Annotated in this window: 47 protein-coding genes and 2 tRNA genes (1 of these 49 cut by a window edge); 14 read left to right on the top strand and 35 right to left on the bottom strand. The window is 73.0% G+C overall.

All coding sequences use genetic code 11. From position 1 onward, the window contains the following. The 3 genes from aroA to ACZ3HQ_RS02055 all read left to right on the top strand — a co-directional run. Nucleotides 1-14, top strand: the 3' portion of a protein-coding gene (gene aroA, locus ACZ3HQ_RS02045) for a 3-phosphoshikimate 1-carboxyvinyltransferase (protein ID WP_467507174.1). Its footprint begins 1303 nt before the window's first position; 14 of the gene's 1317 nt are visible here — the last part of the coding sequence; its start codon lies off the left edge, out of view; its stop codon occupies nucleotides 12-14. 17 nt (nucleotides 15-31) lie between these two features. Further along, nucleotides 32-1042, top strand: coding sequence for a ribosome small subunit-dependent GTPase A (rsgA, locus tag ACZ3HQ_RS02050; RefSeq protein WP_467507175.1), 1011 nt, complete (start codon nucleotides 32-34; stop codon nucleotides 1040-1042). Nucleotides 1043-1127: 85 nt separating this feature from the next. Further along, nucleotides 1128-1451, top strand: coding sequence for a DMT family transporter (locus ACZ3HQ_RS02055; RefSeq protein WP_086693118.1), 324 nt, complete (start codon nucleotides 1128-1130; stop codon nucleotides 1449-1451). Here ACZ3HQ_RS02055 and ACZ3HQ_RS02060 read toward each other — a convergent pair. Next, nucleotides 1448-2056, bottom strand: coding sequence for a TetR/AcrR family transcriptional regulator (locus tag ACZ3HQ_RS02060; protein WP_467507176.1), 609 nt, complete (start codon nucleotides 2054-2056; stop codon nucleotides 1448-1450). The genes ACZ3HQ_RS02055 and ACZ3HQ_RS02060 overlap by 4 nt on opposite strands. 164 nt (nucleotides 2057-2220) lie before the next feature. On the opposite strand from ACZ3HQ_RS02060, the gene hisN reads away from it, so the two are divergent. From hisN to ACZ3HQ_RS02075, 3 genes are all read left to right on the top strand, one after another. After that, nucleotides 2221-3015 (top strand): histidinol-phosphatase, encoded by a 795-nt coding sequence (gene hisN / locus ACZ3HQ_RS02065; RefSeq protein ID WP_467507178.1) that lies wholly within the window; start codon nucleotides 2221-2223, stop codon nucleotides 3013-3015. Between the two features lie 197 nt (nucleotides 3016-3212). After that, nucleotides 3213-3590 (top strand): CBS domain-containing protein, encoded by a 378-nt coding sequence (locus ACZ3HQ_RS02070; protein WP_467507179.1) that lies wholly within the window; start codon nucleotides 3213-3215, stop codon nucleotides 3588-3590. Between the two features lie 107 nt (nucleotides 3591-3697). Continuing rightward, nucleotides 3698-4114, top strand: a complete 417-nt coding sequence (locus ACZ3HQ_RS02075; protein ID WP_467507180.1) for a Fur family transcriptional regulator — start codon at nucleotides 3698-3700, stop codon at nucleotides 4112-4114. A gap of 75 nt (nucleotides 4115-4189) precedes the next feature. Here ACZ3HQ_RS02075 and ACZ3HQ_RS02080 read toward each other — a convergent pair. The 4 genes from ACZ3HQ_RS02080 to ACZ3HQ_RS02095 all read right to left on the bottom strand — a co-directional run bounded on the left by ACZ3HQ_RS02080 (nucleotide 4190) and on the right by ACZ3HQ_RS02095 (nucleotide 9367). After that, nucleotides 4190-4263: transfer RNA gene (locus tag ACZ3HQ_RS02080), tRNA-Met, on the bottom strand. 72 nt (nucleotides 4264-4335) lie between these two features. Further along, entirely contained in the window at nucleotides 4336-6168 is a 1833-nt protein-coding gene (locus tag ACZ3HQ_RS02085; protein ID WP_467507181.1) for a tetratricopeptide repeat protein, read from the bottom strand. A 205-nt stretch (nucleotides 6169-6373) separates the two neighbouring features. Beyond that, nucleotides 6374-6447, bottom strand: a tRNA-Met gene (locus ACZ3HQ_RS02090). A gap of 43 nt (nucleotides 6448-6490) precedes the next feature. After that, on the bottom strand, nucleotides 6491-9367 hold the full coding sequence (locus ACZ3HQ_RS02095; protein WP_467507964.1) for a UPF0182 family membrane protein: 2877 nt from the start codon (nucleotides 9365-9367) through the stop codon (nucleotides 6491-6493). A 157-nt stretch (nucleotides 9368-9524) separates the two neighbouring features. On the opposite strand from ACZ3HQ_RS02095, the gene ACZ3HQ_RS02100 reads away from it, so the two are divergent. Beyond that, on the top strand, nucleotides 9525-10073 hold the full coding sequence (locus tag ACZ3HQ_RS02100) for a PPA1309 family protein (RefSeq protein ID WP_467507183.1): 549 nt from the start codon (nucleotides 9525-9527) through the stop codon (nucleotides 10071-10073). Nucleotides 10074-10139: 66 nt separating this feature from the next. On the opposite strand, the gene ACZ3HQ_RS02105 is transcribed toward ACZ3HQ_RS02100, so the two are convergent. From ACZ3HQ_RS02105 to ACZ3HQ_RS02120, 4 genes are all read right to left on the bottom strand, one after another. Further along, nucleotides 10140-11237: a YlbL family protein gene (locus tag ACZ3HQ_RS02105; protein ID WP_467507184.1), complete on the bottom strand. Its 1098-nt coding sequence runs from the start codon at nucleotides 11235-11237 to the stop codon at nucleotides 10140-10142. A 50-nt stretch (nucleotides 11238-11287) separates the two neighbouring features. Next, nucleotides 11288-11461 (bottom strand): hypothetical protein, encoded by a 174-nt coding sequence (locus ACZ3HQ_RS02110; protein ID WP_165425490.1) that lies wholly within the window; start codon nucleotides 11459-11461, stop codon nucleotides 11288-11290. A 132-nt stretch (nucleotides 11462-11593) separates the two neighbouring features. Further along, the gene (locus tag ACZ3HQ_RS02115) at nucleotides 11594-12055 is read right to left on the bottom strand and encodes a molybdenum cofactor biosynthesis protein MoaE (RefSeq protein WP_467507186.1); all 462 of its coding nucleotides are present in this window, start codon (nucleotides 12053-12055) and stop codon (nucleotides 11594-11596) included. A gap of 79 nt (nucleotides 12056-12134) precedes the next feature. Then, the gene (locus tag ACZ3HQ_RS02120) at nucleotides 12135-13262 is read right to left on the bottom strand and encodes an SDR family oxidoreductase (RefSeq protein WP_467507187.1); all 1128 of its coding nucleotides are present in this window, start codon (nucleotides 13260-13262) and stop codon (nucleotides 12135-12137) included. A gap of 190 nt (nucleotides 13263-13452) precedes the next feature. Here ACZ3HQ_RS02120 and ACZ3HQ_RS02125 point away from each other — a divergent pair, with 190 nt between their 5' ends. Both ACZ3HQ_RS02125 and ACZ3HQ_RS02130 read left to right on the top strand, forming a co-directional pair. Continuing rightward, nucleotides 13453-14925 carry a zinc-dependent metalloprotease gene (locus ACZ3HQ_RS02125; protein WP_467507189.1) on the top strand — a complete coding sequence of 491 codons (1473 nt, stop codon included), beginning with the start codon at nucleotides 13453-13455 and terminating at the stop codon, nucleotides 14923-14925. Next, the gene (locus ACZ3HQ_RS02130; RefSeq protein ID WP_467507190.1) at nucleotides 14922-15443 is read left to right on the top strand and encodes an NUDIX hydrolase; all 522 of its coding nucleotides are present in this window, start codon (nucleotides 14922-14924) and stop codon (nucleotides 15441-15443) included. The genes ACZ3HQ_RS02125 and ACZ3HQ_RS02130 overlap by 4 nt, the downstream gene beginning before the upstream one ends. A 132-nt stretch (nucleotides 15444-15575) precedes the next feature. On the opposite strand, the gene ACZ3HQ_RS02135 is transcribed toward ACZ3HQ_RS02130, so the two are convergent. The 4 genes from ACZ3HQ_RS02135 to ACZ3HQ_RS02150 all read right to left on the bottom strand — a co-directional run bounded on the left by ACZ3HQ_RS02135 (nucleotide 15576) and on the right by ACZ3HQ_RS02150 (nucleotide 19482). After that, complete coding sequence (locus ACZ3HQ_RS02135) at nucleotides 15576-16331, bottom strand: AIM24 family protein (RefSeq protein WP_467507191.1); 756 nt, start codon at nucleotides 16329-16331, stop codon at nucleotides 15576-15578. 17 nt (nucleotides 16332-16348) lie between these two features. Continuing rightward, complete coding sequence (locus tag ACZ3HQ_RS02140) at nucleotides 16349-17029, bottom strand: AIM24 family protein (protein ID WP_467507193.1); 681 nt, start codon at nucleotides 17027-17029, stop codon at nucleotides 16349-16351. A gap of 11 nt (nucleotides 17030-17040) precedes the next feature. After that, a complete protein-coding gene (locus ACZ3HQ_RS02145) occupies nucleotides 17041-18696 on the bottom strand; it encodes a TerD family protein (RefSeq protein WP_467507194.1) in 1656 nt (551 codons plus the stop codon). 111 nt (nucleotides 18697-18807) lie between these two features. Next, on the bottom strand, nucleotides 18808-19482 hold the full coding sequence (locus ACZ3HQ_RS02150) for a M48 metallopeptidase family protein (protein WP_467507196.1): 675 nt from the start codon (nucleotides 19480-19482) through the stop codon (nucleotides 18808-18810). Between the two features lie 173 nt (nucleotides 19483-19655). Here ACZ3HQ_RS02150 and ACZ3HQ_RS02155 point away from each other — a divergent pair, with 173 nt between their 5' ends. Both ACZ3HQ_RS02155 and ACZ3HQ_RS02160 read left to right on the top strand, forming a co-directional pair. After that, complete coding sequence (locus ACZ3HQ_RS02155; RefSeq protein ID WP_467507198.1) at nucleotides 19656-20918, top strand: TOMM precursor leader peptide-binding protein; 1263 nt, start codon at nucleotides 19656-19658, stop codon at nucleotides 20916-20918. Then, nucleotides 20911-22317 carry an ABC1 kinase family protein gene (locus ACZ3HQ_RS02160; RefSeq protein WP_467507200.1) on the top strand — a complete coding sequence of 469 codons (1407 nt, stop codon included), beginning with the start codon at nucleotides 20911-20913 and terminating at the stop codon, nucleotides 22315-22317. The genes ACZ3HQ_RS02155 and ACZ3HQ_RS02160 overlap by 8 nt, the downstream gene beginning before the upstream one ends. A gap of 140 nt (nucleotides 22318-22457) precedes the next feature. Here ACZ3HQ_RS02160 and ACZ3HQ_RS02165 read toward each other — a convergent pair whose 3' ends face one another. From ACZ3HQ_RS02165 to ACZ3HQ_RS02180, 4 genes are all read right to left on the bottom strand, one after another. Next, a complete protein-coding gene (locus ACZ3HQ_RS02165; RefSeq protein ID WP_467507201.1) occupies nucleotides 22458-22784 on the bottom strand; it encodes a hypothetical protein in 327 nt (108 codons plus the stop codon). Nucleotides 22785-22795: 11 nt separating this feature from the next. After that, complete coding sequence (locus tag ACZ3HQ_RS02170) at nucleotides 22796-23164, bottom strand: WhiB family transcriptional regulator (protein ID WP_030807350.1); 369 nt, start codon at nucleotides 23162-23164, stop codon at nucleotides 22796-22798. 176 nt (nucleotides 23165-23340) lie between these two features. After that, nucleotides 23341-23661 (bottom strand): hypothetical protein, encoded by a 321-nt coding sequence (locus tag ACZ3HQ_RS02175; protein ID WP_467507202.1) that lies wholly within the window; start codon nucleotides 23659-23661, stop codon nucleotides 23341-23343. Between the two features lie 140 nt (nucleotides 23662-23801). Beyond that, nucleotides 23802-26135: an ATP-dependent DNA helicase UvrD2 gene (locus ACZ3HQ_RS02180; RefSeq protein WP_467507203.1), complete on the bottom strand. Its 2334-nt coding sequence runs from the start codon at nucleotides 26133-26135 to the stop codon at nucleotides 23802-23804. Nucleotides 26136-26223: 88 nt separating this feature from the next. Here ACZ3HQ_RS02180 and ACZ3HQ_RS02185 point away from each other — a divergent pair, with 88 nt between their 5' ends. Next, nucleotides 26224-26481: a mycoredoxin gene (locus ACZ3HQ_RS02185; RefSeq protein WP_161147073.1), complete on the top strand. Its 258-nt coding sequence runs from the start codon at nucleotides 26224-26226 to the stop codon at nucleotides 26479-26481. A 74-nt stretch (nucleotides 26482-26555) separates the two neighbouring features. Here the strand turns inward: ACZ3HQ_RS02185 and nudC are convergent, their stop codons facing one another. From nudC to ACZ3HQ_RS02210, 5 genes are all read right to left on the bottom strand, one after another. Beyond that, entirely contained in the window at nucleotides 26556-27500 is a 945-nt protein-coding gene (gene nudC, locus ACZ3HQ_RS02190) for an NAD(+) diphosphatase (RefSeq protein WP_350744656.1), read from the bottom strand. A gap of 151 nt (nucleotides 27501-27651) precedes the next feature. Beyond that, entirely contained in the window at nucleotides 27652-29058 is a 1407-nt protein-coding gene (locus ACZ3HQ_RS02195; RefSeq protein WP_467507205.1) for a dipeptidase, read from the bottom strand. Between the two features lie 10 nt (nucleotides 29059-29068). After that, nucleotides 29069-32476, bottom strand: coding sequence for a UvrD-helicase domain-containing protein (locus ACZ3HQ_RS02200; protein WP_467507206.1), 3408 nt, complete (start codon nucleotides 32474-32476; stop codon nucleotides 29069-29071). A 119-nt stretch (nucleotides 32477-32595) separates the two neighbouring features. Continuing rightward, the gene (locus ACZ3HQ_RS02205) at nucleotides 32596-36090 is read right to left on the bottom strand and encodes an ATP-dependent helicase (RefSeq protein ID WP_467507207.1); all 3495 of its coding nucleotides are present in this window, start codon (nucleotides 36088-36090) and stop codon (nucleotides 32596-32598) included. A gap of 171 nt (nucleotides 36091-36261) precedes the next feature. After that, nucleotides 36262-36633 (bottom strand): MGMT family protein, encoded by a 372-nt coding sequence (locus ACZ3HQ_RS02210; RefSeq protein WP_450246823.1) that lies wholly within the window; start codon nucleotides 36631-36633, stop codon nucleotides 36262-36264. Between the two features lie 184 nt (nucleotides 36634-36817). On the opposite strand from ACZ3HQ_RS02210, the gene ACZ3HQ_RS02215 reads away from it, so the two are divergent. Together ACZ3HQ_RS02215 and ACZ3HQ_RS02220 are read left to right on the top strand one after the other, a co-directional pair. Then, on the top strand, nucleotides 36818-39589 hold the full coding sequence (locus ACZ3HQ_RS02215; RefSeq protein ID WP_467507208.1) for a lysylphosphatidylglycerol synthase transmembrane domain-containing protein: 2772 nt from the start codon (nucleotides 36818-36820) through the stop codon (nucleotides 39587-39589). Nucleotides 39590-39711: 122 nt separating this feature from the next. Further along, a complete protein-coding gene (locus tag ACZ3HQ_RS02220; RefSeq protein ID WP_467507209.1) occupies nucleotides 39712-41253 on the top strand; it encodes an alpha/beta hydrolase in 1542 nt (513 codons plus the stop codon). 9 nt (nucleotides 41254-41262) lie between these two features. Here ACZ3HQ_RS02220 and ACZ3HQ_RS02225 read toward each other — a convergent pair whose 3' ends face one another. The 13 genes from ACZ3HQ_RS02225 to ACZ3HQ_RS02285 form a co-directional block, all read right to left on the bottom strand. Next, nucleotides 41263-41394 carry a hypothetical protein gene (locus ACZ3HQ_RS02225; RefSeq protein ID WP_467507210.1) on the bottom strand — a complete coding sequence of 44 codons (132 nt, stop codon included), beginning with the start codon at nucleotides 41392-41394 and terminating at the stop codon, nucleotides 41263-41265. A 101-nt stretch (nucleotides 41395-41495) separates the two neighbouring features. Continuing rightward, a complete protein-coding gene (gene moeZ / locus ACZ3HQ_RS02230; protein ID WP_467507211.1) occupies nucleotides 41496-42674 on the bottom strand; it encodes an adenylyltransferase/sulfurtransferase MoeZ in 1179 nt (392 codons plus the stop codon). Between the two features lie 64 nt (nucleotides 42675-42738). Further along, entirely contained in the window at nucleotides 42739-43479 is a 741-nt protein-coding gene (locus tag ACZ3HQ_RS02235; protein WP_467507212.1) for a spherulation-specific family 4 protein, read from the bottom strand. Next, on the bottom strand, nucleotides 43467-44426 hold the full coding sequence (locus tag ACZ3HQ_RS02240) for an NAD-dependent epimerase/dehydratase family protein (RefSeq protein WP_030807303.1): 960 nt from the start codon (nucleotides 44424-44426) through the stop codon (nucleotides 43467-43469). The genes ACZ3HQ_RS02235 and ACZ3HQ_RS02240 overlap by 13 nt, the downstream gene beginning before the upstream one ends. 438 nt (nucleotides 44427-44864) lie before the next feature. Then, on the bottom strand, nucleotides 44865-45935 hold the full coding sequence (locus ACZ3HQ_RS02245; RefSeq protein ID WP_467507214.1) for a hypothetical protein: 1071 nt from the start codon (nucleotides 45933-45935) through the stop codon (nucleotides 44865-44867). Nucleotides 45936-46021: 86 nt separating this feature from the next. Beyond that, complete coding sequence (gene pelF, locus ACZ3HQ_RS02250; protein ID WP_467507216.1) at nucleotides 46022-47677, bottom strand: GT4 family glycosyltransferase PelF; 1656 nt, start codon at nucleotides 47675-47677, stop codon at nucleotides 46022-46024. 202 nt (nucleotides 47678-47879) lie between these two features. Continuing rightward, the gene (locus tag ACZ3HQ_RS02255; protein WP_467507217.1) at nucleotides 47880-49475 is read right to left on the bottom strand and encodes a dipeptide ABC transporter ATP-binding protein; all 1596 of its coding nucleotides are present in this window, start codon (nucleotides 49473-49475) and stop codon (nucleotides 47880-47882) included. Continuing rightward, nucleotides 49472-50470 carry an ABC transporter permease gene (locus ACZ3HQ_RS02260; protein ID WP_467507219.1) on the bottom strand — a complete coding sequence of 333 codons (999 nt, stop codon included), beginning with the start codon at nucleotides 50468-50470 and terminating at the stop codon, nucleotides 49472-49474. The genes ACZ3HQ_RS02255 and ACZ3HQ_RS02260 overlap by 4 nt, the downstream gene beginning before the upstream one ends. After that, the gene (locus tag ACZ3HQ_RS02265; protein ID WP_467507220.1) at nucleotides 50467-51462 is read right to left on the bottom strand and encodes an ABC transporter permease; all 996 of its coding nucleotides are present in this window, start codon (nucleotides 51460-51462) and stop codon (nucleotides 50467-50469) included. The genes ACZ3HQ_RS02260 and ACZ3HQ_RS02265 overlap by 4 nt, the downstream gene beginning before the upstream one ends. 4 nt (nucleotides 51463-51466) lie before the next feature. Then, complete coding sequence (locus ACZ3HQ_RS02270; protein WP_467507222.1) at nucleotides 51467-53179, bottom strand: ABC transporter substrate-binding protein; 1713 nt, start codon at nucleotides 53177-53179, stop codon at nucleotides 51467-51469. 184 nt (nucleotides 53180-53363) lie between these two features. Beyond that, nucleotides 53364-53459, bottom strand: coding sequence for an Ms4533A family Cys-rich leader peptide (locus tag ACZ3HQ_RS02275; RefSeq protein WP_324608470.1), 96 nt, complete (start codon nucleotides 53457-53459; stop codon nucleotides 53364-53366). Nucleotides 53460-53528: 69 nt separating this feature from the next. Continuing rightward, nucleotides 53529-54779: a DUF3152 domain-containing protein gene (locus ACZ3HQ_RS02280; RefSeq protein WP_467507223.1), complete on the bottom strand. Its 1251-nt coding sequence runs from the start codon at nucleotides 54777-54779 to the stop codon at nucleotides 53529-53531. A gap of 65 nt (nucleotides 54780-54844) precedes the next feature. After that, nucleotides 54845-55825, bottom strand: coding sequence for an alpha/beta fold hydrolase (locus tag ACZ3HQ_RS02285; RefSeq protein WP_467507225.1), 981 nt, complete (start codon nucleotides 55823-55825; stop codon nucleotides 54845-54847). Nucleotides 55826-55939: the final 114 nt, after the last annotated feature.

A 55939-nucleotide genomic window follows, 5' to 3' on the forward strand; every position in this document is an offset into this window, starting at 1 on the left:
TGCTCGGTAACTGAACGGGCGGGACGAGATCATGCGCCGCTACGGCAAGCACACCGACGAGGACGACATCCGCACGCGTCCCAACCGCAAGGGCAACCGCCCGCGGACCAACATCCGGCCCAAGCACGAGGACGCGGCGGAGGGCATGGTCCTCACCGTCGACCGGGGCCGGCTGACCTGTCTGGTCGACGGGCGGACGATCACCGCGATGAAGGCCCGCGAGCTGGGCCGCAAGGCGGCCGTCGTGGGCGACCGGGTCTCGCTGGTCGGTGACCTGTCGGGCCAGAAGGACACGCTCGCGCGGATCGTGCGCATCGGGGAGCGCTCCTCCCTGCTGCGCCGCACCGCCGACGACGACGACCCCTACGAGCGGGTCGTGGTGGCCAACGCCGACCAGCTCGCCATCGTCACCGCCCTCGCGGACCCCGAGCCCCGCCCCCGGCTGATCGACCGCTGCCTGGTCGCGGCCTTCGACGGCGGCCTGGAGCCCCTGCTGGTCATGACCAAGTCGGACCTGGCCTCCCCGGACAAGCTGCTGGAGCTGTACGGCGACCTGGACATCCCCTATGTGGTGACCAGCCGCGAGGAGCTGGAGAACGGCGACGCGGCCGACCGGGTCCGCGAGCAACTGGACGGAAAGATAACGGCGTTCGTCGGCCACTCCGGCGTCGGCAAGACCACCCTGGTCAACGCCCTGGTCCCACAGGACCTCCGGCGCACCACGGGACACGTCAACGCGGTGACCGGCCGGGGCCGGCACACCACGACCTCCGCGCTGGCGCTCCCGCTCGGCGACGGCACCGGCTGGGTGGTCGACACACCGGGCGTACGGTCCTTCGGGCTGGCGCACATCGACCCCTCGCGGGTCATCAACGCCTTCCCGGACCTGGTGCCGGGGACCGCCGACTGTCCGCGTGCGTGCAGCCACGACGAGCCGGACTGCGCGCTGGACGCCTGGGTGGCCGAGGGGCACGCGCGCCAGGCCCGGCTGTACTCGCTGCGCCGGCTGCTGTCGACGCGGGAGCGCCGGGAGGGCGACTGAGCCTCGCGTGGTTTGCCGGGGCGCGGGTTCGGTAAGTGCATAATCGCACCGAGCCGGAGATCCGGACCCTAGGGGAGGACAGCGCATGGCGTGGCTGCTGGTCATCGTCGCCGGGCTGCTGGAGACCGGTTTCGCCGTGTGCCTGAAGCTGTCCCACGGGTTCACCCGGCTCTGGCCGACCATCGCCTTCGCCTCGTTCGCCCTCGGCAGCTTCGGCCTGCTGACCCTGGCCCTGAAGAAGCTCGACGTCGGTCCCGCCTACGCGGTGTGGACCGGCATCGGCGCGGCGGGCACGGCGATCTACGGCATGGTCTTCCTCGGTGACCTGGTCTCCACCCTGAAGATCGTCTCCATCTCCCTGGTGATCGTCGGGGTGATCGGCCTGCAGTTGTCGGGGTCGGCGCACTAACTCTCGAAGTCGCGGTGCAGGGCCTGGTGGACCAGCGCCGCGGTGCCGCCCTCGCCGGCCGGTGCCGCCACGCAGGACAGGCCGAGCCGGAGGGCGAGTTCGCAGGCGAAGGCCAGCCGGGCGGTGTCGGACGCGGGCGCGCCGGGTGGGGCGAGGACGGCCACGGCACGGTCGCGCACCATCCGCAGGAAGTCGCCGGGTGCGGGCAGCGGCCCGTCGGCGCGGCGCTGCGCGGGCACGGTGGAGGTGGAGGGCAGGCCGGGGCGGGCGGGCTCGGGGAGCCGTTCGGTCCAGCTTCCGGTGAGCATGGCCCGTACCAGCGCGTTGCCGCGGGCGGCGGTGGCGGTCCACTCGGCGGTGGCGGCGAGCCGGTCGCGGGGGTCGGTGTGGGTGGCGAGGGCGCGTTCCACCCCGGCGAGGTAGCCGTCGGCCTCGCGCCGCATCAGGGCCCTGGCCAGGCCGTCCTTGCTGCCGAACTCGTTGTAGAGCGTCTGCCGGGACACTCCGGCGGCCGCGGCCACGTCGACCATCCGTACCGTCGACCACGGCCGGTGGGCGAGCGCTCTGCCTGCGGCGTCCAGCAGCGATTCGCGGGCTGCGGGCATCTTCGCCTCCCTGGGGCGAGCTGTGGCGCTTAGATTTGACTCGCCCGCCGGCGCTGTCAAGGGTCCGGGGGCGTGCCGGGGGCGCGGTTCGGCCTGCGCGCCGTACGCCGCGCCCGCGCTCCCCCTGGTGGCTTCCGGACACCCGCGGCCGATACGGTCGTCACATGCCGGACTATCTCGACGATCTGCGCCTCGCCCATGTCCTCGCGGACGCCGCCGACGCGACCACCATGGAGCGCTTCAAGGCCCTCGACCTGAAGGTCGAGACGAAACCGGACATGACGCCGGTCAGCGAGGCGGACAAGGCCGCCGAGGAGCTGATCCGCAACCACCTCCAGCGCGCCCGCCCGCGTGACTCGGTGCTCGGCGAGGAGTACGGCGCCGAGGGCTCGGGCCCGCGCCGCTGGGTGATCGACCCGATCGACGGCACCAAGAACTACGTGCGCGGGGTCCCGGTGTGGGCGACCCTGATCTCGCTGATGGAGGCGGGTCCGGGCGGGTTCCACCCGGTCGTGGGCCTGGTCTCGGCGCCCGCGCTGGGCCGCCGCTGGTGGGCCGCGAAGGACCACGGCGCCTTCACCGGACGCAGTCTGACCTCGGCGAGCCGTATACACGTCTCCGAGGTGAGCGAGCCGGCCGACGCCTCCTTCGCCTACTCCTCGCTCACCGGCTGGGAGGAGCGGGGCCGGCTCGACGGCTTCCTGGAGCTGTCCCGCGAGGTGTGGCGCACGCGCGCGTACGGCGACTTCTGGCCCTACATGATGGTGGCGGAGGGCTCGGTGGACATGTGCGCGGAGCCGGAGCTGTCGCTGTGGGACATGGCGGCCAACGCGATCATCGTCACCGAGGCGGGCGGCACCTTCACCGGGCTGGACGGCCGTCCGGGCCCGCACAGTGGCAACGCGGCGGCCTCCAACGGCCTGCTGCACGACGCGCTGCTGGGACGCCTCGGCGACTGAGCGCGCCCGCCGGTTCCGCGTGCCCCAACTGGCCGCGCGCGCCCTCTTGTTGACCTCCCCTTTACCTGTCACGCTGAAGCTTCCCTCGTTTGTGAATTCGTGAATCCGTGCTTGTGCGGCACGGGTTCCGCAGGAGGTGGCTGAAGCCCATGCTCGTTCCCGCCCCCGCATCGCCCCCCACGCTCGTCCGAGACGCCATGAGCACGGTGGTCCTCACCATCGGCCCCGCCCACACCCTCCGCCAGGCCGCCGCCCTGATGTCCGCCCGCCGGGTCGGCGCCGCCGTGGTGCTCGACCCGGACGCGGGCGGCATCGGCATCCTCACCGAGCGGGACATCCTCAACTCCGTCGGCCTCGGCCAGGACCCCGACGCCGAGTCGGCCCAGGCCCACACCACCACGTCCGTGGTCTTCGCCGCCCCGGCCTGGACCTTGCGCGAGGCCGCGAGCGCCATGACGCACGGCGGCTTCCGGCACTTGGTCGTACTGGACCGGGGTGAGCCCGCCGGCATCGTCTCGGTCCGCGACATCATCCGCTGCTGGACCCCGGCCCGGTCCCCCGAACCGGCCCTCTGATCCCCCTCCGGACCCCTCCGCGCAGGGTTGGATCGAGTCCAACCCTGTGCGGATTCCAAAGTCACACCTGTTCGGGATCTGTTCGGCCTGCTGTTACGCTGGCTGCCATGAGTGACCTTCTGGACCGGCTGCGTGGACGCGGATGGCGGCTGACCTCGCAGCGCCGAGTGGTGGCCGAGGTGCTGGACGGCGAGCACGTCCACCTCACGGCCGACGAGGTCCACGCGCGCGCCGTGGCGAAACTGCCGGAGATCTCCCGCGCGACCGTCTACAACACCCTGGGCGAGCTGGTCTCGCTCGGCGAGGTGCTGGAGGTCAGCACGGACCACCGCGCCAAGCGGTACGACCCGAACGCGCACCACCCGCACCATCACCTGGTGTGCTCCCGGTGCGGCGCGATCCGTGACGTGCACCCCACCGGCGACCCGCTCTCCGACCTCCCCGCCACCGAGCGCTTCGGCTTCGCCGTCTCGGACGTCGAGGTGACCTACCGGGGCCTGTGCCCGGAGTGCGCCGCCGCCTGAGCCTGGCGCACCGGGCAGGAGCCCAGATACGGCCGAGGGCCGGAATCCATTCGGATTCCGGCCCTCGGCCTTCAGTAGCGGGGACAGGATTTGAACCTGCGACCTCTGGGTTATGAGCCCAGCGAGCTACCGAGCTGCTCCACCCCGCGTCGGTGAACACGACACTACGGGACCCATGGCCACGGAGGCAAATCCGTTCCCCCGCGCCCCATCGGCCCAGCTCAGGCCGACAGCTCCTCGCGCAGCGCGTCCCGCAGCCGCGCCGCCCGCTCGCCGACCTCCCTGGGGCCCAGCTCCACCGCGCGGGCCGCCCAGCGCTGCCCCTCGGCCAGCTCGCCCCGGCGTGCGTACACCAGGGCCAGCCGCAGCGCGGCCCGGCCGTGCCCGGCGTCGGCGGCGCGGGTCCACCACACGGCCGCCTCGGGCTCGCTGCCCTCGCGGGCCAGCAGCAGCCCCAGGTTGAAGGCGCCGTTGCGGGAGCCGGCCTCGGCGGCCGCCCGGTACCAGCGCGCCGCCTCGACCACGTCACCACGTGCCGCGGCGAGCATGCCGACCCGCACCTGGGCGCGCCGGTGGCCCTGGCCGGCCGCCCGCTCGTACCACTCCTCGCACTCGGTCTTGTCGTGCACGTTCTCGCCCAGCTCGTGCGCGGGCTCCGGCGGGCGGCGCGCGTCCAGCACGGTGGCCAGCCGGTACGCGGCCTCCGCGCTGCCGCCGCCGGCCGCGCACCGCAAGTGGCGCTCGGCGGTCTGCTCGTCGCCCTCGCGCAGCCGGGCGATGCCGACCTGGAGGGCGGCCTCGGTGTGCCCGGCGGCGGCCGCGCGCTCGTACCAGCGCACCGCGGCCTCGGCGTCCCGCTCGGTGTCGCGTCCCGCGTGCAGGATGCCCAGGTTGAACGCGGCGTCCACGCTGCCGGCCTCGGCGGCCTTGGAGAACCAGGGCTCGGCGCCGCTGGTGTCGCCGCCCCGCAGCAGCAGGATGGCCAGCGCGTTCGCCGCCTCCCGGTGCCCGGCGTAGGCGGCGCGCCGGTACCACTGCTCGGCCTGGGCGGTGCGGCCCTGCTCGGCGCAGAGCAGACCGAGGTTGTAGGCGCCGTTGTCGTCCCCGGCGTCCAGCGCGGCCCGGTACCAGCGCTCGGCGGTCTGGGTCTCGCCGCGCTCGGCGTGCAGGGCGCCCAGCGCGTTTGCCGCGTTGCCGTCACCGTCCTGGGCGGCGCGCAGCCACCACACGGCCGCGCTCTCGGTGTCCCCGGCGTCGCGCAGCAGGAAGCCGAGTGCGCAGGCGGCGCGGGCCTCGCCGTCCTTGGCCGAGGTGAGGTACCAGCGCCCGGCCTCCTTCAGCTCGCCGCGCTTCTCCAGGATGGCGCCGAGGTGCAGCGCGGCCCGGCGGTGGCCGCGTGCGGCGGCCTGGCGGTACCACTGCTCGGCCTCGGCCGAGGTCCCGGTGGTGCCGGGCTCCTCCTCGCGTCCCGTGCCGGGCTCGGCGTCGCCGCCGTCCAAGGAGCGGGCGAGCCGGTAGGCGGCCTCGCGGTGGCCGCGCTCGGCGGCGGCGCGCATCCAGTAGGCGGAGCGGGTGTCGCCCCGGTGCTCCAGCAGGTCGGCGAGGGCGTAGGCGCCGAGCACATGGCCCTGCTCGGCGGACTGGCGCAGCCAGTACTCGGCGGCGGGTTCGTCGCCGCGCTCGCGGTGGTGGCGGCCGAGTGCGTGCGCGGCGGCGGCGGAGCCGGCGACGGCGGCGATCCGCCACCAGTCGGCGGCCTTGTCGGCGTATCCGCGCTGGTGCAGCAGGACGCCCAGGTTGTTGGCGGCGGGCCGGTCACCGGCGGACGCGGCGGCACGGAGCTGGGGCTCGGCCGCGTCGAGGTCGCCGCGGCGCAGCAGCATGGCCCCGAGGACGCTGGCGGCCTCGGCGTCGCCGGTGCGCGCCGCCATCCCGAGGCGCACCTCCTCGGCGTCCTCCCCCACCTCGTCCACGTCACGGGACGGTTCCTCACCCGAAGGCTGCACAAATCGCCCTGTCTCGAACAGAGTTGCCTTGTCCCCCATAACGTCCATCGTCGCACCACCTGCAACCTGGGTACACCCGGTGTACCGCAGCCCGTGAGGTCACTACAGCGTTTTGTCGACATGCCCACAGAGAGACAAGTCAAACACAGTTGGCCCAACTCCGGTCGGCGGCGCGGCCGATGAAACAGGGAGTACATGCGTTCGCACATCACGAAGGCCCGGATCTCGATGAGATCCGGGCCTTCGTTTTCAGTAGCGGGGACAGGATTTGAACCTGCGACCTCTGGGTTATGAGCCCAGCGAGCTACCGAGCTGCTCCACCCCGCGCCGTTGTGTGTACAACTCTAGCACGGCGCGGGGGCGGGTTTGGTCAGTCGCCGCTGGTCCGGGGCTTCTCCGCCGCGGACTGGGCGTCCTCGGCCTTTTGCAGCGCGTTCTGGAGGTCCTTCTGCGCCTTGGCGTAGGCGTCCCAGTCCGGGCCGGACTTGAGGGCCTCCTGCCCGGCGTCGTACGCCTTCTGGGCGTCCTCCAGGGCCTGGCGGACCGTCGGGTTGGTGGAGGACGGCGGTTCGGTGGTGCCGGACTCCGGCGGCTCGGAGCCCTTGACCCCGAAGACCTTGTCCAGCGCCTGGTCCAGGGTGTCCTCGAAGGCGGTACGGCCCTCGTAGGTCACCAGCACCTTGCGCAGCAGCGGGTACTTCAGGGTGCCGCCGCGCACGTACACCGGCTCCGCGTACAGCAGGCCGCCGTCCAGCGGGACGGTGAGCAGGTTGCCGTACTCCACCTGGGAGTGACCCCGGCTCAGCAGGCTGATCGTCTCCGCGATGGACGGTTCGGAGTTGAACTGGCTCTGCACCTGCTTGGGGCCGTCGACCGTGGTGCTCGTCGGCAGCTTCAGGATTCTGATCTTGCCGTAGTCGCTGGCGCGCGGATCGGAGTCGACGGCCATGAACGCGCTCAGGTTGTCCCGGCCGTTCGGTGTGAAGGTCGTCGTCAGCGAGAAGACCTGCTGCTTCTGGTCCGGCATCTTCATGCTCAGGTAGTACGGCGGGACCGAGTCGCGGGAGTCGTTGGACGGGTCGTCCGGGACCTGCCACACCTCGCTGCCGCTGAGGAAGGTCTGCGCGTTGGTCACGTGGTAGCGGGTGAGCAGCTCGCGCTGGACCTTGAACAGGTCCTGCGGGTAGCGCAGATGGGCCATCAGCTCCGGGCTGATGTCCGAACGGGGCTTCACCGTGTGCGGGAACGCCTTCATCCACGTCTTGAGCACCGGGTCGGCGGAGTCCCACTGGTAGAGCTTCACGTCACCGGTGTAGGCGTCGACGGTCGCCTTGACGGAGTTGCGGATGTAGTTGACCTGGTTCTGCTGGGCCACCACCGCACGGGAGTTGTTGGTCGCGGTCAGCGAGTCGGCCGTGGTGTCCCCGAGTGTGGTGCGTGAGGCGTACGGGTAGCCGTTGCTGGTCGTGTAGGCGTCGACGATCCACTGGATGCGCCCGTCCACCACGGCCGGGTAGGCGTCGCCGTCGATGGTCAGCCAGGGCGCGACGGACTCGACGCGGTCCTTGGGGGTGCGGTTGTACAGGATGCGCGAACCGTCGCCGATCGCCCCGGAGTAGAGGATCTGCGGCTCGTTGAACGCCACCGCGTACGCCGCCCGGTTGAGCGGGTTGTCGAGGTTGACGCCGCTCTTTCCCTGGTAGCTGGTGGTCTTCTCGCCCTCGTCGTCGGAGTAGTCGATCTCCTTCTGGGGACCGCCGACGATGGAGTACGTGGTGGTCTTCTCGCCGTAGTAGACCTCCTGCTGGTACTCGCCGAGGTCGCCCTTGGAGGGCAGGTTCTTCTCGGTGAAGACCGGGCGGCCCTTGTCGTCCGACTCGGTGCCCTTGGCGGCGACCACGCCGTAGCCGTGGGTGTAGCGGAAGTGGTCGTTGATCCAGTTGTTCTTCGGGATGCCGTCGAGATTCAGCTCGCGCAGTCCGAGGACGGTGTCCTGCTCCTTGCCGTCCTTGGTGGGGTACCGGTCGACGTCCAGGTTGGTCGGGAAGCCGTAGTAGTTCCGGATCTGCTGGAGCTGCTGGAACGTGGGCGAGACCACGTTCGGGTCCATGATGCGGATGCTGGCGGTCTGGCCGACCTGGTCGCGCAGCTTGGTCTTGTCGTCCGTCGCGGCCCTGCCGGAGTACTCGCTGACCTGGGTGTGGTCGATGCCGTACGCCTCGCGGGTCGCCTTGAGGTTCTTCTGGACGTACGGGGCTTCCTTGGCCTGCTCGTTGGGCTGGACCTGGAACTTCTGCACGATGGCCGGGTAGAGGCCGCCGATCAGGACCGCGGAGAGCACCATCAGGCCGAAGCCGATGACGGGGAGCTGCCAGGTGCGCCGCCACAGGGTGGCGAAGAACAGCAGCGCGCAGATGACGGCGATGAAGAACAGGATGTTCTTGGCGGGCAGATAGGCGTTGGCGTCCACATAGCGCAGACCCGTCCAGTTGCCGGTCGCCCGGAAGTCGCTGGACTTCACCGCGAGGCCGTACCGGTCGAGCCAGTAGGCGACGGCCTTCAGGGACACGAAGACGCCGAGCAGCACCGAGAGATGACCGGTCGCGGCGGCCGAGGCGCGCGAACCGGGGCTGGTGACGCGCAGTCCGCCGTAGAGGTAGTGGGTGAGCGCGGCGGCGATCAGCGACAGGATGGCCGTGGCGAAGCCGAAGGCCAGCAGGAAGCGGTACCAGGGCAGGTCGAAGGCGTAGAAGGAGACGTCCCGGTGGAACTGGGGGTCCTTCTGGTGGAACGGCACGCCGTTGACCCACATCAGCCAGACCCGCCACTGGGCGGCCGCCGAGGCACCGGCGATGAGGCCGACCAGCGCGGTGACGGCGAGCAGCAGCCAGGTCTTGTACGGCGCGATCCCCATCCGGTACCGGTCGAGGCTCTGCTGCTCCATCGACATGGCGCTCAGCGGGGGCCGCATCCGGTGCGCGAGCCAGATGTTGAAGCCCACCGCGAGGGCCATCAGCAGACCGAAGACGAAGAACAGCCCGATCTTCGTCCACAGGGTGGTGGTGAAGACCGACGAGTAGTGCACCGACCGGTACCAGAGCCAGTCCGTCCAGAAGCCGGCGAACATGGTGAAGGCCATACCGAGGGCGGCCAGGACGCCCAGGGTCACGAGCAGGGTCCTCACCCGCCGGGACGGTCGGCCCGCCCTGATCCGTGGCCCCGTCGGGCCTCCGCCGCGGTCCGGCATCTGGAAAGCCAAGGTGCGCACCTCGAAGTCGCTGTCGATCCGTCAGACCCTCGTGTTCGCGGGCCCTTGGTGGCCCCCTGTGATCGCGGGCCCCCACCTATGCAACTTACTCACGGTTTACTCGGTTCCCGATTTCGGCCAGGAACGAGGCAGGATTGTGACCATGTCCAACACTCCCATGGCGGCGAGCCCGCTCACCCGGGCCGTACTCGAGATCGACGAGTACGCGTCCGGCCTCGGCTGGGACCAGCCGGCCCGCCTCTTCGCCCTCGTCGACACCGCGCGTCTGCGCACCCAGGAACCCTCCCTCGCGGCCCAGCTCGGCCTGGACGAGGAGACCGGCGCCACCGGCTTCACCCCGATCGAGCAGGACGAGGTCCCTGCCGACAAGGCGCTGGACGAGTTCCTCGCCACCATCGCCTGGCCCGACGCGGTGGTCGGCTGCGCGCTCACCGTGGAGCGCCTGATGCTGCCCTCGTCCGTCGACACGCAGGTCCCGCAGGGGCTCAGCGACGCCGAGCTGGCCAAGTGGGTGGCCGCGCGTCCGGAGCGCCAGGAGGTGCGGATGACGGTGGCGGTGCTGCGCGACGGCAACCGCGAGTCGGCGATCCGGCTGCGGGAGAAGGACGCGGCGACCGAGGTGCTGACCGGTCCCGACCTGGTGCCTGGGCTGGCGGAGGCACTGACGGCGACGTTCGCCGACTGATCTTCGTACCGCTCTTCGGTACCGCGTACGCGCGCGGGGGCGATCCCGCGCGCGTACGGCCGTTTCTCAGCCCTTGGTGGTGCACTCCGGCAGGTCGGCGGTGCGGCCCTCGCGGATGTCCTTGAGGGACTCCAGGGCGTCGCCGATCTTCTTCACCTTGACCAGGGTGAGGCCGCTCGGGGTGTCCTTGGCGGCGGAGGCACAGTTGTCGGCCGGGGTCAGGAAGTACTGGGCGCCCTTGGCGCGCGCGCCGACCGTCTTCATCTCGATGCCGCCGATGGGGCCGACCGTGCCGTCGTCGTCGATGGTGCCGGTGCCCGCGATGAACTTGCCGCCGGTGAGGCTGCCCGGGGTGAGCTTGTCGTAGATGCCGAGCGAGAACATCAGGCCCGCGCTGGGGCCGCCGACGTCGGCGAGCTTGATGTCGACGGTGAACGGGAAGGTGTGGTCGGTCCCGGCGGAGATCCCGACGACGGCCCGGTGGGCGCCCTTGTCGTCGGAGTCGGTGGTCGTGATCGTCACGTCCTGGGTCCTGGTCGCCGTACGGTGCGCCTTCTCGGCGGCCGCCTGCTCCTTGGCCGGGACCACGGTGAAGACGACCTTCTGGCCCGGCTTGTGCTTGGTGACCAGCTTGGCCACGTCGGAGGGCTGCTTGACCGGCGTACCGTCCACGGCCTTGATCACGTCGCCCGCGTGCAGCCTGCCCTCGGCCGGGGAGTCCTTGATCACCGTGGAGACGATCACCCAGGACGTCACCGGGATGTGCAGCTCCTTCAGGGCGGCGACCTTGGCGCTCTCCTGCGACTGGCTGAACTCCTCGGCGTTCTCCTGGGTGGACTGCTCCTCGGTCTTGCCGTCGGGGTACAGCGTGTCGTGCGGGACGACCTTGGTGTCGTGCGCCAGCCAGCCGTAGACCGCCTCGACCAGGTTCATCCGGAAGTCCGCGCTGGTCACCCGGACGGTGGTCATGTTCAGGTGGCCGTCGGCCGGATAGGTGCGGTGGCCCGAGACCTGGAGCACCGGCTCGCCGTCGTGCTCCCCGAGCGTGTTCACGGTCGGCCCCGGCGACATCTCCGCGTACGGCACGGGGATGAGCACTCCCGCGCAGAGCAGCGCGATCAGCATCAGGGTGGACGCGAGCATCGTCGCGGTACGGCGTGGCATGGCACGACAGTACGGGACACGCGTGTCGGCGCCCCGTCAGGGCACCCCCGTCAGGCGCCGGGAGCGCCCGTGTGGGACTTCTCCATGGCCTCGCGGAAGCGCGCGTAGCCGTCGAGTTCGGGGCCGTCCCCGCGGGTCCTGCGGGTCCGGTTGGCCCAGCTTCCCCACAGACCGGCCGCGACCGCGGCGATGAACGGAATCAGCAACCAGACGAGCACCGCCATGCCGACCTCCCAACCCCATGAGTGTCCGCTGCGAACTGAGTGATCAGCAGATTAACCATTCGCAGGGACAACGCTCACGCGCGGGGGGCGGTTACGCAACCGGAGCACCCGATGGGCCGAACGTCACCGCCTTCAGCAGGCGCCGACCCACTCCTCGGTGCCGTCGGAGAAGCGCTGGTGCTTCCAGATCGGCACCTCGTGCTTGATGTCGTCGATGAGCTTCCGGCAGGCGTCGAAGGCCTCGGCCCGGTGCGGGCACGCCACGCCGACGACGACGGCGAGGTCGCCGACGGCCAGGTCACCCACCCGGTGGACGGCCGCCAGGGCGCGCACCGGGTACTCCGCGACGACCTTCTCCGCGACACGCCGCATCTCGTCGGTGGCGGAGGGGTGGCAGGAGTAGCCGAGGGCGTCGACGTCCGCGCCCCCGTCGTGGTTGCGTACCGTGCCCACGAACAGCGAGATCCCGCCCGCCGCCTCGTCCCCGAGCGCGGCGAACACCTCGTCCACCGAGAGGGGCGTGTCCCGGACGCCGATCAGCCTGATGGGGCTGGGAGCCGCCTGCTCACCGGGGTGTTCGTTCGTGAGTGCCATGTCTCCATGGTGCCGCACGGCGCGCGGGGGGCGGAACGCGACGCTCGGCCGGGTGGGCGTGCGGGGGCTCTCCGGGCGCTCAGATACGGCGCCGTGCCTTGCGGGCCCGGCGGACCACCGCCGCCGCGCCCAGCAGGGCCACGGTCGCGCCCGCCGCGCCGGCCGCGGTGGCGTCCTTGCGGCCGAGCCTGCGCCCGGCGACCGTGTGCCGGCCGGAGACCTCCGCCAGCAGCTCGGCGAGCACGTCCTCGTTCGTCCAGCGGGGCCGCCACCCGGCCTCGTGCAGCCGGCTCCCGCTGACCACCCAGGGGTACATCGTGTACGCCAGGTCGCCCGCCGGGGACGGGGTGAGCCCGATCCGGTGCAGCCGGGCGGCGGCGCCGAGGGCCACCGCTGAGGGCAGCTCCATGCGCCGGATGCCGCTCAGCTCCTCGACCTCCTCCTGCTCCAGCCAGCCGTCGCAGCCGACGGCGAGTTCCCCGTCGACCTTCTCCAGCACGGCGTACTCCAGCGCCGAGCACAGGTCCTCGACGTGGCAGAACTGCCAGGCGGGCCGGGAGTCAGCGACCACGAGCAGCCGGGGCGACTCGAAGTACCGGGTCAGCGCGGTGTCGGTGCCGCCGACCAGCAGGGCGGGACGTACGACGGTGACGTTCAGGCCGGGGTGCGCGCGGGGCGCGCGGCGGGCCAGGCGCTCGATCTCCAGCAGGTCGGCGACGCCGGTGGCCTCGGCGGTGGCGCGCAGCTCGGCGTCCTCCGAGAGCGGCAGCTCGTTGTCCGGCAGGGCGCCGTAGACCATGGCCGACGTGCACAGCACGACCCGGTGCACCCCGGCGGCGGCCGCGGCGGTGAGCACGGTCTGGGTGCCGCGCACGTTGTAGGCGGTGCGGGCGGCGGTGTCGCTGCCCAGGTCCAGGTCGAGCGCGAGGTGGACGACCACGTCGGCGCCGCGCAGCTTCTCCGCGATGGCCGGGTCCCGCACGTCGAGGATGTGCCACTCGGCCTCGGCGCACTCCCCGCGCCGCTCGTCGATGGCCACGACCTGCCGGATCTCCTCGGACGCCGCGAGCCGCTCGGTCAGCAGCGCGCCGATCCCGGTGGCGGCGCCGGTGACCGCGACGACGGGCCCGCGCACCGCGGGCGAGGGCGATGCGGGCGGAGATGAGGGGTTTCGCGCTGCGCGAACCTGCGGATCTGGGGAACTCACCGGGCGTCTCCAGCGGTTGTCTTCAGTACGAGCGCGGACGACGCGCCCGTACCAGGTGCATCCATCCTGCCGCAGCCCATCTGTGGGCGAAGCACCGAGGCCCTATCCGGTCCGGGTGTCTACGCTGGGTGGTGAAGTCGGGCAGCCGCGCCGCCGGGAGAACCGGTGGCCTTACCAGCCGAGGAACCCCGTGAGTGACACCCCATTCGGATTCGGCCTTCCGCCGGAGGAGCCGGACGACGGCGACGAGGGCAAGAAGAAGGACCAGCAGAGCGGTGGTGGGCAGGGACCGGCCGACCCGTTCGGTTTCGGCAGTCTGCCGGGAGCCGGGGGCTTCGGCGGTCCCGGCGCCGACAACCCGCTCGCCGCGATGTTCGGCTCGCTGAACCCCAACGACCTGGGCGCGGCGTTCCAGCAGCTCGGCCAGATGCTCTCCTACGAGGGCGGCCCGGTGAACTGGGACATGGCCAAGCAGATCGCCCGCCAGACGGTCGCCCAGGGCACGCAGGACGGCGTCAAGGACGCCAGCGTCGGCCCGGCCGAGCGCTCCGCGGTCCAGGAGGCGGTGCGCCTGGCCGACCTGTGGCTGGACGACGCGACCTCGCTGCCCTCCGGCGCCAACACCTCCGTGGCCTGGTCGCGCGCGGAGTGGGTCGAGGCGACGCTCCCGGCCTGGAAGGCGCTGGTCGACCCGGTCGCCGAGCGGGTCGGCGCGGCCATGGGCGATGTCCTGCCGGAGGAGATGCAGGCCATGGCGGGCCCGCTGATCGGCATGATGCGCTCGATGGGCGGCGCCATGTTCGGCACCCAGATCGGGCAGGCCGTCGGCGTGCTCGCGGGCGAGGTCGTCGGTTCCACCGACATCGGCCTGCCGCTGGGTCCGGCGGGCAAGGCCGCGCTGCTCCCGGTCAACATGGAGGCGTTCGGCAAGGACCTGGGCGTCCCCATGGACGAGGTGCGGCTGTACCTCGCCCTGCGCGAAGCGGCCCACCAGCGCCTCTTCGCCCATGTGCCGTGGCTGCGCTCGCACCTCTTCGGCGCGGTCGAGGGATACGCGCGCGGCATCAAGGTCGACACCGCCAAGCTGGAGGACGTGGTCGGCCAGTTCGACCCGCAGAACCCCGAGCAGCTTCAGGACGCGCTCCAGCAGGGCATGTTCCAGCCCGAGGACACGCCCGAGCAGAAGGCGGCTTTGGCCCGGCTGGAGACCGCACTCGCGCTGGTCGAGGGCTGGGTGGACGCGGTGGTCCACGCGGCCGCGAAGCCGCGTCTGACCTCGGCCGACGCGCTGCGCGAGACGCTGCGCCGCCGTCGCGCGAGCGGCGGTCCGGCCGAGCAGACCTTCGCCACGCTGATCGGCCTGGAGCTGCGCCCGCGCCGGCTGCGCGACGCCTCCCGTCTGTGGGCCTCGCTCACCGACGCGCGCGGCGTCGACGGCCGGGACGACCTGTGGCACCACCCGGACATGCTGCCGACGGCCACCGACCTCGACGACCCGGACGGCTTCGTCCACCGCGAGCAGATGGACTTCTCCGAGCTGGACAAGATGCTCGGCGAGGCGGCCGGCGGCGGTGCGCGGAAGCCGGACCTCAAGAAGGACCAGGGCGCCGAGGGCACCGGGGGCGACAAGGGTGACGAGGGCAAGGGCGACAAGAGCGAGTGAGCCTGTACGACGACGCGGTCCTCGTGCTCAAGGGGTACGAGGGCCAGCCCGAACTGCGTGACACCTACCAGGCCCACCTCGCCGCCCACCCGGACGGCATCTGGCGCTCCTGCGACGCGGGCCACCTCACGGCCAGCGCCCTGGTGATCGACCCGGAGCACGGCCGCGTGCTGCTCACCCTGCACAAGAAGCTGCGGATGTGGCTCCAGATGGGCGGCCACTGCGAGCCGGGCGACATCTCCTTGGCGGGCGCGGCCCTGCGCGAGGCCACGGAGGAGTCCGGCATCGCCGGGCTGACCCTGCTCCCCGGCGGCCCGGTCCGCCTGGACCGGCACCCGATCCCGGCCCCGTGCCACTGGCACCTCGACGTGCAGTACGCGGTGCTGGCCCCGGTCGGCGCCGAGCAGGCGATCAGCGACGAGTCGCTGGACCTGCGCTGGTTCGGCTACGACGAGGTCGCGGACGTCGCGGACGAGTCGGTGGTCCAACTGCTGGAGGCCACGCGGTCGCGGCTGTGAGCGTGCGCGGGCCCTGGGCCGGTGATGCTGTGAGCGTGCGCGGGCCCTGGGCCGGTGATGCTGTGAACGTGTAAGGGGCGCCCGCCAACTGTGGGCGCCCCTTGCGTTCGCCGCGCTGTGCTCGTCGCGCCGTCAGCTCCAGACGTTGCCCTGGTTCTGCCCGCGCGCGCCCTGCTGGCCCATGCCGAACTGGGCCGCGACTCCGCCGCCTGTCTGCGCGTGCTGCGGCGGCAGCAGCTCGCTGGGCTGGACCAGGGCGAAGCCGGAACCCATGAAGCTCAGCTCCCAGCCCTCCCCGGTGCTGCCGCGCCGCCGCCACACCCCGGAGGAGTGGGTCTGGGCCTGCATCTGCACCCGCAGCGAGGTCGACCAGGCCACGATGGCGTCCGCGTCGCAGTTGACGTACTTGTCGGGCGTGACCTGCATCAGCAGCGGCGTGCCCGAGGTCATCAGGGCGACCTTGCCGCGGCCGGTGATGTTGAGCTGGTACTTCCCGGAGCCGGAGATGCCGTAGAGGCTGTCCACCGCGATGACCTCGTGGTGCAGCGAGGAGTCCATGGCGAGGACGTAGGAGCTGTCGACGGTCAGGCCCTCCTGCTCCACGTCCAGCAGGTGGACGTGCTGGGCCAGGTTGGCGAGGTAGACGGTGCCCTGGCCGTGACAGCGCATCAGGTCCAGGCCCTCGCCGGTGTGGGCCCGCGCCCGGCGCTGGCCCTGGCTGCGGTACTCGGCGTCGAACTCGACCATGCCCTGGTAGGCGACCATGGTGCCCTTGCGGGCCAGCAGGTCGTCATGGCCCTCCAGGGTGACGCGGAGCATCTGCGCGTTCTGCAGGCTCCAACGCTCCTGGGTCTGGAGGTCGTTGTGTGCGAAAAGCGGGCTCTGCATGGTGTCTGTGCTCCCCCTCAGCCCCGGAACCGGAGGCGGTCGGTGCTGTCCTCGCTGGGCTGGACGACGACGATGCCCTGCCCGGAGAAGGCCATCTGGTACGCCTCGCCGCTGCCCCGGCCGATCAGCGACTGCGCCTTGAAGCTGCGCTTGCCCTTCACCTTGAGGTTCGGGGACCACGCCACCAGGGCGTCCGGGTCGACGTAGGTCTCGTCCTCGCCGCCTCCGCAGTCCACCACGATCGGGGTGCCGCGCGAGGTCAGCGCGACCCAGCCCTGACCGGAGATCCGGGTGTTCCACAGGCCCTGCCCGGCGAACTTGGCGAGCCCCTTGACCCGCTCCACGCCCCAGGTGAGGCTCGCGTCGAAGGCGAGCAGATTGGTGGCGTTGACCGAGATGCCGTCGCCGTTGAGGTTGATCACGACCACGTCGGCGCCGTAGTCGGCGAGGTAGAGCAGGCCGTCGCCGGAGCACTTCATCAGCGGGGCGCCCTCACCGGTCATCCAGTCGCGGGCGATCTGGCGGACGGCGGGCGGGTTGGGCTCGTACTGGATGAAGCCCTCGTAGGCGACCATCGACCCCACGCGTGCCAGGAGGTCGTTGCCGGTCTGCAGGGCGACCTTCAGCATGTGGCTGCCGTGGGTCTCCATACGGGCGGTGACGGGTGCGGGGGCGAAGCCCGCGAGCGGCTGGTTCATGACGGGCTCCCTCAGACCTCGTACGGCTGGACGACGATGAAGTTGCCGGGCGCTCCCCGGAACTGGAGGTTCACGCTCTCCCCCGTGTCGCCCGCGTAGGCGTTGCGGCGCATCCGGACCTGGCTGGAGACGATCACCTGCGAGGCGGCCGACCAGGCGACCACCGCGTGGCAGTCGGCGAAGGTCGTCGGCGTCACCGGCAGCACGACGGGCGTGCCGTGCGTCTTGACGACGAGCGTGCCGGTGCCCTGGAACTGCATGATGAACAGCGCGCCGCCGGGGATGCCGTGGCCCTCGATGCGGCGGACCTCGTACTGGAGGCTCTCGTCGAAGGCGAGGACGTTCTCCGCGGAGACGCAGATCGCGTCGCCCTGCAGCTCGATGGGGTGGAGGTGGGTGGAGTTGTCGGCGAGGAACACCTGTCCCTGGCCGGTGCAGCGCATCAACTGCATCTCCTGGCCGGTGGCGTTGCCGACGAGCCGGCCGGTGAATCCGGCGCCCTTGTAGTTGAAGTCGACCTTGCCCTGGTAGAGCACCATGCTGCCCTGCCGGGCCAGTACCGGCTGGCCGCCGGCGCCGAGGTCGACGCGGATCAGCTTGTGGTTCTGCTGGGTCCAGCGCTGCCCGGTGGGCGCCTCCTTGTACATCTGGAGCGCGGCGCCCACTCCGGCCGCTCCCTGGGGCGCACCCTGCGGGACGCTGTAGGAGGGGGTGCCGTGGCCCTGGCCGGGGACCTGGCCGTAGCCGGGGGGCACGGGGGCGGCCGGCTGGCCGCCGTGGGAGGGCGGCGTGTTGTAGCCGGGCGGGGTGGGTGCGGCCGGGGGCTGGCCGTATCCGGGTGGGGCCGGCGCTGCCGGGGGCTGGCCGTAGCCCGGTGGCAGGGGTGCGCTCGGCGGGGCGGGGTGGCCGAAGGCGGCCGGGGCCGGGCTGGGCGGCGGGAGGGTGCCGGCGGGCGGGGTCAGGGGTTCGACCAGGGTGGGAGCCGCGTGCACGTCGGGCCGGGGCGCCGCAGGCGGGGTGACCGTCTGGGGCGCGGGGGGTGTGGCCGGTCCGCCGGGCACGGCGAAGGCGGGCGGCGCGAAGCCGGGGGCGGCGGGCGGCGCGGCGGCCTCCGGCTGGGCCGGCGCGGGCGCCTCCTCCTCGGCCACCTCGCCGCCGAAGTTCTTCAGCAGCGCCTCCAGACCGCCGTCGAAGCCCTGCCCGACCGCGGCGAACCGCCAGACGTCCTTGAGATAGAGGTCGCCGAGCATGACGGCGCGCTCGGTGGTGAACTCCGCGCCGGTGAAGGAATACCGCGCGACCTCCTCGCCGCCCGCCACGATCCGCAGATAGCCGGGCGCGATCCGGGACATCTGCCCGTCGCCGTCGATGGTCGCGGTGAAGGACAGCTTGTGGATGCCGGCCGGAATCCGGTCCAGCGTGACCCGGAACGACTCGGTGTCGCCCGCCTGGGCGCCCAGCAGTTGGATGGACTCCTCGGGCGACTTCGGCTGGTTGAAGAAGACGAAGTACCGGTCGTCGGAGAGCCGTTCGTCGGCGTCGAGGCCGAAGCAGCTTATGTCGAAGGTCAGTCCTGGAGCGGAGATCTGCACGCCCACGTACAGATCCGTACCCGCGGTGAGGTCACTGATCCGGGCCTTGTGGCCGCGTTGGAATTCCCTGGACATGCGTTACGTCCGTCCCCCGTCCCGAAAGCAGTTGCGTCGCGTCAGGCTAACCGCAAATACCGACATCGGCCTCAGCCGGTACAGACCCGGTACAGAACCGCGGCCCGCACCTCACACCTCCTCGCCCTCGTCCTCGTCCTCGTCCTCGTCCTCGTCGTCCGTCACGTCCGGCGGCAGGCCCGGCTGCCGGGAGGTGGCGGTCACGCCCTCCAGATAGCCGCGCGCCCGCTCGGTGCGCGGGTAGGACTCCAACAGCCGCCAGAAGTCCGGGCCGTGACCGGGCACCAGCAGATGCGCCAGCTCGTGGCAGAGCACGTAGTCGACCACGTACTCGGGCATCCCCCGCAGCCGGTGCGAGAGCCGGATGGTGCCCTCCGCCGGGGTGCACGAGCCCCAGCGGGTGTTCTGGTTGGTCACCCAGCGCACCGACCGGGGCCGCGCCCGGCCCTCGAAGTACCGCTCCGACAGCCGTCCGGCGCGCTCGGCCAGTTCGGTGTCACCGCCGGGCACGGTCCGTCTCGCCTCCTTGGCGGCGAGCCGGTCGAGCATGGCGGTGACCCAGCGCCGCTCCTCCGCCTTGGACATGCGGGCGGGGATCAGCACGATGGTGCGGTCGCCCTCGCGGTAGGCGGAGACGGTCCGGCGGCGCCGGTCGCTCCGTCTCACTTCGACGGGGCCGTGTGCGGCGGGCGGCTGCTGTTCGGTCGGTTCGGTGGGCACGTCTCGAAGGTACCCGTCGGCGCGGACGGCGGGCCGGGCCTGTGGACAGCGGAATCCCCTTGTCATCAGCTCGTACGACGATCACTCCGCGCCTGTGGACAACTTTCGGCACGGATTCCGGAGCCCCGCCATGCTGGCAGTTGTCGGAACGAGCGGGACCGGCTCGGCCGACGTACGAGAGGCAGAAGGACGCACGCCCGGCCGGGGTGTGCGCGAGACCTGGGAGACGGGGGCCTGTCATGCATCCGATGGTGAAGCCGGCGCTGCGGCGTGGCTGGCGCGATCTCGGCACCGTGCAGTTCGGGATGACTCCCGCGCACGCGATCACTCTGGGTCCGGTGGACCTGGCCACGGGCAGCTTCCTGGACCTGCTCGACGGCACCCGTGACGTGGCGTTACTGCGGGAGGAGGCCCGCCGGCTGGACCTGCCCGACGGCCACGCCGACCGGCTGGTCGGCCGGCTGGGCCGGGCGGGCCTGCTCGACGACACGCGGGACTGTTCCCCGGCCGCGACCGCGCTGCGGGAGAGAGGGGAGGCGCTGGAGCGGCTGCGTCCCGACCTCGCCTCGCTGTCGCTGACCACGGCGGAGCCGGGCGGCGCGCTCACCCGCCTCGCCGCCCGGCGTGCCATGCGGGTGCGGGTGCTCGGTGCGGGCCGGGTGGGGTCCGTGCTGGCGGCGCTGCTCTCCGGGGCGGGGGTCGGGGAGGTCGACGTGCGGGACGTGGGCCGGGTGCAGTCGTGGGACGTGGCGCCGGGCGGACTGCCGGCGGAGGCGGTGGGCGAGCGGCGGGACGAGGCGGCGCGGGCTGCGGTGCGCCGTGCGGCACCGGACCGCCCACCCCGCCGGCCCCGGCACGGCAGGCTCTCCGGCCCGGGCCCGGACGACGAGCCGGGGCTGTCGCTGGTGGTCCTCGCCCCGCGCGACGAGGTCGCGGTGCACGCCCCGGACCCGTTCCTCGCCGAGCCGCTCATGATCTCCGGCACTCCCCATCTCTACGCGGGTGTGGTGGAGGGCACCGGGGTCGTCGGGCCGCTGGTGCTGCCCGGCAGGACGGGGTGCGCGGGCTGTCTCCAGCAGCACCGCACCGACGAGGACGCGGCGTGGCCCCGGCTGATCACCCAGTGGCGTTCGGGCCGGGCACGCCGGGTGGGCGCCTGTGACCTGACCCTCGCCACGGCGGTCGCGGGACTCGCCGCGGCCCATGCCCTGAGCTTCCTCGACGGGGCCGGACCGGCGGCCACCGGCACCCGCTGGGAGGCAGCCCTACCCACTCTGACCTGGGAGTCTCACCCGGTCGCCCCGCATCCGGCATGCGGCTGCGGGGCGAAGGAGAGAAGGAGGGGAAGCACCCCGGCGCGGGCCGGGGAGAAAACCGAGGGGGAGCACTCCTCAACGCGAGGGCCGGCGCGCGCGACAATGGCGGTGCAACGGCCGTCGGCCGAGCGGCGACGCGAGACCGGCGCGGCGCGGCCGGCAGGGACTTGGAGGGCGCATGTCTGATCTTCCCCGGAAGGCGGTCACCCGGACCGCGAAGCTCGCCGCGCTCCCGCTCGGCTTCGCCGGCCGGGCCACCTGGGGGCTGGGCAAGCGGATCGTGGGCGAGTCGGCCGAACTCGTGGGGCGGGAGCTTCAGCAACGAACTGCCGAGCAGCTCTTCAAGGTCCTCGGTGAGCTGAAGGGAGGCGCGATGAAGTTCGGGCAGGCCCTGTCCGTCTTCGAGTCCGCGCTCCCTGAGGAGGTCGCCGGGCCCTACCGTGCCGCGCTGACCAAGCTTCAGGAAGCGGCGCCCCCGATGCCGACCCGCACGGTGCACGCCGTGCTGGCGGAGCGGATGGGCGAGGACTGGCGGGAGCTGTTCCTGGAGTTCGAGGACAAGCCCTCGGCGGCGGCCTCGATCGGCCAGGTGCACCGAGCGGTGTGGCACGACGGCCGGGAGGTGGCGGTCAAGGTCCAGTATCCGGGCGCCGGTGAGGCACTGCTCTCGGACCTCGGTCAACTGAGCCGGTTCGCCCGCCTGTTGGGCCCACTGATCCCCGGCATGGACATCAAGCCGCTGATCGCGGAGTTGAAGGACCGGGTCTCCGAGGAGCTGGACTACGAGCTGGAGGCGCAGGCCCAGGCCGCGCACGCGGTGGAGTTCGCGGACGATCCGGACGTACTGGTCCCGGCGGTGGTGCACCAGTGCGAGCAGGTGCTGGTGACCGAGTGGATCGACGGCATCCCGCTGTCGGAGATCATCTCCGACGGCACCGAGGAGCAGCGCGACCGGGCCGGGCAACTGCTGGCGCGCTTCCTCTTCTCCGGCCCGGCCCGCACCGGGCTGCTGCACGCCGACCCGCATCCGGGCAACTTCCGGCTGCTGCCGGTGGGCCCCGACGGCGAGGACGGCTGGCGGCTGGGCGTGCTGGACTTCGGCACGGTCGACCGGCTCCCCGGCGGGCTCCCCCCGACCATCGGGGTGGCGCTGCGGATGACGCTGGACGGCGACGCCGAGCCGGTCTACGAGATGCTGTGCGAGGAGGGGTTCATCAAGGAGTCCATGGAACTGGACCCCGACGCGGTCCTCGACTACCTGCTGCCGATCATCGAGCCCGCGCAGGTGGACACCTTCACCTTCACCCGCTCGTGGATGCGCGGCCAGGCGGCCCGGGTCGCCGACCCACGCTCCCCCGCGTACCAGCTCGGCAAGCAGCTCAATCTGCCGCCGTCCTACCTGCTGATCCACCGGGTCACGCTGAGCACCATCGGTGTGCTGTGCCAGTTGGGCGCGACGGTGCGGCTGCGGGACGAGCTGGAGGACTGGCTGCCGGGGTTCCGTCCGGAGACGGAGCCGCCGGCGGAAGAGGTGCCGGCGTCCGAGGAGGAGGACCTGCCGGAGGTGCCCGCGGCCGGGGCGTAGGCGCGGGTCCGGCGGGGGCGGACATGCCTCGGGGGCCGGTCCGTTCGGCCGGACCGGCCCCCGAGGGGAAGGCTTCGCCTCCCTGAGCCGGGAGGCCACCGCTTCGGGTGGGTGCGCTCAGTGCGCGTCGAGGGCGGCGCCTACTGCATGACGGCGGCGGCGAGCGCACGGCGGGCACGCAGGGAGGCGCGCTCCGCCCGGCGCTGCATCCGCCGGGCGGTGGCCAGGCTCATGGCCCGGCGCTCCCGCTGGGCGTCGTGCAGGCGCTCGTGCATATGCGCACGAGCCAGGGCTTCTGGGATGAGTTGCATTTCGCGGGTCCTGTTCGTCTGGCGCGAGCCTGTCACGCCGCGGTTGTCGAGGTCTGGGGTCGCCGAGCCGGTGGGCTCGCTGGTGGACGGCTTCATCGGGGCCTGCTTCTTGGGGTCGTGCGTGAGGGGACGGTCGATCGTTCCTGCGGTGTTCATGCGTGCGACGTTCATGCCGTGACCGGGTTCTTGCGCGGGCGGCCGCGGGGCCGCTTCCGGGCGACGACGACGCCCTGGACGAACAGCTCCCCGCCCCAGACGCCCCAGGGCTCCCGGCGCTCCTTGGCCCCGGCGAGGCATGCCTCGACCAGCGGGCAGGTGCGGCAGAGCGACTTGGCGTACTCGACATCGGCCGGCGACTCGGCGAAGAAGACCTCCGGGTCGTAGGAACGGCAGGGGACGGGCACGCCGAGGTTCTCGATGGCGTCGTCGAGCGCGGTGAGCGCGGTGAGGGGGAGCAAGGCGGGGTCCTCCGTGGAGCCGAGCTGAGTGATCGCTTGTGAAGGCGGTACTGACGGGGCGTGCGCTTCGAGTTGCACGGGGTGTTTTCCTCGTCTGGTCGTTCCGGTCGGTGGACCGGGTGTCGGCTGGGTACCGGGTTCTCTTTTGTTGTCCCGAGGCGCCTTCGGGGTGTTCTCCCTGTTCGGGGAAAACAGAAGGGCCGCGGTTCCCGGATGGGGTTCCGCGGCCCTGAAGGCGCCTGCCTGATCGCCGATCAGGCTGGATCACTCCAGGGTTCTGGCCCACGGAAGGCCCACATCTGGTGGTGCTGCGTCTGCTTGCGGAATCCGGCACCGGCCGCCGCGAAGGCATAGGCGCCCTGCGCCTGTGCCTCTACCGCTGCCAGTGCCTTGGTCGGTCGCTCATTGCGCTCGCGGACAGGGAGGTCCGCAAAGAGCAGCGAGGAGGCCGGACGGGCGGCACGAATGCCGGACAGACCGGTGCCCTGGGAGGGCGTGCCGAGGATGCACAGGGAGACGGCCGGACGATCGGTCAGTTTGACCGGGCTGGTGATGATGGTCTCGATGCTGATCATTGGGCTCGCCTCCTCTCGGCGTCTTGGGGACCGGTGCGAATCGGTCCTCGGATATGGAAGTACAGCACGGATTCACAGCCTTCGAGAAGGCCGCCGTTTCCGTGCCTAGAACCTATGGGGATTCCCGGCGCGGGCGCAAACTATTTTTGCGACGAGTTCCGATCAGTCGTGGAAGGCTCGTCCACGGGGGCGGTGCCGGCCTCCTGGCCTGCGCAGATGGCCAGTACGTCGGTGCCGTAGCGGCGCAGCTTGCGGTCCAGGACGCCGGGGATGCGGGAGAGTTCGGCCGCGCAGTCGGGGCGGGTCTCGGCGATGGCCATCAGGGTGCGGTCGGTGAAGACGCAGAAGTCCGGCTGTCCGCTCTGTCCCGCCTCCACCGCCCGCCACTCCCGCAGCCGCTCGTACAGACCCTCGTCCATGTCGGAGGGGCAGTCCTCACAGCGCATCAGCTTCATCTCGCCGGCGTCGGTGAGGGTGCGGCCGCAGACCCGGCAGCGGGCCGGGGTGCGCTGGGCGCGCCGGGGGGCGGCCGGGAGTCCGCCGGGGGTGCCGCGCTCGACGCCGCCGGTGCCCATCGCCGCGCGGCCGACGGTGGCGGTGGAGCCGGGGCGCAGGCCGTCGAGGAAGCGGCTCGGTTTGCGGCCCGCCCGTCCGCCGGGCGAGCGGGCGAGCGACCAGGAGAGGTGGAGCCGTTCGCGCGCGCGGGTGACGCCGACGTAGAGGAGGCGGCGCTCCTCCTCGATCTGTTCGTCGGTCCTGGCGTAGGTGATCGGCAGCATGCCCTCGGCCACGCCGACCAGGAAGACGGCGTCCCACTCCAGGCCCTTGGCCGCGTGCAGGGAGGCGAGGGTGACGCCCTGGACGGTCGGGGCGTGCTGGGCGGTGGCCCGCTCGTCCAGCTCCGCGACCAGGTCGCTCAGGGTGGCCCCCGGGTGGGCGGCGGCGAAGTCGTGGGCGAGGGCGACCAGCGCGGCCAGCGACTCCCAGCGTTCGCGGACGGCGCCCGACCCGGCCGGGGGTTCGCTGCTCCAGCCCTCGCCGGAGAGCACGGCGCGGACCTGGGAGGGCAGGTCGACCGCCTCGTCCAGCAGGGAGTCGTTGCCGCCGAAGCGGGCGGCGGCACGCAGGGCGACGCTCGCCTTGCGCACCTCGGGCCGGTCGAAGAAGCGCTCGGCGCCGCGCAACTGGTAGGGGACGCCGGCGTCGGCCAGGGCCTGTTCGTAGGTCTCGGACTGCGAGTTGGTGCGGAACAGCACGGCGATCTCGGCGGCCGGGGTCCCGGCGGCGATCAGCTCGCGGATGCGGCGGGCGGCACCCTCGGCCTCGGCGGGCTCGTCGGTGTACTCGGTGAAGACGGGTTCGGGACCCTGGGCGCGCTGGGAGACCAGTTCCAGCCGGTGGTCGGCGGCGCGGCCGTGGGCCTGGGCGAGCAGGCCGTTGGCGAGGCGGACCACCTGGGGGGTGGAGCGGTAGTCCCGGACCAGCTTGACCACGGTGGCGCCGGGATGGCGGAGCCGGAAGTCGAGGAGATGGTCGGGGGTTGCACCCGTGAACGAGTAGATGGTCTGGCTGGCGTCGCCCACGACGCACAGGCTGTCGCGGTCGCCGAGCCAGAGTTCGAGCAGCCGCTGCTGGAGCGGGCTGACGTCCTGGTACTCGTCCACCACGAAGTGCTGGTACTGGGCGCGTACCTGGTCGGCGATGTCGTGCCGGTCCTGGAGGACGGCGACGGTGAGCAGCAGCACGTCCTCGAAGTCGATGACGGCGCGGTCGCGCTTGAGGTTCTCGTAGGCCGCGTAGAGGTGGGAGATCTCGGCCGGGTCGCGCGGGGTCTCGCGACCCGCCTTCACGGCCGCGTACGGATAGTCGGCGGGGACGGTCTGGGTGACCTTGCACCACTCGATCTCGGCGGTGGCGTCCCGCAGCTCGCCCCGGTCCAGGCGGAGACCGCAGGCGGCGGCCGCGTCGGCGACCAACTGGATCTTGCGGTCGACCAGCCGGGGCAGCCCGCCGCCGATCGCTTTCGGCCAGAAGTACTGGAGCTGGCGGAGCGCGGCGGAGTGGAAGGTGCGGGCCTGCACGCCCTGGGCGCCGAGCTGGCGGAGCCGGCCGCGCATCTCGCCGGCCGCGCGGTTGGTGAAGGTGACGGCGAGCACGCTGGACGGCTGGAGCAGGCCCGAGCGCACCCCGTACGCGATGCGGTGGGTGATCGCGCGGGTCTTGCCCGTGCCTGCTCCGGCCAGGACGCACACCGGCCCGTGCAGGGCGGTGGCGACCTCGCGCTGCTCGGGGTCGAGCCCTTCGAGCACCGCGTCGGCCGAGTCCGGGGTCCGCGGGAAGAGAGGGGAGGGCGTTGCTGCTGTCACATGGCCATGCTGCCAGGTCGGCCGGGACCGGCGCGCCGGTTGTCCACAGGCGGGCCCTGATAGTCGTTTTAATGCGGCGGGTGTCACAGCGGCCGGTGCGGCGGGCATCACATGCGTGGGAATTCATGCCGGGCTCCGCACGTTTGCCCTGTGCACGACGTTGGACGTACCCCCGGCCGCCTGAGGAGCGCGAGACATGCAGGGCACTGTGACGATGTACAGCACGACTTGGTGCGGTTACTGCCGCCGGCTGAAGGGCCAGCTCGACCGGGAGGGCATCCCCTTCACCGAGATCAACATCGAGCACGACCCCGAGTCCGCCGCGTTCGTGGAGAAGGCGAACGACGGCAACCAGACGGTGCCGACCGTGCGCGTCGTGCCGTCCGGCGGTGGCTCCGAGGTCGTCATGACCAACCCGAGCCTCGCCCAGGTGAAGCAGGCCCTCGGCGCCTGACCCCTGAGAACCGCGAGAACCCCGGCCCCCCCGTGAACAAGGGCGGCCGGGGTTTTCTCGTGCTCGGAACGCCTCTAGAACGCGCTCCGGGTCGGCAGCGGCTTGCCGTACCACATCTCGATCAGACGGGCGGCGATGGAGATGCCGTAGGGCGGCAGCACCTCGCCGGACTCGAAGGCGGCGCCCAGCTCGTCGCGGGAGAACCAGCGGGCCTCCTCGATCTCCTCGCCGTCGGCGTCGATCTCGGTGGAGGTGGCGTGGGCGAAGAAGCCCAGCATCAGGCTGGACGGGAACGGCCAGGGCTGGCTGGCGACGTACTCGACCTCGCCGACCGTGATGCCCGCCTCCTCGAAGACCTCGCGGCGCACCGACTGCTCGATGGACTCGCCGGGCTCGACGAAGCCGGCCAGCGTGGAGAAGCGGCCCTCGGGCCAGTGCACCTGGCGGCCGAGCAGGATGCGGTCCTGGCCGTCGGTGACCGCCATGATCACCGCCGGGTCGGTGCGCGGGTAGTGCTCGGCGCCGCACGCCTGGCACCGGCGGATGTGCCCGGCGGCGGCGATGACGGTGCGCTCGCCGCAGCGGGAGCAGAAGCGGTGGGTGCGCTGCCAGTTCTCCAGGCCGACCGCGTGCACCATCAGCCCGGCGTCGCGCGGGGAGAGCAGCAGGCCCGCCTCGCGCAGCCCGGCGGGGCGGGCGGACTGGTCGATGCGGCCGGGCAGGGAGTCCTTCTGGAGCGCGAAGTAGCTGACGCCGTCCTCGTCCTCGCCCAGGAAGTAGCGGTGGGCCTCGGTGAGGGGGGCCTCGAAGGAGGGAGTCATGACGAGCTCGGTGCGCCCGTCGGGCGTCTCGTCGATGAGCACCTGGCCGCCGGAGACCACGAAGCAGCGGGTCGTGGGGTGGCTCCACGCCGCCGCGAGCCAGGCTTCGTCGAGCCGGTGGTGGGCGGCTCGGTCGATGCCGCTCGGGGCGGTGAGCGAGATGGGTCGGTCAGCGGTGTGGTCGGTCCGGGTGGTCACTGGTGCTTCCAACTCCCCCAATGGAACGGTCGGTTCGGCGGGCGGTTCGGCGGGTTACGGGTCAGGGGCACCGCGGCCGGGCGGGGGCGGCCGGGCCGGGCGGTCCCTCCAGTGTGCCCGGCGCACGGTGCCGTTCCCGAACGGCGGCTGTTCAGCAGGGGGCGGGGCGCCAGTTCTCGGCGAGGTCGCTCCACAGGTATGCGCTGGTCTCGACGCCCTTGAAGAGCGGGTCCAGCTCGACCTTCTCGTTCGGCGCGTGCCAGCCGTCGGAGGGTACGGAGATGCCGAGGAAGAGGACCGGGGCGCCGAGCACCTCCTGGAGGTCGGCGGCGGGGCCGGAGCCTCCTTCGCGGGTGAACCGCACCGGCTTGTCGAAGGCGCGGCCCATCGCGCGGGCGACGGACTGCAGGGCCGGGTGGTCGAGCGGGGTGAGGCACGGGCGCGTACCCGGGCTGAATTCGGTCTCCAGCCGGATTCCGGCGGGCACCTGCCGCTCGGCCCAGTCCTGTACCGCCTTCTCGACCGTGCCGAGGTCCTGCCCGGCGACCAGCCGGAAGGACAGCTTCACCACGGCCGAGGAGGGGATGATCGTCTTGCTGCCGGCGCCCTGGTAGCCGCCGCCGATGCCGTTGACCTCGGCGGTCGGGCGGGCCCAGACGCGCTCCAGGGTGCTGTACCCGGCCTCGCCGTGCGCCGCGTGCGACTTGGCGGTGCGCAGCCACTCGGCCTCGTCGAAGGGCAGCTCGGCGAAGAGGGCACGCTCTTGTTCGGTCAGCTCCACGACGCCGTCGTAGAAGCCGGGGACGGCCACGCGCCCGTGCTCGTCGTGCAGGGCGGCGACCAGGCGGGCGGCGGCGGTGGCCGGGTTGGGCACGGCGCCGCCGAAGGAGCCGGAGTGGATGTCCTGGTCGGGGCCGTACAGCCGGATCTCGCACTCGGCCAGGCCCCGCATGCCGGTGCACACCGTGGGGGTGTCCTCGGACCACATGCCGGTGTCGGAGACGATCACGGCGTCGGCGGCGAGCCGCTCGGCGTGCTCCTCGACCAGGGCGCGGAAGTTCGGGGAGCCGGACTCCTCCTCGCCCTCGATCAGCAGCTTGAGGTGGACGGCCGGAGCGGTGCGGCCGGTCGCGGCGAGGTGGGCGCGGACGCCGAGTGTGTGGAAGAACACCTGGCCCTTGTCGTCGGCGGCCCCGCGCGCGTGCAGCCGGTTCCCGCGTACGACGGGCTCGAAGGGGTCGGTGTCCCAGCCGTCCTCGCGGGCGGCGGGCTGGACGTCGTGGTGGCCGTAGACCAGCACGGTGGGTGCGCCGGGGTCGTCCGAGGGCCACTCGGCGTAGACGGCCGGGGCGCCCGCGGTGGGCCAGACCTCGGCCACCGGGAAGCCGGTCCCGGTCAGTTTGGCGGCGAGCCAGTCGGCGCTGCGGCGGACATCGGGGGCGTGCTCCGGCTGGGCGGACACGGACGGGATGCGCAGCCACGCGGCGAGGTCGTCGAGGAAGGCGGCGCGGTGTCGTTCGATGTACGCGTGGACGGCGCTGTCCGGGGTCTGGCTCATGCTCACGAGCCTATCGGCCCGCACGGACATCCTCGGCGGGCGGTTCGTCACACTCGGGCGTCCCGGTCGCCCCGGTTCGCTCCCCTTCGAGCAGCCGCGCCAGCTCCTCGCGGCCGGGCAGCGGGTCCGGACGGTCGACCTCGCCGGTGCGCACGTACAGGAACGCGGCCGTGACCCGCTCGGGCGCGATGCCCTGCTGCTCGGCCCAGGCCAGCCGGTAGACGGCGAGCTGGAGCGGATCGGCATCGCGCGTGCGGCCGGTCTTCCAGTCGAGGATCTCGTAGGTGGCGTCCTCGCCCTCGCCGTCCTTGTAGACGGCGTCGATCCGGCCGCGTACGACCCTGCCCGCGAGGGTGAGCTGTACGGGGACCTCGACGCGGTACGGCGTGCGCCGGGCGTACTCGGTGCGCTCGAAGGCTTCCTTGAGGGCTTCGAGGTCGGCCTCGTCGGCGATCTCGGCGTCGGTGCCGGGCAGGTCGTCCGGTTCCAGCAGGGGCAGCATCAGCTCCTCGTAGCGGGACTCGACCCAGGCGTGGAAACGGGTGCCCCGGCGTGCGGCCGGCTGCGGGGGGCGCGGCATGGGGCGCGCGAGTTCCTGCGCGAGCCCGTCGGGGTCCTCGGCCAGCCGGAGCATCTGGGTGGCGGTGAGGACGGCGGGCAGCGGTACGTCGATGACAGCGCGCCGGGCGCGCATCAGTTCCCCGGCGAGGGCGTCGAGGTCGCGGTCCCAGGAGGCGACCGCGCGGGCCTCCTCGGGGGTGAGGCTGGGCCCCGGCTCGGGGGCGGACGCCTGGTGCGGGACGGATGCGGCGGGGCGCTCGGCGCTCCAGTCGTCCCAGTCACCGGGGTCGCCCTCAGGCTCGTCGGGGTCGTCCGGCGGCGGCCACTCGGGGTCGTCGTACGCGGTCGGCTCCGGGAGCGGCGCGGTCAGGTGGCCGCGGACGGTCTCGGCGGCCCGCCGGCGGCGGGCGAAGGCGAGGGCGTCCAGGGGCAGCGGCCATGCCTGGTCGGCGCCTGCGGTGTGCAGGGCGGGGTTCTCCTCGCCCTCCTCGGGGGCGTCGGCCCACACCTCGGTCTCGCCGTACCCGGCGGCGCAGTGGTCGTACAGCGCCTGGAGGAAGTCGGAGGGGCCGCGCGGCTTCTTCTGGCTGGGGCCCCACCAGTGGCCGGAGCCGAGGAGGAGGGAGCGGGGGCGGGTGAAGGTGACGTAGCCGAGGCGCAGCTCCTCGGTGTGCTGGTGCTCCTTCATGGCCTCGTGGAAGCCCTTGATGCCCTTGGCGTCCCAGGAGTCGACGTCGGGCAGGGTGGCGGTGTCGCCGCGCAGGGCGTGCGGGAGCACCTTGGCCTGCGCGGTCCACTTCTCGCGCCCCTGAGCGCTCGGAAAGGTGCCCTTGACCAGGCCGGGGACGGCGACCACGTCCCACTCCAGCCCCTTGGACCTGTGCGCGGTGAGCACCTTGACGGTGTTCTCGCCGCCGGGCAGCGCGTTGTCGAGGCCCTTCTCGTACTGGGCGGCGGTGCGCAGGAAGGCGAGGAAGGCGAGCAGGGTGGCCTCGCCGTCACCGGCCGCGAAGGAGGCGGCCACGTCGAGGAAGTTGGACAGGGTCTCGCGGCGGCGGGCGGCCAGCGCGTGCGGGGACGCCGACAGCTCGACCTCCAGGCCGGTGACGGCGAGCACCCGGTGCAGCACGTCCATCAGCGGGTCGGAGAGGCTGCGGCGCAGGTCGCGCAGTTCGGCGGCGAGGCGGGCGAAGCGCACGCGCGCGTCCGGGGAGAACGGCAGGTCGTCGTCGTGGCCGTCCGTCCCGAAGGAGGTCTCCAGGAAGGTGTCCAGGGCGTCCGCGATCGAGGTCACCTCGGAGGGGTCCACGCCCTCGACGGCCTCGGCGAGCCTGCGGTCGGGGTCGTCGGCGCCGTCCACGCGCGCGTGGGCGACGAGCAGCCGGGCGCGGCGGCCGAGCAGGGCCAGGTCGCGCGGGCCGATGCGCCAGCGCGGGCCGGTGAGCAGCCGGACCAGGGCCGCGTTGGCGCCGGGGTCCTGGAGCACCTCGCAGACGGCGACCAGGTCCGCGACCTCGGGCAGGTGCAGCAGCCCGGACAGCCCGACGACCTCCACGGGCACGTCGCGGGCGACCAGCGCGCCCTGGATCTCCGCGAAGTCGGTCGCGGTGCGGCACAGGACGGCGATCTCACCGGGCGGGGTGCCGGTGCGCACCAGGTGGGCGAGGGAGTCGGCCAGCCAGTCGATCTCCTCGGCATGGGTGGGCAGCAGGGCGCAGCGGACCAGGCCGTCGCGTTCGGCGCCGGGGGCCGGGCGCAGCGCCTCCACGCCCGCGTGCATGGCGCGCAGGGGCTCCGCGAGGCCGTTGGCGAGGTCGAGGAGGCGGCCGCCGCTGCGCCGGTTCTCGCTGAGCGCCTGCCGGGTGGCGGGCCTGCCGTCGGCGCGGGCGAAGTGCTCGGGGAAGTCGTCCAGGTTGGCCACGGACGCCCCGCGCCAGCCGTAGATGGCCTGGCAGGGATCGCCCACGGCGGTGACGGGGTGGCCGGTGCCGTGTCCGAAGAGGCCCGCGAGCAGGACGCGCTGGGCGACGGAGGTGTCCTGGTACTCGTCCAGCAGCACGACCCGGAACTCCTCGCGCAGCAGGCGGCCCACCTCGGGGACGCGGGCGAGGCGGGCCGACAGGGCGATCTGGTCGCCGAAGTCGAGCAGGTCGCGGGCGCGTTTGGCGGCCCGGTAGCGCTGGACCAGCCCGGCGAGTTCCGCGCGCGCGGCGAGCGTCTCGGGGACCTTGCGCAGGTCGGCGTTGCTGAGCCGGACCCCCTCCAGTGTGGTGAGCAGGTCGGCGTCCCAGACCCGCAGTTCGTCGGGGTCGACCAGGTGCTCGGACAGCTCCGAGTCCAGCGCGAGCAGGTCGGTGACCAGGTCCGCGAACGAGCGGGTCAGCGCCGGGTACGGGCCCGGCGCCTCGCGCAGCACCCGGGCGGCGAGCTGGAACCGGGTGGCGTCCGCGAGCAGCCGCGAACTGGGCTCCAGGCCGAGACGCAGGCCGTGGTCGGTGAGCAGCCGTCCGGCGAAGGCGTGGTACGTCGAGATGACGGGCTCGCCGGGCGGGTTGTCCGGGTCGATCACGTCCGGGTCGGTGATCCCGGCCCTGATCAGCGCCTTGCGGACGCGTTCGGCGAGTTCACCGGCCGCCTTGTTGGTGAAGGTCAGGCCGAGCACCTGCTCGGGGGCGACCTGTCCGGTGCCGACCAGCCAGACCACACGCGCGGCCATCACGGTGGTCTTGCCCGACCCTGCTCCGGCCACGATCACCTGCGGGGCGGGCGGCGCGATGATGCAGGCCGTCTGCTCCGGGGTGAACGGGATGCCGAGCAGCTCTTTGAGCTGCTCGGGGTCGGTGAGGTGCGCGGGCATGCGGGGAAGGCTAGCGGCGACCGCCGACAAGCGGGCGCCGGGCCTGTGGAAAACGCAGGTCAGCGCGGTTGTGTGGTGCCGTACGTCACTCGGCTGCGTACGTCACTCCGCTGCGCCCATCACTCCACCACGTGCCGGCCCTCGGGCCGGGCGCTGCACGAGGCGCGGAAGGAGCAGTGGGCGCAGTGCTGGCCGGTGGTGGGGGTGAACCGCTCGTCCAGCACCTTCCCGGCGGCCGTGGCCAGCAGGTCGCCGACCCACTCCCCGTCCAGCGGCTCCTGGGCCTGCACCTTGGGCAGGGTCTCGCCGCCGTCCTTCCTCGCCGCGCCCTGCCGGAGCTGGACGAGTTCGGCGCCGCCGGGCTGCGGGCGCTCGCCGTCGAAGGCGTCGTCCACCGCGCCCTCGGCCACCGCGAGCTGGTAGACGGCGAGCTGGGGGTGGCGGGCGACCTCGGCGGCGGTGGGGGCGTTCTTGCCGGTCTTGAAGTCCACGACGTAGGCCCGGCCGTCGCCGTCCGTCTCGACGCGGTCCATCTGGCCCCGGATGCGGACCTGGTACTCGCCGGCCTCCAGGGTCACGTCGAAGTCCCGCTCGCTGGCTACGGGCGTGCGGGTGGCGCGGTCCAGGACGTGCCAGTTCAGGAAGCGTTCGAGCGCCGCGCGGGCGGTCTCCTTCTCCTGGGCGGACTTCCAGGGCGCGTCGAAGGCGAGCGCGTTCCACACCGAGTCCAGGCGTTCCATCAGGACGTCGAGGTCGGCGGGAGTACGGCCGGAGGCGACCTCGTCGGCCAGGACGTGGACGACGTTGCCGAAGCCCTGGGCGGCCGTGGCGGGCGCGTCGGCCTTCACCTCGCGGCCCAGGAACCACTGGAGGGCGCAGGTGTTGGCGAGCTGGTCCAGCGCGCTGCCGGAGAGCACCACGGGCTGGTCGCGGTCGCGCAGCGGCACCTTGGCGGCGGTCGGCTCGTACATCCCCCACCAGCGGTCGGGGTGGGCCGCGGGTACCAGCGGGCGTCCGTCCTCGTCGGCGAGCGCGGCGAGCCGGGCCAGCCGGCGCGCGGCGGCGTCCCGCAGGCCCTCCGAGACGTCCGGATCGACGGTGGTGGCGCGCAGTTCCGCGACGAGCGCGGCGACCGCCAGCGGGCGGCGCGGTCGGCCGGTGACGTCGCGGGGCTCGACGCCCAGCTCGGTCAGGAAGCGGGACGGCTGGTCGCCGTCGTCGGCCGGAGCCTTCACGGCGGTGACGACGAGACGGTCCCGCGCGCGCGTGGCGGCCACGTAGAACAGCCGGCGCTCCTCCGCGAGCAGGGCGCCCGGGGTCAGCGGCTCGGCGAGGCCGTCCCGGCCGATCCGGTCGGCCTCCAGCAGGGAGCCCCGGCGGCGCAGATCGGGCCAGATCCCCTCCTGCACGCCCGCGACGACGACCAGCCGCCACTCCAGCCCCTTGGAGCGGTGCGCGGTCATCAGGCGTACGGCGTCGGGGCGCACGGCGCGGCGGGTGAGGGTGTCGGCGGCGATGTCCTCGGCGTCGATCTCCTCCAGGAAGTTCAGGGCGCCGCGTCCGCCGGTGCGCTCCTCCGCGCGGGCGGCGGTGGCGAACAGCGCGCAGACGGCGTCCAGGTCACGGTCGGCGTTGCGGCCCGCCGCTCCCCCGCGCCGCGCGGCCCGCTCCAGCCTGCTCGGCCAGGGCGTGCCGTTCCACAGCGCCCACAGCGCCTCCTCGGCGGTGCCGCCCTCGGCCAGGCACGCGCGCGCCTTTCGCAGCAGCGCGCCCAGCCGCTGCGCCCCGCGCGCGTACGCGGGGTCGTGCGCGACGAGCCGCTCGGGCTCCGCGAGCGCCCGCGCGAGCAGCACGTCGGAGGGGGCGGGCAGCGCCTCTCCGGCGGCCCGCTCCTCCTCGCGCAGGGCCCGGCCGAGCCTGCGGAGGTCGGCGGCGTCCATGCCGCCGAGGGGGGAGGAGAGAAGGGTGATCGCGGTTTCCGGGTCCAGCCAGGGGGTTGAGGTGGTTTGCGGGGCGGGCTCGGCGTAAGGGCCCGCGAGGGCCTCCGGCTCGGGAGCGAGGGCCTCCGGCTCGGGAGCGAGGGCCTCCGGCTCGGGAGCGGGGGCCTCCGGCTCGGGAGCGGGCAGCTCGTCGGAAGCGGGGGCCTCAAGCCGACCGGCGTCGACAGCCCGCGGCCCGAGCGCCGCCGCTCCCGGCCCCGGCTCGCCGCCGGAGGCACCCGCCTCCGCCAGGGCCACCGCGCGCAGTGCCGTCAGCAGGGGTGCGACCGCCGGTTCGTGGCGCAGGGGCAGGTCGTCGCCGTCGATGTCCAGGGGGACGCCCGCCGCCGTGAGGGCGCGGCGGAGGGTCGGGATGGTGAGGGAGCCCGCGCGGACGAGGATCGCCATCTCGTTCCACGGGACGCCGTCCTCCAGGTGGGCGCGGCGGACGATGTCGGCGATGTTGTCCAGCTCGGTGCCGGGCGTCGGGTAGGTGTACACCTCCACGCGGCCGCCCTCGCGCACCGCCGTCGGCTCGCGGTGCACGCGGAGCTTCTCGGCGGGGAGCTGGGACAGCGGCATGCGCCGGGTGATGCGGCGGGTCGCGTCCAGCAGGTCGGCACCGGAGCGGCGGGAGGTGCGCAGCACCTCGACGGGCGCGGGGCGGCCGTCCGCGCGCGGGAAGGCGGCCGGGAAGTCGAGGATGCCGTTCACGTCGGCGCCCCGGAAGGTGTAGATCGACTGGTCGGGGTCACCGAGGGCGACCAGGGTGCGCCCGCCCCCGGCCAGCGCGTGCAGCAGCCGTACCTGCGCGGGGTCGGTGTCCTGGTACTCGTCGACGTACACCGCGTCGTAGGACGCGGCGAGGCGTTCGGCGACCTCGGGGCGGTGGGCGAGGAGCACGGCGCGGTGGACGAGTTCGGCGTAGTCGATGACGCCCTGGAGGTCGATCACGTCGAGGTACTCGGCGAGGAAGGCGGCGGCCGCGCGCCAGTCGGGGCGGCCGATACGGCGCGCGAAGGCGTCCAGCGCGCCGGGCGCGAGGCCCAGCTCGCGGCTGCGCGCGAGGACCGCGCGGACCTCGTCGGCGAAGCCGCGCGTGGTCAGGCAGGCGCGCAGGTCGTCGGGCCAGCGCACATGGTCGAGCCCGAGCCGCTCCAGCTCGGGCTGGCCGGCGAGCAGCTCGCGCACGGTGACGTCCTGCTCGGGGCCGGAGAGCAGGCGCAGCGGGTCGGCGAAGCGGTCGCTGTCCTGGTGGGCGCGGACCAGGGCGTAGCAGTAGGAGTGGAAGGTGGTGGCGCGGGGCGCGCGGGCGGCGCCCATGCGCCGGGCCATCCGGTCGCGCAGCTCGACGGCGGCCTTGCGGCTGAAGGTCAGCACCAGGATGCGCTCGGGGTCGCCGCCGCGGGCCACGCGCGCGGCGACGGACTCCACCAGGGTCGTGGTCTTGCCGGTGCCGGGCCCCGCGAGGACCAGCAGCGGCCCGCTGTCGTGCTCGATCACCGCGCGCTGGGCGGCGTCCGGGCGGGGCGCCGGCGTCTGGGCGGGCGGGGTGCGGAGCAGCCGGTAGGCACCACGAGGCGCCTGCCGACCCTGGGGGTTCGGCAGGCGTCCGGTGGTGAAGGTGGTGCTCACGTGGTTCGCCGGTCCTGGTGGTGGTGCGGGGTGGTGGTGCGGGGTGGTCGTAGGGACGTAGGGAGGCGGGCGCCGCGGGGGCTCCCGCCCCAACGAACGTACGTCATGCCGGGGACGTGCCTGATGTCCCCCGTACGAGCGGATCTGGGCAGCGCCCCTTGCCTAAGGCCGTCAGCTATGGTCCGCCGGGCCTCCGTCCCAGCGGGCCCGTCTCATGTCCAGGCGCGGCAGATGCCCCTCCGCGCTGCGGGACGCCTGCTTCAGCGGGGTGCCCTCGGCCCGGTACCGGTCCAGGGCGCGCAGCTCGTGGCCGGGCAGCAACGCGCCGTCGGCCCGCACCACGCGCCACCACGGCACCGCGCCCCCGTACAGCGCCATGACCCGGCCCACCTGGCGCGGCCCGCCCTCCTCCAGCCACTCCGCGACGTCGCCGTAGGTCATCACCCGGCCCGGCGGAATCCGCTCGGCCACCTCGAGCACGCGCTCGGCGTACTCCGGAAGTTCGTCCGGGCGCCCCTCCCCGGCAGGGCTCTGCTCGCTCATCCACCCCATCCTGCCGTACGCCCAGGACAATGGGACGAGGGCGCCCAGGGGTGTCCGGACGGGCCCGCACTCCGCCCAAACGCACTTTTCGCACCCCCATCCGCACCCTGATGCCCCCTCGCGCCCCTCAGTCGTGCCACCATCGTGCGGGCGGTGACCGGTGATACGAGACCAAGAAGAGATCATGAAGCAGCAGGGTGTGCACCCCGACGACGCGGAGGGCACCTCTGGCGCGTCCGCGCGCCCCGGCGCCTCCCGCGACGCCACTGAAGGCCCCTCCGAGGACGCGGGCACGCGTGCGCGTGAGGGCGGCGAGGCGGGCGTCCCCGCGCGGGCGTACGCCCCCAGGCGGCCCTCCGACGAGGTCCTTGAGGAGGTCGAGGGCGACGAACCGCTGCTTCCCGCACGCGTGCACCGCCCCTCCGACCTCATGCGGCTCCTGGTGGGCGTGCTGGCGATCGTCCTGCTGCTCGCCATCGCCGCGTTCGCGCACGGCACCACCTCGGGGCTCGAACAGGACATCAACAAGGGCACCGGCCAGGCGCCCGACCTGCTGATCAAGATCGCGGGGCTGGCGTCCAGCATCGCCATCCTGCTGGTCCCGGTGGCCTTCGCCATCGAGCGGCTGATCAAACGCGACGGGCTGCGCATCGCGGACGGTGTCCTCGCCGCCGTCCTCGCGCACGGCGTCACCCTCGCCACGGACCTCTGGGTCGCCCGCGCCGCCCCCGGCTCCATCCAGGAGGCGCTGACCCAGCCGGCGCCCGGTGACGTCCACGCGCTGACCGACCCGGTGCACGGCTATCTCGCGCCCGTCATCGCCTATATGACGGCCGTCGGCATGTCCCGCAGACCCCGCTGGCGCGCGGTGCTGTGGATCGTGCTGCTGCTCGACGCGTTCTCCATGCTGGTCACCGGCTACACCACGCCGTTCGCCATCATCCTGACGGTGCTCATCGGCTGGACGGTCGCCTACGGCACCCTCTACGCCGTCGGCTCCCCCAATGTCCGCCCCACCGGCCGCACCCTGATGGCGGGCCTGCGTCACGTCGGCTTCCACCCGGTCAGCGCGGTCCGCGAGGAGGGCCCGGAGGCGGAGAACGGCGACCGGGGGCGGCGCTACTTCGTCACCCTGGAGGACGGCCCGCCGCTGGACGTCACGGTCGTCGACCGGGAACAGCAGGCCCAGGGCTTCTTCTACCGCGCCTGGCGCAACCTCACCCTGCGCGGCTTCGCCACCCGCTCCAGCCTCCAGTCCCTCAGACAGGCCCTGGAGCAGGAGGCGCTCCTCGCGTACGCGGCCATCGCGGCCGGCGCCAACGCCCCCAAGCTGATCGCCACCTCCGAGCTGGGTCCCGACGCCGTCATCCTCGTCTACGAGCACACCGGCGGCCGCACGCTGGACTCGCTGGCCGACGACGAGATCACCGACGAACTGCTGCACAAGATCTGGCACCAGGTGCGCGCGCTCCAGTCCCGGCGCATCGCGCACCGCAGACTCGCGGGCGACGCCGTACTGGTGGATCGTTCCGGCAAGGTGATCCTCGCCGAGCTGCGCGGCGGGGAGATCGCGGCCGGCGATCTGCTGCTGCGCATGGACGTGGCCCAGATGCTCACCACGCTCGGCCTCAGGGTCGGCGCCGAGCGGGCCGTGGCCACGGCGGTCGCGGTACTCGGCCCGGACGCGGTGGCCGACTGCCTGCCGATGCTCCAGCCCATCGCGCTGACCCGCTCCACCCGCGCCACCCTGCGCAAGCTGGCCCGCGAGCGCGCGGAGCGGGAGCGGGAGGCGGTGCTGGAGTCGTCCCGGCTGGCCAAGCAGGCCCGGCTGGAGGCAGCCTCCGAGGAAGGCGCGGCGCTGCCGGAGAAACCCGACAAGAAGACCGTCCGCGCCGAGCAGCGGGCCGAGAAGCGGGCCATCGACGAGGCGATCGACGAGGCCCGCGAGGAGGACCTGCTCACCCAGATCCGGCACCAGGTGCTCCGGATCAGGCCGCAGGCCCCGGTGGAGCCGGCCCGGCTGGAGCGCGTCCGGCCGCGCACCCTGATCAGCTTCATCGCGGGCGCGATCGGCGCGTACTTCCTGCTGACCCAGCTCACCCACATCGAGTTCGGCAAGCTGTTCGCGCAGGCCCAGTGGGGCTGGGTGGCGGCGGCCGTGGCGTTCTCCGCGCTCAGTTACGTGGCCGCCGCGATGGCGCTGCTCGGGTTCGTGCCGGAGCGGGTGCCGTTCGTGCGGACGGTGGCGGCACAGGTCGCCGGGTCCTTCGTGAAGATCGTCGCCCCGGCGGCGGTGGGCGGTGTCGCGCTGAACACGCGGTTCCTCCAGCGGCAGGGGGTGCGGCCGGGGCTCGCGGTGGCGAGTGTGGGCGCCTCGCAGTTGTTCGGTCTCGGCTGCCACATCCTGATGCTGCTGTCCTTCGGCTATCTCACCGGCACCGAGAAGACGCCGTCGCTGTCGCCGTCCCGGACGGTCATCGCGGGGCTGCTGACGGTCGCGGTGCTGGTGCTGGTGGTGACGTCGGTGCCGCTGCTGCGGAAGTTCGTCGTCACACGCGTGCGGTCGCTGTTCGCCGGGGTGGTGCCGCGCATGCTGGACGTGCTCCAGCGGCCGCAGAAGCTGGTCACCGGCATCGGGGGCATGCTGCTGCTCACCGGGTGCTTCGTGATGTGCCTGGACGCCTCGATCCGGGCGTTCGGCGACGAGTCGGCGCACATCAGCATCGCCAGCGTCGCGGTGGTCTTCCTCGCGGGCAACGCGCTCGGCTCCGCCGCGCCGACGCCGGGCGGGGTCGGGGCCGTGGAGGCGACGCTGACCGTGGGTCTGATCGCGGTCGGGCTGCCCAAGGAGGTGGCGGCTCCGGCGGTGCTGCTGTTCCGGCTGCTGACGCTGTGGCTGCCGGTGCTGCCGGGGTGGCTGGCGTTCAATCACCTGACCCGTAAGGGAGCCCTGTAGGGGGCCCTGTAGGGGGCCCTGCAGGGGGTGCCGCTCCGGTCGGCGTCCAGGGGCTGTCGCCCCCGTACTCCTTACGGCCCGTGCCCCGCGCGCGGTCGCGGGCGCGCCGTGAGGATGGCTGTATGCCGAACCCTTCCCGGCCGCGCGCCGCCGCCCTGACGACCAGTGCCGTGCTGATGGCCGCCCTGCTGGCCGGCTGCGGCGGGTCGGGGCACGGCGATCTGACGAAGCAGAGGCTTCAGTGGAAGGACTGTCCGGCCCCCTCCGAGGCGGAGGGCGGCGGCCCGGCGCCCTCCCCGCTGCCCGGTGGCGCGAAGTGGAGTTGCGCGACCATGCTGGCGCCGCTGGACTGGGCCGAGCCCAAGGGCGACACCATCGGCATCGCCTTGATCCGCGCCGAGGCGGACGGCCCGGCGAAGGACCGGATCGGCTCGCTGGTGTTCAACTTCGGCGGCCCCGGCGGCAGCGGTGTCACCACGCTGCCCGCGTTCGGCGAGGACTACGCGGCCCTGCGCACCCGGTACGACCTGGTCAGCTTCGACCCGCGCGGGGTCGGCCGCAGCGCGCCGGTGCTCTGCGAGAGCGACTCCCAGCTCGATGCGTTCTTCCAGCAGGACGCGACGCCCGACGACACCGCCGAGCAGAAGCAACTCATCGACCGCACCGAGAAGTTCAACGACGCGTGCGAGCAGCGGTCCGGGAAGATCCTGCCCCATGTGCGCACCACGGACGCGGCCCGCGACATGGACCTGATGCGCCAGGTGCTGGGTGACGCCAAGCTGCACTACTTCGGCATCTCCTACGGCACCGAACTCGGCGGGGTGTACGCGCACTTGTTCCCTCAGCACGTGGGACGGGCCGTGTTCGACGCGGTGGTGGACCCCACCCAGACGCCCGAGCAGGGGGCGCTCAGCCAGGCGCGCGGGTTCCAGCTCGCGCTGGACAACTTCGCCGAGGACTGCACGTCCAAGGTCGAGGACTGCCCCGTCGGCGACACCGCGGACGACGTGAAGAAACGTATCGCCAAGCTGCTGAAGGACCTGGAGAGGAAGCCCATCCCCGGTATCCCTCCACGCCGGTTGACGCAGACCGCGGCGACCAACGGCATCGCGCAGTCGCTGTACTCCAAGGACTTCTGGGAGTACCTCACCGAGGGTCTGGAGCAGGCGTACGACGGGGACGGCAGGGTGCTGATGCTGCTGTCCGACTCGATGAACGGGCGGTCGGAGAACGGTGAGTACAGCAACATCACCCCGGCCAACATCGCCATCAACTGCTCGGACGAGAAGCCCCGTTACACCCCGGCCTACATCCGGTCCAAGCTCCCCGACTTCCGCGGGGCCTCCCCCGTCTTCGGCGACTACCTCGCCTGGGGCATGGCCGGCTGCACCGACTGGGCCGTCCCCGGCGCCGCCGACCACCCCGACGTCCACGCCCCCGGCTCCGCCCCCATCCTCGTCGTCGGCAACACCGGCGACCCCGCGACCCCCTACGAGGGCGCCCGCGCCATGGTCGACGCCCTCGGCAAGGGCGTCGCCGTCGAACTCACCTACAAGGGCCAGGGACACGGGGCGTACGACAGCAAGAACAAGTGCGTCCAGAAGGCGGTCGACGACTACCTCCTGACGGGCAGGACCCCGAAGCCGAACACGGTGTGCACCTGACGGCTTCCCCTACGACGGCTCCCCCCGGCTCTCCGGCACGGCCGGCGCGGTCCCGGTGAGCCGGGCGACATCCACACCCCGCTCCCGCAGATACGCCTCCGCGTGATCAGCCAGCCGCCGGAAGCGCGGCCAGGTCGGCATCCCCGCCACCTGCGCGTCGAGCAGCCCGCCGTCGGCGGCAAACGGCGAAGGCCCACCGCGCCGGCGCGAAACGGCGTGGTGGGCCTTCGGGGCGGGAGGTGTCAGTACACCGGCTTGCTGGGTTCGATCTGGTTGACCCAGCCGATCACGCCGCCGCCCACGTGGACCGCGTCCGAGAAGCCCGCGGACTTCAGGACGGCGAGGACCTCGGCGCTGCGGACGCCCGTCTTGCAGTGGAGGACGATGCGCTTGTCGTGCGGGAGGGACTCCAGGGCGGTGCCCATGAGGAAGTCGTTCTTCGGGATCAGCTTGGCGCCGGGGATGGAGACGATCTCGTACTCGTTCGGCTCGCGGACGTCGATGATCTCGATGTTCTCGCCGTCGTCGATCCACTCCTTGAGCTGCTTGGGAGTGATCGTGGAGCCGGCCGCGGCCTCCTGGGCCTCCTCGGAGACGACGCCGCAGAACGCCTCGTAGTCGATCAGCTCCGTGACCGTGGGGTTCTCGCCGCACACCGCGCAGTCGGGGTCCTTGCGGACCTTGACCTGGCGGTACTGCATCTCCAGGGCGTCGTAGATCATCAGGCGGCCGACCAGCGGGTCCCCGATGCCCGCCAGCAGCTTGATCGCCTCGTTGACCTGGATCGAGCCGATCGACGCGCACAGCACGCCGAGCACGCCGCCCTCGGCGCAGGAGGGGACCATGCCGGGCGGCGGGGGCTCCGGGTAGAGGCAGCGGTAGCAGGGGCCGTACTCGGACCAGAAGACGGACGCCTGGCCGTCGAAGCGGTAGATCGAGCCCCACACGTACGGTTTGTTCAGCAGCACGCACGCGTCGTTGACCAGGTAGCGCGTGGCGAAGTTGTCCGTGCCGTCGACGATCAGGTCGTACTGGCCGAAGATCTCCATCACGTTCTCGGCCTCGAGGCGCTCCTCGTGCAGGACCACGTTCACGTAGGGGTTGATGCCCTTGACCGTGTCCCGCGCGGACTCCGCCTTCGAGCGGCCGATGTCGGCCTGGCTGTGGATGATCTGCCGCTGGAGGTTGGACTCGTCGACCTCGTCGAACTCCACGATGCCCAGCGTGCCGACACCGGCCGCCGCGAGGTACATCAGCGCGGGTGAACCCAGGCCGCCGGCGCCCACACAGAGCACCTTGGCGTTCTTCAGCCGCTTCTGCCCTTCCATCCCCACGTCCGGGATGATCAGGTGGCGGGAGTACCGGCGGACCTCGTCTACGGTGAGCTCGGAAGCGGGCTCGACCAGGGGTGGCAGCGACACGGGGACTCCGTTGGTCGGTCGATCACTACGGGTTGTTCTTCCCGTAACACTGCCACGGCCTTCTTCATTCCGAGACACCTGTTCCGACCCGCGAGACGAATTCGTCCCAGTGGCCGGGCATGGTCTCCCAGGGGCTGGCCCGGCCGCCGTGGTCCGTGCGGTCGGTGAAGTAGATCGTCCCGGCACCCTGCCAGCGCGCGATGCGCAGCGCCTCCTCCAGATGGCCGCGCGGCACCCCGTGCACGAAGTGGCAGAAGTGGCTCTCCGGGTAGTCGGCGGTCCACTCGGCCACCTGCGACCAGCGGTAGTCGGCCCAGGAGCCGCGGAAGGTCACCAACTGGTCGGCGTTCTCCGCGTACCCCGGACAGGGATGGGCCCCGTGGCCGAGCACGATGTGGGTCTCTCCGGCGAGCGCGCGCAGCGTGGTGATCACCCGGCGGACCTCGGGCAGTTGTGTCCGGTCACCGGGACAGCGTTCCAGCAGGAAGCCGTCGACGCGGTACCAGTCGAGGTGGCGGTGCGCGTCGGTGACCAGGTCGGCGAAGGGGCGCATGCCGTGCGCGAGGTCCAGGTGGCCCAGCACGCGGACCCCGGCGTCCCGCAGCCGGCCCGCCGCCGCCAGGCAGTGCGGGTCGGGGCGGGTGCCCGGCCCGGCGGCGACATTGAGCACCACCCAGTCCAACGGCGTTCCGGGCCGCGCGAGTTCGGCCCACTGGGCGGGCGCGGTCAGCGGGTGCGCGTAGTCGGGGACGCCGATCGCGGTGCGTACGGCGACGGCGGCGGGCGCGCTGGTCAGATGCGGCATGCCGCCTCCATCCAGATGTCCGCCAGGGACTCCTCCAGATTGATCCGGGGCCGCCAGCCGAGCCGGTCGCGGGCGGTGCGCACATCGGCCTGCTGCCAGCTCCCGCAGCCGTCCGGGTAGGGGTACGCGACCGGCACCGCGTGGTCCAGATCACCGCGCGGATGCCCGATCTGCCCGCGCAACGGGCCGGGCGGCGCGTCGAGTTCGTTGAGCGCCCCGCCGTACCCGGCGACCCGCGCCAGTACGGTCGCGGCGTCACGCAGCCGTACGGCACGGCCGGAGCCGATGTTGATCACGCCCTGCGCGGCGGACAGCGAGGCGGCGTGCACCGCGCGGGCGACGTCGCGTACGTCGACGAAGTCGCGCTGGACGCCGAGCCCGGCGAGCTTGAGTTCGCCGTCGCCCGCCTGCATGGCCCGGCGCATCGCCTCCGCGAGTCTCCCCAGGGGTGACCCCGCCGGGGTGCCGGGTCCGGCGGGCGAGAAGACCCGCAGCACCACGGCGTCCAGCCCGGAGCCGAGGACCAGTTCGGTCGCGGCCAGCTTGCTGACCCCGTAGGGGCCACCCGGCCGGGGTACGGCGTCCTCGGCGGTGGAGGAGCCGGGCTGGCTCGGCCCGTACTCGGAGCCGCAGCCGATCTGCACCAGCCGGGCCCCGCAGCCGCTGCGGCGCAGCGCCTCGCAGACGGTCGCGACGGCGACGGTGTTGTGCCGGGTGAGGTCGCGGGCGCCGCCCCGGGTGGCACCGGCGCAGTTGACGACGACACCGGGGTGCACGGCGTCCAGGAACCGCGTGAGCGCGCCGGGGCTGCCGGTGGCGAGGTCGAAGCGGACGTCGGCGTCGTCGCCCCGGCCGAGCGCGGTGAGCTGCACGGCGGGGTCGGCGAGGAGGCGGTCGGCGACGAAGCGGCCGATGTACCCGTTGGCTCCGATCAGCAGGACCCTCATAGGGCGGCCCCCGAGGTGTGCGCCGCGGCTGCTCCCACGGACCCGGCCACTGCGGTGACTCCGTGTCGGGAGGTGGTCATCTGGTGTTCTCCTTCTCAGGGATGAAGGTCTCAGGGATGGAGGGGGGAGAGGGCGGGGCGGCGGTGGGGCGCCGGTCCCGTGGGGGGTGGGTGGGGGCGGCTCGGGGCACCGGGCGCGCGTCCCCGGGCACCCTCGGCCGGCCCGCGTGGGCGGAGGTGGGCGGCCGGCCCGGGCGCAGGGTCGCGTGGGCGGACGCGGGGGACGGCCTCGGACGCGGAGCCGCGCGGGTGGGCGCAGGGGACGGGGGCCGGTTCGCGGGGGTCGTTGCCGGACCCGTCGGGGACACTCGCCGTCCGGCGAGTGCTCGGGACGGCCTGCCGCCGCCCGCGCGCCGGGGCCACCCGGAACACGCGTGCCTCACTCCGGGCCCCCCGCGGGCGCGTGGGCCGAGGCGCGGGTGAGGGTGCGCAGGGCGTGGACCAGGAGGACCAGGGCCGCACAGCCACAGCTCAGGGTGGGAACGGCTGCGGCCCCCAGGGGGTCCACCAGCGTGGTCACCGGTACGGCGAGGAACCCGCAGTCGGGGAGCCGCCCGCTCAGCACCAGCGCCGGCGCGGCCACCTCGGCGGCAGCCGCCGCGCCCAGGATCACGGCCGGCGCGTGCCGGTGCCGGTGGGCGGTGAGGAGGCGGGCGAGGAAGAGCAGGGCGCCCAGCGTGAGGGCCTGCGGGTAGGCCGGGTCCTCGTCCAGTACGGCGCCGGTCAGGGCGAGCAGGCCGGTCAGGGCGGCCAGGTACAGCGCGAGGACGCCGAGCAGCAGGGGGCGTGCGCCGGAGGTGAAGTCCTCCAGGCCCCGGCTGCCGGCGAGCCGTCGGCGGGCGCCGAGATCGAGCAGGTGGGCGCACCAGGCGGCGGGGGCGCAGGCCAGCGCGAGGGCCAGGACGGGCGCGGTGGCGGCGGGCCAGGGGCCGTCCGGGGCGCCGGTGGGCAGCGCGTCGGGGCCGCCGCTCACCACGGCGTCCAGCAGACCGTCGCCGAGGAGGGCGTAGCCGAGCAGGCAGAGCGTCCACAGGGGGGCGGAGGGCCTCGGGGCCGCGCCGGGACGGGCCGCGAGGGGGCCCCGGCCGAGGGCGGCGCGTACGGCGAGGGTCACCGCGAGGAGACCGCCGAGGGCCACCAGGGGGCGGGTGGTGCCGTGGCCGAGCCGCAGCCCCGCCACGGTGGCGGAGGCGACCGCGCCGGGCAGCAGGGTGAGCAGGACCAAGCCGGCGCGGATGCGCGGAGCGGGGCCGGGGGTGGGCTCGGGGGCCGGGTCGGCGTCGCGGGGGACGCGCGCGTACAGCTCCTCGGCGAGCGAGAAGACGTCCCGGTGCCGGTAGCGGGCGGCGGAGCGGTCGGTGAAGCCGTGCGACTCCAGCCCGGCCGCGATCTCCAGCGGGTCCACGGCCCGCTCGCACAACTCCCGGTGCTGGTGCAGCAGCGTCCTCACGGGGTCGACGGCACCCCGGCGCAAAGGCGCCTCGGCACCGGAGGAGCCCCCCGACGCGGCCACCGCCCCCGTTCTGTCCACGCCCCTCATCGCGCCCCCTCCGCCCCGGCCCGGACCGGCTCCGGTGAGCCCCGCAGCAGGGTGGGGACGGTCCAGCGGCCGGGCACGTGCGCCTCGGCCGGGACGGCGAACGGCAGGGGCTCCCCCGCCTCGTCGACGGCGGCCCGGCGCACCGGACAGTGCGACATGATCTCCAGGTAAATGCCGTGAAATGCCGCGATGTTCTGTTCGACGCCGAACAGCTCCAGCGCCCGCGCCCGCGCCGCTGCCCCCAGCCGCGCCCGGCGCTCGGGGTCGCGCAGCAGCGCCACGCACGCCTCCGCGAGCGCCCGCGGGTTGCGCGGCGGTACGACGAGCCCGGTGCCCCCGATGACCTCCACCACCGCGCCCACGTCGGTGGACACCGTGGCCCGGCCGCAGAACATCGCCTCGGCCAGGCTGACCGGGAACCCCTCGACCACGCTGGACAGCACGACCACGGCCCCGGCGGCGTACGCGTCGGGCAGCGTCGGCGCCTCGGGCGCCCCCACCTCGGTGAACGACACGGGGTTGTCCCCCACGGCGTGCAGCCCCTCCGCCTCGTCCGGGAAGAGCTGGGCGGCCAGCGCCCGGCACTGCGCGAGGTACGCCTCCCCCTCGGCTCCCACGGGCACGCCCACGATGCGCAGTCGCGCGTGCGGTTCCTCCTTGCGGACCTCGGTGAAGGCGTGCAGCAGCGAGACCAGGTCCCGGCCCGGCTCGATCCGGCCGACCCACACCAGTGTGTCCGCGTCCGCGCGGTCGGGCGCCTCGCCCACCTCGGCGAACCGGTCGGCGTCCATGCCGGGATGGACGGTGCGGATACGGGCCCGGTCGGCGCCGCACCGCTCCTGCCAGCGCCGGGCGTGGCTGCTGCCGGGGGTGAGGATCTCGGCGCGCCGGTAGACCTCGGTGGCGAGCCGGCCGTGGAAGGCGGCGAGCAGCGCGCGGACGGCCGGGGCGGCGCTGTCGGGGCCGAGCGCGAGGTAGTGCGCGCGGAGCTGGACGCCGTACTCGGTGACCAGCAGGGGCACGCCGGAGAAGTGCCGGGCGAGCAGGCCGGGCAGGGCGGCGGAGCCGCCGGAGGTGGCGTGACAGAGGTCGACGGCGGCGAGGGCGTCCTCGCCGTACCAGTCGAGAGAGAGGGGGTGCAGGGCACGGGCGAGGTGATCGGTGACGGCCAGCAGGTCGGGGACGCGCGCCTCGTGCGCCGCGCGCGGCGCGCCGGGGGCACGGCAGGCGCGCTCCAGGGCGGTCACGGCGTGGTCGGAGCGGAGGGCTCCGGTCAGGGCGCCGGTGTCGCGGGCGAGTTCGGCGAGGTTGTACAGCGCGTTGCCGAAACGGTCCGCCACTTCGGCGGCGGAGCCCTCCCGCGCGGCGCAGACCGCGCCGAGAAACTCGCCGTAGTGCTCGGTGAACCGCCTGCGGGCGCGGCGGCCCAGCGTGGCGCCGTCGCCTGCGGCCGTCCCCAGGCGGGCGGTGCGCACCCGCCTGACCTGCGGCGGGATCGGCACCCAGCCGTCGTCCTCCTGCTGCCGGCCGCACCCCAGCGCGTAGACGTCGAACTCGTGCTGCCCGAGCCCGCGCACGAGCCGGTCGCACCAGAGCCCGGTGTCACCGCCGACATACGGATAGCCACCCTCGGTAAGCAGTCCGATGCGCACGTGTGCACCCCCGATCTCCCGTGTGTGGGAGCCGTCGTCGTCCCGGCGGCTCGCAGCGGGACGAACGTACGCGGAGAGGGTGGTGGCGCGACGGACGGTTGTCCGTCGCGCCACCAAAAGGGGTGAACGGTCGTAACTTTCGCGGGCGAGCCGCGTTCCGACACGCTAAGAGATCGCGTGGTGACGTTCCGCACGCGAAACGTTACGCCGGAGCGGGCTCCCGCCGGGCCGCCCGGCGCCGCGCGGCCACCTCCGGGTCCAGCGCCGGTACGGCGGCCAGGAGTTGGCGGGTGTACGGGTCGCGCGGGTGCTCGTACACCTCGTCCGCCGGGCCGGTCTCCACGACCTGCCCCCGGCGCATGACGGCGACCCGGTCGCTGACCTGGCGGACCACGGCGAGATCGTGCGCGATGAAGACCAGCGCGAGTCCGAGTTCGCGGCGCAACTCGTCCAGCAGCGCGACCACTTGAGCCTGTGTGGTGACGTCGAGCGCGGAGACCGGTTCGTCGCAGACGATGACGCGCGGGTCGGCGGCGAGGGCCCGCGCGATGCCGATGCGCTGGCGCTGGCCGCCGCTGAACTCGTGCGGGTAGCGGTCGTGGTGGGCCGCGTCCAGACCGACCCGCTCCAGCAGTCCGGTCACCCGCTCCCGTACGGCCTCGTCGTCCCTCTCCCCCTTTGCGCGCAGCGGATCGGCGATCGAATCGCCCACCGTGCGACGGGGATTGAGGGAGGACGCGGGGTCCTGGAACACCATCTGCACGGACGGGTCGACCCCGCGCCGCGCGCGTCCCTCGTACCGGACGGCGCCCGAGGTCGGCTCCAGCAGGCCGACGAGCATGCGGCCCAGGGTGGTCTTGCCGCTGCCGCTCTCCCCCACGATCCCGAGGGTCTCGCCCCGGCGCAGGGCCAGCGAGACGTCGTCCACGGCGGTGAACGCGCCACGCCCGCGCCCGAACTCCCTTCGCAGGCCGACCGCTTCGAGCACGGTCTCCCCCACCTCCTCGGCGGGCGCGGTACGGGGTGCGTCCACGCGCGGTACGGCGGCGAGGAGTTCACGGGTGTACGGCTGCTCCGGGGAGACCAACACCTGGCGTAGCGGCCCCTGTTCGACCGCGCGGCCGTGCCGCATCACCAGCACGTCGTCGGCGCTCTCGGCGGCGACGCCCACGTCGTGGGTGACGAGCAGCAGGCCGAGACCGTTCTCCAGGCGCAGGGTGTGCAGCAGGTCGAGGATCTGGGCCTGCACGGGGACGTCGAGCGCGGTGGTCGGCTCGTCCGCGATGAGCAGCTCGGGTTCGCACGCCAACGCCATGGCGATCAGCGCGCGTTGGCGCATGCCGCCGCTGAACTCGTGCGGCCGGGACCGGGAGCGCCGGGCGGCGTCCGGGATGCCGACCCGGTCCAGCACCTCGACGGCACGCGCGCGAGCGGCCCGCCGGGTGCCGCGGGTGTGGACGCGGTACACCTCGGCGATCTGGTCGCCCACCGCGTAGTACGGGTCGAGGGAGGACAGCGGGTCCTGGAACACCATGGCGGCCTTGGCCCCGCGCAGCCCGCGCAGTTCGGCGTCGGAGGCGGCGGTCACGTCGGTGCCGGCGACCAGGACCGAGCCGCCGACCCGTGCCCCGGTGTCCCGGTGCAGGCCCAGCAGGGCACCGGCGACGGTGGACTTGCCGGAGCCGGACTCCCCCACGAGGGCCAGCGCGGCCCCCTTCTCCAGCGTGAAGGAGAGTCCGTCCACGGCGCGCAGGGCGCCGAACTCGACGGTGAGATCGGTGACTTCGACCAGGCTCATGCGAGGACCACCCGGCGGTCGGCCAGCGCGTACAGGATGTCCGCGACGGCGTTGGCGATGACGACGAAGAAGGCGACGACCAGAACCATGCCGACGACCACGGGAAGGTCCACGACCTTCACCGCGTGCACCAGCTCCTGGCCGATGCCGGGCAGTCCGAACAGGGTCTCGGTGAGGACCGCGCCGCCGATGGCGGAGCCGACGTTGTTGGCGTTGAGGGCGATGACCGGGGCGAGCGCGCCGCGCAGGGCGTGCCGTCCGACGATCGCCCGCTCGCCGACGCCGTAGGCGCGGAAGGTGCGGATGTGGTCCTCGGCGAGGGTCTCCAGCATGGCCGAGCGGGTGAGCCGGGCGAACGCGGCCGCCTCGATCAGGGCCAGCGACAGCCAGGGCAGCAGCAGGTTCCACGCCCACTGCTCGGGGTCGTCGCCGAAGCGGACGTACTGCGGGAAGGGCAGGAGCCGGAGTTCGCCGCAGACCACGATCATCAGCACCAGCCCGAGCACGAACACGGGCGTGGCCCAGCCGGCCAGGGTCAGCACGGTGAGCACCCGCTCGGAGAGCCGGCCGCGCCGCCAGGCGGAGAGGACGCCGGTGCCGACGCCGATGACCAGCCAGAGCACCATCGCGCCGGCCACCAGCGAGAGGCTGACCGGCAGCTTGGCCAGCAGCAGGGTCATCACCTGCTGGTCGCTCTGGTAGGAGAGCCCGAGGCAGGGGGCGGCGCAGTGCTCGACCGAGGTGCCCGTGGAGTAGTCCTGGCCCGTGAACAGGCCCTGGAGGAAGTGGAAGTAGCGCAGGTACAGCGGGTCGTCGAGCCGGAGCTGGGCCGCGACCTGGTGCACCTGCTCCGGGGAGCAGCGCGGGCCGCAGGTGATCTGGGCGACGTTGCCGGGGGTGGCGTAGAAGACCACGTAGACGAGGACCGAGACGGCGAGCAGGGTGATGAGCGTGCCCGCCGCGCGGCGCAGCAGGAATCCGCCGAAGCCGTTCACGCGGCGTCCTCCTTCCGGGCGCGGCCGGTGCCGACGCGCAGCCGGGAGGCGGCACGGGGGTCGAGTGCGGTGCGTACGCCGTCGCCGAGGACGGTGAGGGCGAGCACGGTGATGAACAGGGCACCGGCTGGGAACAGCAGGTACTGCGGCGCGGCCTGGTACCAGACGTCGGCGGCGGTGATCATCTGTCCCCAGGAGGGCGTCGGTGGCTTGACCCCGACGCCGAGGAAGGACAGGGCGGCCTCGGCGGAGATGTTGGTGGGGACCAGCAGCGCGGCGTAGGTGATGACGGGCGCGGCGAGGCCGGGCAGCAGTTCGCGGCGGGCCACCCGCACGGCGCCCCATCCGCTGAGCCGGGCAGCGGCCACGTAGTCGAGCCCCTTGAGGGTGAGTGTCTGGGCGCGCACGATCTTGGCGACGTTGCCCCAGGCGATCAGCCCGATGACGAGGGCGACCAGCACCGGGCGGGGGAAGCTCGCGGGCACGATGGCGAGCAGCGCCAGCGCCATGATCATGAGCGGCAGCGCGACGATGATGTCGGTGATCCGGCTGAGGACCTGGTCCAGCCAGCGGCTGCCCGTGGCGGCGGCCACGCCGATGGTGACGCCGATGAGCACCTGGATGAGGGTGGCCGCGAAGGCGACGCCCAGCGAGACGCGGGCGCCCTCCACCAGCCGGGCGAACAGGTCGCGGCCGGTCTGCGGTTCGACCCCCAGCCAGTGCTCGGCGCTGATCCCGCCGAGCGACCCGATGGGCACGCCGCCGCGCGCGGAGTCGACGAGTCCGGGGTGGTACGTGGTGGGGTCCTGGCCCTCGATGGCGGTGAGGAGGGGTGCGGCGAGCGCGACCAGGACGAGGAGCGCGACGACGGCCGCGGCGACCAGGGCGGCCCGCTGCGCGCGCAGCCGCCGCCAGAACTGACGGGCCCCCGAGGCCGCCGGGGCGGTGACGTCCGCCCCGGCGGCCTCGACGGCGACGAGTGTTTCGCTCACCGGGTCACTTCACCGCGACCTGGGAGATGTCCAGCACGCCGGTCCAGTCGCTGATCACGATGTTCTTGACGTCCGAGCCGTACAGGCGCTTGTAGACGGGGTGGAACAGCGGGACCACGAGGGCCTGTCCGGCGATCTTCTTGTCCAGCGCGCCCCAGCGGGCGGCGGCCGCGTTCAGGTCGGTCAGCTTGTTGATGGCGTCGATCTCGGTGTTGACCGACTTGTCGTCGAGCAGGCCGGTGTTGAAGTTCGCGCCGTCCTTGACGATCTGGCGGCCGTCGAAGATCGGGGCGAGGAAGGGACCGCCGGAGGGCCAGTCGGCACCCCAGTGGGCGAGGAAGAAGCCGGGCTCGGTCTTGATGCTGTGGATCTTGTCCCGGTAGTCGTTGTCCTCAAGCCCCTGGAGCTTGACGGTGATCCCGGCCTTCTTCAGCGCGTCCTGGAGGGCGGTGGCGATCTCCGGGCTGGTCTCGAAGTCCTTGCTGTTGGAATGCGTGAGGGTGACGGTCAGCCCGTTCGGGTGCCCGGCCTCCTTCAGCAGCTCCTTCGCCTTGGCCGCGTTGCCGGAATTGCCCGCCGGGAACAGGTCGTGCGGGGTGTACCCGAAGGACTTCTGGTCGGGCAGGAAGGTGGTGGCCGGCTCGGCGAGCGCGGAACCGCCGGCCGCGTTGATCACCGAGGAGCGGTCGACGGCGTACGAGATCGCCTGGCGCACCTTGGGGTCGTCGAACGGCTTCACCTTCGGGTTGAAGGCGATGTAGTTGGTGTAGCCGAAGTGACCGGTGCCCACACGGGCGGCGAGGCCCTTGTCGCCGCTGACGCGGGCGAGTTCGGCCGGGCCGAGGTTGGTGTCGGTGGTGACGGCGGCCTTGTCGGCGCCCTGGGAGGCGGCGAGCCGCTGGTTGATGACGGAGGAGTCGAGCCCGGAGCGCACGTCGACCTTGTCCGGGTACGCCTTGCGCTCGTCGTCACCGCTCCAGTGCGGGTTGCGCTCCAGCAGCACGCGCTCGCCGTCGTTCTGGTTGCTGACCACCTTGTACGGGCCCGAGGACACCGGGTGCTGCTCGTACTTGGTGCCGGTGTCCTTGGCCTTCGGCACCGGCGCGAACTGCGTCTGGGTGGCGAGGAAGGGGAACTCGCCCTCGGGCTTGTTCAGATGGAAGACGATCGTGCGCGCGTCCGGCGTCGCGATCGCGGAGAGGCCCTTCTTGTCCTTGTACGGGCCCTGGTAGTCGGCGGCGCCGCTCAGCCAGTCCCGCAAGTAGGGTGCGCCGCCGGAGAGTTCGGGCGCGAAGGACCGCTCGATGCCGTACTTGATGTCGGCCGAGGTGATCGGCGTCCCGTCCTCGTACTTCAGCCCCTTCTTCAGGGTGTACGTCCACACGGTCGCGTCCTTGTTGGGGCGGCCGGTGTCGGTGGCGAGGTCGGGGACCACCTTGGCGCCCTCGGCGCCGTTCTCGCGGTTGCGCGTGGTGAGGGTGCGGAAGACCAGCGAGGGGACGTTGCCGCCGCCGGAGGTGTAGAGGCGGGCCGGGTCGAAGTCGGTCTGGGCCTCGGCGTTCAGCACGGTGAGGGTGCCGCCCTTGTGGGGCGTGGAGTCGCCACCGGCGCCCTTGGCATCGTTGTCCTCAGGGCCGCAGGCGGCGGCGCCCGCTGCCACGACCAGGCCGACGGATGCCGCTGCCACGCGGCGCACTATGACGGACGGTTGACGCATCGGAAATGACGACCTCTCGGGGGAACCCCCCGGATTGTCCGAGGGGTGAGACATGGGGACGAGGAATGAGACACCTGCGGACAGGTGCCGGCCCCGGCGTCAGTCGTCGAGAGATCCCGCGAGAAGGCTCACGGGCGGCAGGGAGAAAAGGGCACGCATCGACGCGGACGCCAGGAGGGCGGCGTCAGCGACAGTCGATGTCGGCCACGCAGAGGGCGGTCACACCGATGAGCGCCAGCTCGATGGCGGCGCTGCGGAAGACGGCGTGACGGGACCACATGCGCAGAAATATGAACGAACTTGCGACTCATGTCAATGTGACATGAGTGCGCCGCCGTTCACTCACGCCTCAACTCTTGGGGTACGGCCAGGCGTTGGGCAGGCAGTGGATTCCGTCGTGGTCGAGGAACTTGGTCTGCTGCTGCATCACCGGGGCGATCGCGCCGTCCTTCTGACAGGTGACGTGCCCGTGCCCGAGCCGGTGACCGACCTCGTGGTTGATCAGCATCTGGCGGTAGGAGTAGATCTTGGCGTCCCCGTAGGTGACGCTGCCCTGCGCCCAGCGGTACGCGTTGATCATCACGCGCTCGGTGGCCGCCGAGTCGCAGGAGACGTTGTCCTCGGTGGTGTCCAGGCCCGACTTGGCGCACCACTCGGCGGTGGTGCCGGGGCTGGCCAGGGTGATCACGAAGTCCGGCTTGCCGGTGGAGACCCGCTCGAAGGTGCGCTCCCCGCCGTGCGCCCAGCTCCGGTCGTCGTTGAGGGTGCGCTGCACGGCGTCGGCGAACAGCGCGCCGTCCAGGCCGAGCCCCTGCTCGACGTCGACCCGGTAGGTCATCTTCGGGCCCTTGCCGGGCGCCTTCGCCGAGCCGGGCACGGTGTCGAACCTGCCGGAACCCTTGAGGGTCGCCCCCAGGGGGTAGAGCCGGCCCATCTTCTGGGCGTACGTCAGCGGGACGGCGCTCGGCGCGCTGGAGGGCACGGCCTGGGCGGCGGGCGGCGGCGCGCCTCCGGCGGCCTGGGCCCGCGACTCGCCCTGGGCGCGGCCGTCGGCCACCTGCCCGGCGACGACGACCGCCAGCACGGTGGTCACGGCGGCGGCCGCGACCCCGGTGAAGGCCCGGCCCTTGCCGCCGTGCCGGACAGCCGCGGGCACGACCGCCGGAGGCGCGGCACCCTCACCCGGCGCGGCCCTCGGCCCGGGCACCTCGGCCCGCCGGGACGCCTGGGGTGGCGCAGTCTCGGCGAAGGCGTCCAGGTACTCGCGGCGGGGGCCGGTACCCGTGTCCACGGGCTCCGCGCGCCGCTGCCGGGGGAAGGGCGTCGGGGTGGCGCGCCGGTTCTCGAACTCCCCCCAGCCGCCGCCCTGTTCACGCTGCTCGGGGTGACCGCCCCGCGCGGACCCGAAGGCGCCCGGCGCCCGGTCGTCCGCGCGCCGGCCCGGCGGGACATGGCGTCCGGCTCCGCTGACGGTCGCGCCGGAGACACCCTGAGATCCGGCACCCCACGGCTCACCGCCCCGCGGACGCGGACGCGGGCGCGCGTCGAAGTCACCCGTCCCGGTGACGCCCTCGGTGCCCCCGGCCGCCGGGCCGGTCACCTCCCTGGCCGAGGCGTCCCCCTTGGGAGCCGGTCCTCGGCGACTGTGTCGTCCCACCCCTGCCCTCAGTTCTCCGCGTCCGTGGCGCCCGGTGCGGCGCTCTCCGCGAGTAGTTCGCGGAACGCCCTGGCCACCAGCTCCGGGTATTCCATCATCGCCACGTGCCCGGCGTCCGGCAGGGACAGCAGACGGGAGTCCCTGAAGGAGCGGGCGGCCTTGGCGGCCATACGGAAGCCGACGAGTTGGTCACGGCCACCGTAGACCAGCAGGGTCGGCGCGAGTACCCGCTCGGCCTGCCGCCACAGCCCCTGCTGCCCGCCCAGGGTGTAGGCGTCCACGATCCCGCGCGCGGAGCGGGTCATCGCGTCCCAGAAGTACGGCAGCCTCAGGCGCCGTTCCAGCTCCTCCACCGCGTACCCGAACGCCTCCGGCGTCACGGTCGTGGGATCGCCGTAACAGAGGGCCGTCACCCCGCGCACCCGCTGCTCGGCGGTCCACTCACGGGTGAACCGGTTGAACAGCGCGGCGACCCCGGGCACGCCCAGCAGGGCGGTGGGGACCGCACTGCGCTGGACGCGCAGCTCGGGCAGGGCGGGCGAGATGAGCGTCAGGGTGCGCACCAGGTCCGGCCGGACGGCGGCCACGCGGGTGGAGACGGCGCCGCCGAGCGAGTTGCCCAGCAGGTGGACCGGGCCGCGTCCGGCCGCGTCCAGGTGGCGGATGACCGCGCGGGCGTGGCCGGTGACGGAGTAGTCGCCGTCGTCCGGGGGCGGGGAGTCGCCGAAGCCCGGCAGGTCGACGGCCTCGGAGTCGACGGCCCCGTCCAACGCGGCCATCAGCAGGGACCAGTTCTGCGAGGAACCGCCGAGCCCGTGCACGAACAGCGCGGGTTCGAGACCCTCCCTCAGGGGCGGCCGGGACCGGACCGTGAGGGTGACCCCCGGCAGCCGCACCGACCTCATCCGCTCGCCCTCGCCCACCCTTACGGGTGCGACCCGAGGGAGCACGCTCGCGGCCGGCACGGAAGGTGACTCGGTCGAAGACATGCGGCAATGTTACGAGACGATCACACCGCAGCTCATGTGTTCGCCCTCACAGGGTGCGAGCACCGGCCCGGTACCGCCGACGGCGTGGCGTGGGCCTGGGGGGTCTCCTAGGCT

Source organism: Streptomyces sp. NPDC018263 (assembly GCF_055562575.1).

Excerpts from the sequence above, each read along its gene's own strand:
- ACZ3HQ_RS02105 (WP_467507184.1), bottom strand. The coding sequence starts at position 11,237 with ATGCCACGCCGTACCGCGACGATGCTCGCGTCCACCCTGATGCTGATC.
- ACZ3HQ_RS02155 (WP_467507198.1), top strand. The coding sequence starts at position 19,656 with ATGCATCCGATGGTGAAGCCGGCGCTGCGGCGTGGCTGGCGCGATCTC.
- hisN (WP_467507178.1), top strand. The coding sequence starts at position 2,221 with ATGCCGGACTATCTCGACGATCTGCGCCTCGCCCATGTCCTCGCGGAC.
- rsgA (WP_467507175.1), top strand. The coding sequence starts at position 32 with ATGCGCCGCTACGGCAAGCACACCGACGAGGACGACATCCGCACGCGT.
- ACZ3HQ_RS02085 (WP_467507181.1), bottom strand. The coding sequence starts at position 6,168 with ATGGACGTTATGGGGGACAAGGCAACTCTGTTCGAGACAGGGCGATTT.
- ACZ3HQ_RS02200 (WP_467507206.1), bottom strand. The coding sequence starts at position 32,476 with ATGCCCGCGCACCTCACCGACCCCGAGCAGCTCAAAGAGCTGCTCGGC.
- ACZ3HQ_RS02180 (WP_467507203.1), bottom strand. The coding sequence starts at position 26,135 with ATGCCCGCCGCACCGGCCGCTGTGACACCCGCCGCATTAAAACGACTA.
- ACZ3HQ_RS02160 (WP_467507200.1), top strand. The coding sequence starts at position 20,911 with ATGTCTGATCTTCCCCGGAAGGCGGTCACCCGGACCGCGAAGCTCGCC.
- ACZ3HQ_RS02255 (WP_467507217.1), bottom strand. The coding sequence starts at position 49,475 with ATGAGCCTGGTCGAAGTCACCGATCTCACCGTCGAGTTCGGCGCCCTG.
- ACZ3HQ_RS02270 (WP_467507222.1), bottom strand. The coding sequence starts at position 53,179 with ATGCGTCAACCGTCCGTCATAGTGCGCCGCGTGGCAGCGGCATCCGTC.
- ACZ3HQ_RS02145 (WP_467507194.1), bottom strand. The coding sequence starts at position 18,696 with ATGTCCAGGGAATTCCAACGCGGCCACAAGGCCCGGATCAGTGACCTC.
- ACZ3HQ_RS02060 (WP_467507176.1), bottom strand. The coding sequence starts at position 2,056 with ATGCCCGCAGCCCGCGAATCGCTGCTGGACGCCGCAGGCAGAGCGCTC.
- ACZ3HQ_RS02165 (WP_467507201.1), bottom strand. The coding sequence starts at position 22,784 with ATGAACACCGCAGGAACGATCGACCGTCCCCTCACGCACGACCCCAAG.
- ACZ3HQ_RS02235 (WP_467507212.1), bottom strand. The coding sequence starts at position 43,479 with ATGCCGCATCTGACCAGCGCGCCCGCCGCCGTCGCCGTACGCACCGCG.
- ACZ3HQ_RS02150 (WP_467507196.1), bottom strand. The coding sequence starts at position 19,482 with ATGACAAGGGGATTCCGCTGTCCACAGGCCCGGCCCGCCGTCCGCGCC.
- ACZ3HQ_RS02220 (WP_467507209.1), top strand. The coding sequence starts at position 39,712 with ATGCCGAACCCTTCCCGGCCGCGCGCCGCCGCCCTGACGACCAGTGCC.
- ACZ3HQ_RS02285 (WP_467507225.1), bottom strand. The coding sequence starts at position 55,825 with ATGTCTTCGACCGAGTCACCTTCCGTGCCGGCCGCGAGCGTGCTCCCT.
- ACZ3HQ_RS02135 (WP_467507191.1), bottom strand. The coding sequence starts at position 16,331 with ATGCAGAGCCCGCTTTTCGCACACAACGACCTCCAGACCCAGGAGCGT.
- ACZ3HQ_RS02225 (WP_467507210.1), bottom strand. The coding sequence starts at position 41,394 with ATGCCGACCTGGCCGCGCTTCCGGCGGCTGGCTGATCACGCGGAGGCG.
- ACZ3HQ_RS02055 (WP_086693118.1), top strand. The coding sequence starts at position 1,128 with ATGGCGTGGCTGCTGGTCATCGTCGCCGGGCTGCTGGAGACCGGTTTC.
- ACZ3HQ_RS02110 (WP_165425490.1), bottom strand. The coding sequence starts at position 11,461 with ATGGCGGTGCTCGTCTGGTTGCTGATTCCGTTCATCGCCGCGGTCGCG.
- ACZ3HQ_RS02070 (WP_467507179.1), top strand. The coding sequence starts at position 3,213 with ATGAGCACGGTGGTCCTCACCATCGGCCCCGCCCACACCCTCCGCCAG.
- ACZ3HQ_RS02175 (WP_467507202.1), bottom strand. The coding sequence starts at position 23,661 with ATGATCAGCATCGAGACCATCATCACCAGCCCGGTCAAACTGACCGAT.
- ACZ3HQ_RS02210 (WP_450246823.1), bottom strand. The coding sequence starts at position 36,633 with ATGAGCGAGCAGAGCCCTGCCGGGGAGGGGCGCCCGGACGAACTTCCG.
- ACZ3HQ_RS02095 (WP_467507964.1), bottom strand. The coding sequence starts at position 9,367 with ATGCCGGACCGCGGCGGAGGCCCGACGGGGCCACGGATCAGGGCGGGC.
- ACZ3HQ_RS02215 (WP_467507208.1), top strand. The coding sequence starts at position 36,818 with ATGAAGCAGCAGGGTGTGCACCCCGACGACGCGGAGGGCACCTCTGGC.
- ACZ3HQ_RS02115 (WP_467507186.1), bottom strand. The coding sequence starts at position 12,055 with ATGGCACTCACGAACGAACACCCCGGTGAGCAGGCGGCTCCCAGCCCC.
- ACZ3HQ_RS02185 (WP_161147073.1), top strand. The coding sequence starts at position 26,224 with ATGCAGGGCACTGTGACGATGTACAGCACGACTTGGTGCGGTTACTGC.
- ACZ3HQ_RS02275 (WP_324608470.1), bottom strand. The coding sequence starts at position 53,459 with ATGTGGTCCCGTCACGCCGTCTTCCGCAGCGCCGCCATCGAGCTGGCG.
- ACZ3HQ_RS02075 (WP_467507180.1), top strand. The coding sequence starts at position 3,698 with ATGAGTGACCTTCTGGACCGGCTGCGTGGACGCGGATGGCGGCTGACC.
- ACZ3HQ_RS02195 (WP_467507205.1), bottom strand. The coding sequence starts at position 29,058 with ATGAGCCAGACCCCGGACAGCGCCGTCCACGCGTACATCGAACGACAC.
- ACZ3HQ_RS02140 (WP_467507193.1), bottom strand. The coding sequence starts at position 17,029 with ATGAACCAGCCGCTCGCGGGCTTCGCCCCCGCACCCGTCACCGCCCGT.
- ACZ3HQ_RS02240 (WP_030807303.1), bottom strand. The coding sequence starts at position 44,426 with ATGAGGGTCCTGCTGATCGGAGCCAACGGGTACATCGGCCGCTTCGTC.